This window comes from Microbacterium sp. C5A9 (genome assembly GCF_022627955.1).
Classification (GTDB): domain Bacteria; phylum Actinomycetota; class Actinomycetes; order Actinomycetales; family Microbacteriaceae; genus Microbacterium.
Window position 1 is genome coordinate 57,672 of record NZ_JABXGD010000009.1, and the last position, 56,167, is coordinate 113,838.

The 56,167-nt window shown below is 68.6% G+C and carries 57 protein-coding genes and 1 riboswitch (1 of these 58 running past the window's edge); of the genes, 20 read left to right on the forward strand and 37 right to left on the reverse strand.

Annotated features, from left to right (window positions below):
* The first annotated feature begins 32 nt into the window (after positions 1-32).
* The gene (gene dapD, locus HWD99_RS16470; protein ID WP_241797269.1) at positions 33-986 is read left to right on the forward strand and encodes a 2,3,4,5-tetrahydropyridine-2,6-dicarboxylate N-succinyltransferase; all 954 of its coding nucleotides are present in this window, start codon (positions 33-35) and stop codon (positions 984-986) included.
* Positions 987-1,210: 224 nt separating this feature from the next.
* A complete protein-coding gene (locus HWD99_RS16475) occupies positions 1,211-2,602 on the forward strand; it encodes a DEAD/DEAH box helicase (RefSeq protein WP_241797270.1) in 1,392 nt (463 codons plus the stop codon).
* A gap of 68 nt (positions 2,603-2,670) precedes the next feature.
* Here HWD99_RS16475 and HWD99_RS16480 read toward each other — a convergent pair whose 3' ends face one another.
* From HWD99_RS16480 to HWD99_RS16510, 7 genes are all read right to left on the reverse strand, one after another.
* Positions 2,671-3,150 carry an SRPBCC family protein gene (locus tag HWD99_RS16480; RefSeq protein ID WP_241797271.1) on the reverse strand — a complete coding sequence of 160 codons (480 nt, stop codon included), beginning with the start codon at positions 3,148-3,150 and terminating at the stop codon, positions 2,671-2,673.
* A gap of 11 nt (positions 3,151-3,161) precedes the next feature.
* Positions 3,162-4,481: a citrate synthase gene (locus HWD99_RS16485; RefSeq protein WP_241797272.1), complete on the reverse strand. Its 1,320-nt coding sequence runs from the start codon at positions 4,479-4,481 to the stop codon at positions 3,162-3,164.
* Between the two features lie 145 nt (positions 4,482-4,626).
* Positions 4,627-5,739, reverse strand: coding sequence for a succinyldiaminopimelate transaminase (gene dapC, locus HWD99_RS16490; protein WP_241797273.1), 1,113 nt, complete (start codon positions 5,737-5,739; stop codon positions 4,627-4,629).
* Positions 5,740-5,742: 3 nt separating this feature from the next.
* Positions 5,743-6,063 carry a ferredoxin gene (gene fdxA / locus HWD99_RS16495; protein WP_050721431.1) on the reverse strand — a complete coding sequence of 107 codons (321 nt, stop codon included), beginning with the start codon at positions 6,061-6,063 and terminating at the stop codon, positions 5,743-5,745.
* Between the two features lie 9 nt (positions 6,064-6,072).
* Positions 6,073-6,513: a histidinol dehydrogenase gene (locus HWD99_RS16500; RefSeq protein WP_241797274.1), complete on the reverse strand. Its 441-nt coding sequence runs from the start codon at positions 6,511-6,513 to the stop codon at positions 6,073-6,075.
* 61 nt (positions 6,514-6,574) lie between these two features.
* Positions 6,575-6,889 carry an AzlD domain-containing protein gene (locus HWD99_RS16505; protein ID WP_241797275.1) on the reverse strand — a complete coding sequence of 105 codons (315 nt, stop codon included), beginning with the start codon at positions 6,887-6,889 and terminating at the stop codon, positions 6,575-6,577.
* A complete protein-coding gene (locus HWD99_RS16510; RefSeq protein ID WP_241797276.1) occupies positions 6,886-7,593 on the reverse strand; it encodes an AzlC family ABC transporter permease in 708 nt (235 codons plus the stop codon). Before HWD99_RS16510 ends, HWD99_RS16505 begins: the two co-directional genes overlap by 4 nt.
* Before the next feature lie 93 nt (positions 7,594-7,686).
* Here HWD99_RS16510 and HWD99_RS16515 point away from each other — a divergent pair, with 93 nt between their 5' ends.
* On the forward strand, positions 7,687-8,235 hold the full coding sequence (locus HWD99_RS16515) for a helix-turn-helix domain-containing protein (RefSeq protein WP_241797277.1): 549 nt from the start codon (positions 7,687-7,689) through the stop codon (positions 8,233-8,235).
* 9 nt (positions 8,236-8,244) lie between these two features.
* Here the strand turns inward: HWD99_RS16515 and HWD99_RS16520 are convergent, their stop codons facing one another.
* The 4 genes from HWD99_RS16520 to typA form a co-directional block, all read right to left on the reverse strand.
* Positions 8,245-9,876, reverse strand: a complete 1,632-nt coding sequence (locus tag HWD99_RS16520) for an MFS transporter (RefSeq protein ID WP_241797278.1) — start codon at positions 9,874-9,876, stop codon at positions 8,245-8,247.
* 33 nt (positions 9,877-9,909) lie between these two features.
* Positions 9,910-10,923 carry a glutaminase A gene (gene glsA / locus HWD99_RS16525; RefSeq protein ID WP_241797279.1) on the reverse strand — a complete coding sequence of 338 codons (1,014 nt, stop codon included), beginning with the start codon at positions 10,921-10,923 and terminating at the stop codon, positions 9,910-9,912.
* Positions 10,924-11,060: 137 nt separating this feature from the next.
* Positions 11,061-11,942 (reverse strand): phospholipase, encoded by an 882-nt coding sequence (locus tag HWD99_RS16530; RefSeq protein ID WP_241797280.1) that lies wholly within the window; start codon positions 11,940-11,942, stop codon positions 11,061-11,063.
* A 170-nt stretch (positions 11,943-12,112) separates the two neighbouring features.
* Positions 12,113-14,026: a translational GTPase TypA gene (typA, locus tag HWD99_RS16535; RefSeq protein ID WP_241797281.1), complete on the reverse strand. Its 1,914-nt coding sequence runs from the start codon at positions 14,024-14,026 to the stop codon at positions 12,113-12,115.
* Between the two features lie 101 nt (positions 14,027-14,127).
* On the opposite strand from typA, the gene HWD99_RS16540 reads away from it, so the two are divergent.
* Positions 14,128-14,913 carry a CPBP family intramembrane glutamic endopeptidase gene (locus HWD99_RS16540; protein ID WP_241797282.1) on the forward strand — a complete coding sequence of 262 codons (786 nt, stop codon included), beginning with the start codon at positions 14,128-14,130 and terminating at the stop codon, positions 14,911-14,913.
* Positions 14,914-14,938: 25 nt separating this feature from the next.
* Here HWD99_RS16540 and HWD99_RS16545 read toward each other — a convergent pair whose 3' ends face one another.
* The 13 genes from HWD99_RS16545 to HWD99_RS16605 all read right to left on the reverse strand — a co-directional run bounded on the left by HWD99_RS16545 (position 14,939) and on the right by HWD99_RS16605 (position 31,148).
* Positions 14,939-15,502, reverse strand: coding sequence for a PH domain-containing protein (locus HWD99_RS16545; RefSeq protein WP_241797283.1), 564 nt, complete (start codon positions 15,500-15,502; stop codon positions 14,939-14,941).
* A gap of 2 nt (positions 15,503-15,504) precedes the next feature.
* Positions 15,505-17,178: an ABC transporter ATP-binding protein gene (locus HWD99_RS16550; protein ID WP_241797284.1), complete on the reverse strand. Its 1,674-nt coding sequence runs from the start codon at positions 17,176-17,178 to the stop codon at positions 15,505-15,507.
* Positions 17,175-18,119, reverse strand: coding sequence for an ABC transporter permease (locus HWD99_RS16555; RefSeq protein ID WP_241797285.1), 945 nt, complete (start codon positions 18,117-18,119; stop codon positions 17,175-17,177). The genes HWD99_RS16550 and HWD99_RS16555 overlap by 4 nt, the downstream gene beginning before the upstream one ends.
* Complete coding sequence (locus HWD99_RS16560; RefSeq protein WP_241797286.1) at positions 18,112-19,038, reverse strand: ABC transporter permease; 927 nt, start codon at positions 19,036-19,038, stop codon at positions 18,112-18,114. Before HWD99_RS16560 ends, HWD99_RS16555 begins: the two co-directional genes overlap by 8 nt.
* A 102-nt stretch (positions 19,039-19,140) precedes the next feature.
* Positions 19,141-20,778: an ABC transporter substrate-binding protein gene (locus HWD99_RS16565; RefSeq protein ID WP_241797287.1), complete on the reverse strand. Its 1,638-nt coding sequence runs from the start codon at positions 20,776-20,778 to the stop codon at positions 19,141-19,143.
* 225 nt (positions 20,779-21,003) lie between these two features.
* Positions 21,004-23,832 (reverse strand): aminomethyl-transferring glycine dehydrogenase, encoded by a 2,829-nt coding sequence (gene gcvP / locus HWD99_RS16570; RefSeq protein ID WP_241797407.1) that lies wholly within the window; start codon positions 23,830-23,832, stop codon positions 21,004-21,006.
* A 61-nt stretch (positions 23,833-23,893) separates the two neighbouring features.
* Entirely contained in the window at positions 23,894-24,271 is a 378-nt protein-coding gene (gene gcvH / locus HWD99_RS16575) for a glycine cleavage system protein GcvH (RefSeq protein WP_241797288.1), read from the reverse strand.
* On the reverse strand, positions 24,268-25,374 hold the full coding sequence (gene gcvT / locus HWD99_RS16580; protein ID WP_241797289.1) for a glycine cleavage system aminomethyltransferase GcvT: 1,107 nt from the start codon (positions 25,372-25,374) through the stop codon (positions 24,268-24,270). Before gcvT ends, gcvH begins: the two co-directional genes overlap by 4 nt.
* 158 nt (positions 25,375-25,532) lie before the next feature.
* Positions 25,533-25,627: riboswitch (glycine riboswitch) on the reverse strand.
* 126 nt (positions 25,628-25,753) lie between these two features.
* Positions 25,754-26,584: an ABC transporter ATP-binding protein gene (locus HWD99_RS16585; RefSeq protein ID WP_374205485.1), complete on the reverse strand. Its 831-nt coding sequence runs from the start codon at positions 26,582-26,584 to the stop codon at positions 25,754-25,756.
* Between the two features lie 2 nt (positions 26,585-26,586).
* Entirely contained in the window at positions 26,587-27,450 is an 864-nt protein-coding gene (locus tag HWD99_RS16590; protein WP_241797291.1) for an ABC transporter ATP-binding protein, read from the reverse strand.
* Entirely contained in the window at positions 27,447-28,427 is a 981-nt protein-coding gene (locus HWD99_RS16595) for an ABC transporter permease (protein ID WP_241797292.1), read from the reverse strand. Before HWD99_RS16595 ends, HWD99_RS16590 begins: the two co-directional genes overlap by 4 nt.
* Entirely contained in the window at positions 28,420-29,415 is a 996-nt protein-coding gene (locus HWD99_RS16600; protein ID WP_241797293.1) for an ABC transporter permease, read from the reverse strand. Before HWD99_RS16600 ends, HWD99_RS16595 begins: the two co-directional genes overlap by 8 nt.
* 38 nt (positions 29,416-29,453) lie before the next feature.
* Entirely contained in the window at positions 29,454-31,148 is a 1,695-nt protein-coding gene (locus tag HWD99_RS16605; RefSeq protein WP_241797294.1) for an ABC transporter substrate-binding protein, read from the reverse strand.
* 244 nt (positions 31,149-31,392) lie between these two features.
* On the opposite strand from HWD99_RS16605, the gene HWD99_RS16610 reads away from it, so the two are divergent.
* Genes HWD99_RS16610 through HWD99_RS16640 form a run of 7 tightly spaced genes read left to right on the forward strand, consistent with a single transcriptional unit; the run spans position 31,393 to position 38,732 of the window.
* Positions 31,393-32,109 (forward strand): NUDIX domain-containing protein, encoded by a 717-nt coding sequence (locus tag HWD99_RS16610; protein ID WP_241797295.1) that lies wholly within the window; start codon positions 31,393-31,395, stop codon positions 32,107-32,109.
* A complete protein-coding gene (gene nadA / locus HWD99_RS16615) occupies positions 32,106-33,443 on the forward strand; it encodes a quinolinate synthase NadA (protein ID WP_241797296.1) in 1,338 nt (445 codons plus the stop codon). The genes HWD99_RS16610 and nadA overlap by 4 nt, the downstream gene beginning before the upstream one ends.
* The gene (gene nadB, locus HWD99_RS16620; protein ID WP_241797297.1) at positions 33,440-34,933 is read left to right on the forward strand and encodes an L-aspartate oxidase; all 1,494 of its coding nucleotides are present in this window, start codon (positions 33,440-33,442) and stop codon (positions 34,931-34,933) included. Before nadA ends, nadB begins: the two co-directional genes overlap by 4 nt.
* A complete protein-coding gene (gene nadC / locus HWD99_RS16625; RefSeq protein ID WP_241797298.1) occupies positions 34,933-35,784 on the forward strand; it encodes a carboxylating nicotinate-nucleotide diphosphorylase in 852 nt (283 codons plus the stop codon). Before nadB ends, nadC begins: the two co-directional genes overlap by 1 nt.
* Positions 35,785-35,787: 3 nt before the next feature.
* Positions 35,788-36,927 carry a cysteine desulfurase family protein gene (locus HWD99_RS16630; protein WP_241797299.1) on the forward strand — a complete coding sequence of 380 codons (1,140 nt, stop codon included), beginning with the start codon at positions 35,788-35,790 and terminating at the stop codon, positions 36,925-36,927.
* A gap of 45 nt (positions 36,928-36,972) precedes the next feature.
* The gene (locus HWD99_RS16635) at positions 36,973-37,920 is read left to right on the forward strand and encodes a glycosyltransferase family 2 protein (protein WP_241797300.1); all 948 of its coding nucleotides are present in this window, start codon (positions 36,973-36,975) and stop codon (positions 37,918-37,920) included.
* 20 nt (positions 37,921-37,940) lie between these two features.
* Entirely contained in the window at positions 37,941-38,732 is a 792-nt protein-coding gene (locus HWD99_RS16640) for an SDR family NAD(P)-dependent oxidoreductase (protein WP_241797301.1), read from the forward strand.
* Positions 38,733-38,780: 48 nt separating this feature from the next.
* Here the strand turns inward: HWD99_RS16640 and HWD99_RS16645 are convergent, their stop codons facing one another.
* On the reverse strand, positions 38,781-40,826 hold the full coding sequence (locus tag HWD99_RS16645) for an ABC transporter ATP-binding protein (RefSeq protein ID WP_241797302.1): 2,046 nt from the start codon (positions 40,824-40,826) through the stop codon (positions 38,781-38,783).
* Positions 40,827-40,998: 172 nt separating this feature from the next.
* On the opposite strand from HWD99_RS16645, the gene HWD99_RS16650 reads away from it, so the two are divergent.
* The gene (locus HWD99_RS16650; RefSeq protein ID WP_241797303.1) at positions 40,999-42,477 is read left to right on the forward strand and encodes an MDR family MFS transporter; all 1,479 of its coding nucleotides are present in this window, start codon (positions 40,999-41,001) and stop codon (positions 42,475-42,477) included.
* 21 nt (positions 42,478-42,498) lie between these two features.
* Here the strand turns inward: HWD99_RS16650 and HWD99_RS16655 are convergent, their stop codons facing one another.
* Positions 42,499-42,642 (reverse strand): hypothetical protein, encoded by a 144-nt coding sequence (locus HWD99_RS16655; protein WP_241797304.1) that lies wholly within the window; start codon positions 42,640-42,642, stop codon positions 42,499-42,501.
* A 94-nt stretch (positions 42,643-42,736) separates the two neighbouring features.
* Here HWD99_RS16655 and HWD99_RS16660 point away from each other — a divergent pair, with 94 nt between their 5' ends.
* Positions 42,737-43,318 (forward strand): 1-acyl-sn-glycerol-3-phosphate acyltransferase, encoded by a 582-nt coding sequence (locus tag HWD99_RS16660; protein ID WP_241797305.1) that lies wholly within the window; start codon positions 42,737-42,739, stop codon positions 43,316-43,318.
* 10 nt (positions 43,319-43,328) lie between these two features.
* Here the strand turns inward: HWD99_RS16660 and HWD99_RS16665 are convergent, their stop codons facing one another.
* Positions 43,329-43,550: a hypothetical protein gene (locus tag HWD99_RS16665; protein ID WP_241797306.1), complete on the reverse strand. Its 222-nt coding sequence runs from the start codon at positions 43,548-43,550 to the stop codon at positions 43,329-43,331.
* Between the two features lie 69 nt (positions 43,551-43,619).
* On the opposite strand from HWD99_RS16665, the gene HWD99_RS16670 reads away from it, so the two are divergent.
* Complete coding sequence (locus HWD99_RS16670; protein WP_241797307.1) at positions 43,620-44,153, forward strand: DUF6328 family protein; 534 nt, start codon at positions 43,620-43,622, stop codon at positions 44,151-44,153.
* Between the two features lie 21 nt (positions 44,154-44,174).
* Here HWD99_RS16670 and HWD99_RS16675 read toward each other — a convergent pair whose 3' ends face one another.
* Positions 44,175-44,717: a Dps family protein gene (locus tag HWD99_RS16675; RefSeq protein WP_241797308.1), complete on the reverse strand. Its 543-nt coding sequence runs from the start codon at positions 44,715-44,717 to the stop codon at positions 44,175-44,177.
* 101 nt (positions 44,718-44,818) lie between these two features.
* On the opposite strand from HWD99_RS16675, the gene HWD99_RS16680 reads away from it, so the two are divergent.
* The 3 genes from HWD99_RS16680 to HWD99_RS16690 all read left to right on the forward strand — a co-directional run bounded on the left by HWD99_RS16680 (position 44,819) and on the right by HWD99_RS16690 (position 46,246).
* Positions 44,819-45,394: a GNAT family N-acetyltransferase gene (locus tag HWD99_RS16680; protein ID WP_241797309.1), complete on the forward strand. Its 576-nt coding sequence runs from the start codon at positions 44,819-44,821 to the stop codon at positions 45,392-45,394.
* Between the two features lie 76 nt (positions 45,395-45,470).
* Positions 45,471-45,770 (forward strand): Fe-S cluster assembly protein HesB, encoded by a 300-nt coding sequence (locus HWD99_RS16685; RefSeq protein WP_201469276.1) that lies wholly within the window; start codon positions 45,471-45,473, stop codon positions 45,768-45,770.
* Between the two features lie 131 nt (positions 45,771-45,901).
* On the forward strand, positions 45,902-46,246 hold the full coding sequence (locus HWD99_RS16690) for a LysR family transcriptional regulator (protein ID WP_241797310.1): 345 nt from the start codon (positions 45,902-45,904) through the stop codon (positions 46,244-46,246).
* 20 nt (positions 46,247-46,266) lie between these two features.
* Here HWD99_RS16690 and HWD99_RS16695 read toward each other — a convergent pair whose 3' ends face one another.
* Complete coding sequence (locus HWD99_RS16695; protein ID WP_241797311.1) at positions 46,267-47,931, reverse strand: ABC-F family ATP-binding cassette domain-containing protein; 1,665 nt, start codon at positions 47,929-47,931, stop codon at positions 46,267-46,269.
* A 110-nt stretch (positions 47,932-48,041) separates the two neighbouring features.
* On the opposite strand from HWD99_RS16695, the gene HWD99_RS16700 reads away from it, so the two are divergent.
* Positions 48,042-48,710, forward strand: a complete 669-nt coding sequence (locus HWD99_RS16700) for a hypothetical protein (protein WP_241797312.1) — start codon at positions 48,042-48,044, stop codon at positions 48,708-48,710.
* Positions 48,711-48,757: 47 nt separating this feature from the next.
* Here the strand turns inward: HWD99_RS16700 and HWD99_RS16705 are convergent, their stop codons facing one another.
* From HWD99_RS16705 to HWD99_RS16725, 5 genes are all read right to left on the reverse strand, one after another.
* A complete protein-coding gene (locus HWD99_RS16705; RefSeq protein WP_241797313.1) occupies positions 48,758-49,294 on the reverse strand; it encodes an isochorismatase family protein in 537 nt (178 codons plus the stop codon).
* A 5-nt stretch (positions 49,295-49,299) separates the two neighbouring features.
* The gene (locus HWD99_RS16710) at positions 49,300-49,860 is read right to left on the reverse strand and encodes an alpha/beta fold hydrolase (RefSeq protein ID WP_241797314.1); all 561 of its coding nucleotides are present in this window, start codon (positions 49,858-49,860) and stop codon (positions 49,300-49,302) included.
* A gap of 177 nt (positions 49,861-50,037) precedes the next feature.
* Entirely contained in the window at positions 50,038-50,442 is a 405-nt protein-coding gene (locus tag HWD99_RS16715; RefSeq protein ID WP_241797315.1) for a GNAT family N-acetyltransferase, read from the reverse strand.
* Between the two features lie 115 nt (positions 50,443-50,557).
* Entirely contained in the window at positions 50,558-50,713 is a 156-nt protein-coding gene (locus HWD99_RS16720) for a hypothetical protein (protein WP_241797316.1), read from the reverse strand.
* Positions 50,714-50,754: 41 nt separating this feature from the next.
* The gene (locus tag HWD99_RS16725) at positions 50,755-52,521 is read right to left on the reverse strand and encodes a GNAT family N-acetyltransferase (RefSeq protein WP_241797317.1); all 1,767 of its coding nucleotides are present in this window, start codon (positions 52,519-52,521) and stop codon (positions 50,755-50,757) included.
* An 83-nt stretch (positions 52,522-52,604) separates the two neighbouring features.
* Between HWD99_RS16725 and HWD99_RS16730 the strand changes: the two genes are divergently transcribed.
* Positions 52,605-53,423, forward strand: coding sequence for an alpha/beta fold hydrolase (locus HWD99_RS16730; RefSeq protein ID WP_241797318.1), 819 nt, complete (start codon positions 52,605-52,607; stop codon positions 53,421-53,423).
* The gene (locus HWD99_RS16735; protein ID WP_241797319.1) at positions 53,420-53,752 is read left to right on the forward strand and encodes a hypothetical protein; all 333 of its coding nucleotides are present in this window, start codon (positions 53,420-53,422) and stop codon (positions 53,750-53,752) included. Before HWD99_RS16730 ends, HWD99_RS16735 begins: the two co-directional genes overlap by 4 nt.
* A gap of 63 nt (positions 53,753-53,815) precedes the next feature.
* Here HWD99_RS16735 and ychF read toward each other — a convergent pair whose 3' ends face one another.
* The 3 genes in view from ychF to HWD99_RS16750 are tightly spaced (at most 11 nt apart) and all read right to left on the reverse strand, a layout consistent with a single transcriptional unit that may run on beyond the window.
* Positions 53,816-54,889 (reverse strand): redox-regulated ATPase YchF, encoded by a 1,074-nt coding sequence (gene ychF / locus HWD99_RS16740; protein ID WP_241797320.1) that lies wholly within the window; start codon positions 54,887-54,889, stop codon positions 53,816-53,818.
* Positions 54,890-54,900: 11 nt separating this feature from the next.
* Positions 54,901-55,635 (reverse strand): HAD family hydrolase, encoded by a 735-nt coding sequence (locus tag HWD99_RS16745; RefSeq protein WP_241797321.1) that lies wholly within the window; start codon positions 55,633-55,635, stop codon positions 54,901-54,903.
* A protein-coding gene (locus HWD99_RS16750; RefSeq protein ID WP_241797322.1) for a class I SAM-dependent methyltransferase crosses the window boundary here: on the reverse strand, positions 55,628-56,167 show its 3' portion. The gene runs 210 nt beyond the window's last position; the window shows 540 of its 750 coding nt (coding positions 211-750); the start codon falls outside the window, past its right edge; it ends in the stop codon at positions 55,628-55,630. The genes HWD99_RS16745 and HWD99_RS16750 overlap by 8 nt, the downstream gene beginning before the upstream one ends.

Here is a 56,167-nt window from a genome sequence, read left to right on the forward strand (position 1 = left end):
TCGCGTCCTTCGCGTCGCGATAGCGTGGAGTCATGACTGAGGCGCGCACCGTGTGGGGTACCGGACTTTCGACGATCGCCGGCGACGGCACCGTCCTGGATGCCTGGTTCCCCGAGGTGGCCACCGCCGAGCCGAGTGCCGGCGACGCCGCTGCCGCCCTCGCCACGCTCGAAGCGCTCGCCGGTCCCGACGAACGCCGCAACGTGACGGTGGAGACCGTGCAGCTGCGGATCGACCTGGATGCCGCGCCGGCATCGACCGTCGACGCCTATCTGCGTCTGCACGCGCTGTCGCACCTCGTGGTGCGCCCGAACGAGCTCAACCTCGACGGGATCTTCGCCCACCTGCCGAACGTCGCCTGGACGAACGCCGGTCCGGTGCACCCCGTCGACGCGGCTCGACTCCGTCCGCTCCTGCAGCGCGCGGGGATCCAGGTGCAGGGACTCGACAAGTTCCCCCGCCTCACCGACTACGTGCAGCCCGCGGGCGTGCGCATCGCCGATGCCTCGCGTGTGCGACTCGGTGCACACCTCTCCCCCGGCACCACGGTCATGCACGAGGGCTTCGTGAACTTCAACGCCGGCACGCTCGGCTCGTCGATGGTCGAGGGTCGCATCTCGCAGGGCGTCGTCGTGGGCGACGGCAGCGACATCGGCGGCGGCTCCTCGATCATGGGCACCCTCTCCGGCGGCGGAGCGCACCGCGTCTCGATCGGCTCCCGCACGCTGCTCGGCGCCAACGCGGGCATCGGCATCTCGCTCGGCGACGACTGCGTCGTCGAGGCGGGTCTGTACGTCACGGCCGGCACGAAGGTCGTCCTCGTCGACGGACCGGCGACGGCCGACGGTGGGAGGAAGACGGTCAAGGGCGCCGAGCTCTCCGGCGAGAACGGCCTCCTGTTCCGACGCAACTCCCTCAGCGGCGCGGTCGAGGCGGTGCGACGCGCGGGCGTCGGAGTCACCCTCAACGAGGCTCTGCACGCCTGAGCGACGCGCTGCCGGGCGCGTCATCCCAGACTTCTCCCGTCGACGCGTGATAGTGTCGATGTGACGCTCCTCGCACTGCGAGACGTCTGCGTCGTCGACACGCTCCCGCGCCACTTGCCTGGTTCTGGCCATTTCGAACGGCGAAACGATGCGCGATCCCGCGCCGTCGCCCACCTTCCCGCACCCGGCCCGATGGTTCGTGCGTGCACTCTCGGAGATACTTCATGACTTCCTTCCTCGACCTCGGCGTGCCCGCCGACCTCGCCGCCGTCCTCGCAAAGGACGGCAAGACGGAGGCGTTCGCGATTCAGCGCGACACCCTCCCCGATTCCCTCGCCGGCCGCGACCTCCTCGGTCGCGGACGCACCGGCAGCGGCAAGACGATCGCGTTCGCGCTCCCCCTCGTCTCGCGCCTCTCGGCCTCGTCGCGCAAGAGCCGTCCGAACCATCCGCGCGGCCTGGTGCTCGCGCCGACCCGCGAGCTCGCCACCCAGATCGCCGCGACCATCGCGCCGCTCGCCGCCGCCAAAGGACTGCGCGTCGCCACCGTCTTCGGCGGCGTCAGCCAGCGCCCGCAGGAGCAGGCGATGCGCGACGGCGTCGACATCGTCGTCGCCTGCCCCGGCCGCCTCGAAGACCTCATGAAGCAGCGCGTCGTGCAGCTCGACGCCGTCGAGGTCACCGTCCTCGATGAGGCCGACCACATGGCCGACCTCGGCTTCCTGCCTGGCGTCACCCGCATCCTCACCGCCACTCCGGCCGGTGGTCAGCGCCTGCTGTTCAGCGCGACCCTCGACCGCGGTATCGACACCCTCGCCCGTCGCTTCCTGTCGAACGCCGTGAGCCACGAGGTCGACGAAGAGAGCGTTCCGGTCGGCGAGATGACGCACCGTGTGCTCGTGGTCGACTCGACCGACAACAAGACCACGCTCGTGCGCGACCTCGCCTCGGGCACCGGTCGCCGCATCCTCTTCACGCGCACCAAGCACCAGGCCAAGAAGCTCGCGAAGCAGCTCACCGCCGCCGGGATCCCGGCGGTCGACCTGCACGGCAACCTGTCGCAGAACGCGCGTGAGCGCAACCTCGGCGCGTTCTCGTCCGACCCCGAAGACGGCGGAGTGCGCGTTCTCGTCGCGACCGACGTCGCGGCCCGCGGCGTGCACGTCGACAACGTCGATCTCGTCGTGCACGTCGACCCGCCGATGGAGCACAAGGCGTACCTGCACCGTTCCGGTCGTACCGCTCGTGCCGGCGCCGCCGGCACGGTCGTCACGGTCGTCCTGCCCGAGCAGCGTCGCGATGTGAAGGACCTCCTCCGCAAGGCGTCGATCACCGCCGCCCTCGAGCCGCTGACGTCGGATGCCGTCACCGAGCTGGTCCCGGAGCGCGCACCGCACGTGCGCCCGGCACCCGTTCAGCAGCAGCAGCAGCGTCAGGCCCCCAAGCAGCGTCCGGCCGGCGGAGAGCGGAACGGCGCAGCCAACCCGCCGTCGCGTCGCAGCCGTCGTCCCCGCTCCGGCCAGGGCGGCCAGGGTGCGCAGGCAGGATCCCGTCAGGGTGGACAGTCCCGCTCCGGTGGTCAGGGCGGACGCGGTCGCAGCTCGCAGGGTCGCTGACACACACGACGAAGCGGGTGCGTCGATGCTCAGGCATCGGCGCACCCGCTTCGTCGTCTCCGCCCGGATCAGCCCGTGGTGCGGCGCGCCTCGGCGAGGACCAGAGGGTCTGAGCATCCGCGGACAAATCCGTCCAGACGACGCCTGATCTCGAAGCCGAGCACGCGCACGCCGACCCATTCGGCGATCGGGGCGAACCACGCGGGACGGCAGGAGAAGTTGTACTTCCACACGGCGAGCGTGCCCTCAGGAGCCTCGGTGAAACGCCATCCGCCGCCGAGCTTCGCGAAGAACCACGGACCGGTCTCCATGACCATGCCGACGTTCCGCGGCGGGGCGTAGGACACGTACCGGCTCACCATCGACAGGCCGAAGCGCTGTCGGGTGAACGTCAGCACGCCCTTGGCCGCCACCTCTGCGCCGTCGAGGAAGTGCTGCTCGCTGATGAAGGGATCCCAGCGCCTGCGCACCGCTCCCGTCGTCTGCGAGACCGCGAAGGCCGTCGCCGGGTCCACCGGAACGACGGCCTCGGCGCTGACGACGGGCATCGCGCGTCGGATCAGCGGGTCTGGAAGGTGCGCTCGGGAGACCCTGTGTAGAGCTGCTGAGGGCGGCCGATCTTGGTCTGCGGGTCGAGCTGCAGCTCACGCCACTGGGCGAGCCAGCCGGGCAGGCGGCCGATCGCGAACAGCACGGTGAACATGCGAGTCGGGAAGCCCATCGCCTTGTAGATCACGCCGGTGTAGAAGTCGACGTTCGGATAGAGGCGACGCTCCTTGAAGTAGTCGTCCGCGAGAGCGATCTCCTCGAGCTCCTGCGCGAGGTCGAGCAGCGGATCCGTGACGCCGAGCTCGGCGAGAACCTCTCCGGCGGCTTCCTTGACGAGCTTGGCGCGCGGGTCGTAGTTCTTGTAGACCCGGTGGCCGAAGCCCATCAGCTTCACGCCCTCTTCCTTGTTCTTCACTCGGTCGACGAAGCGCGAGACGCTCTGCCCCGAATCACGGATCTGTCCGAGCATCGTGAGGACGGCCTCGTTCGCGCCACCGTGCAGTGGTCCCGAGAGCGCCTGGATGCCCGCGGAGATCGAGGCGAACTGGTTCGCACCGGTCGATCCGACGAGGCGCACGGTCGAGGTCGAGGCGTTCTGCTCGTGGTCCTCGTGGAGGATCAGCAGGAGCTCGAGGGCCTTGGACATGACCGGGTTGACCTGGTACTCCTCGGAGTGCACGCCGAAGTTGAGCTTGAGGAAGTTCTCGACGAAGCCGAGCGAGTTGTCCGGGTAGAGGAAGGCCTGGCCGACGCTCTTCTTGTGCGCGTACGCGGCGATGACCGGCAGCTTGGCGAGCATGCGGATCATGTTCAGCTCGACGTGCTCGGGGTTGTGCGGATCGGTCTGACCCTCGTAGTAGGTCGACAGCGCGGCCACGGCGGACGAGAGCACCGACATCGGGTGCGCCGTGTGCGGCAGTGCCGAGAAGAAGCGCTTCAGGTCTTCGTGCAGCAGCGTGTGCCGACGGATCTTCTCGTCGAACTCGGCCAGCTCTGCCGCAGAGGGCAGTTCGCCGTAGATGAGGAGCCAGGCGACCTCGAGGTAGCTGGTGTTGCCCGCGAGCTGCTCGATCGGGTAGCCGCGATACCGCAGGATGCCCTTGTCGCCGTCGATGAACGTGATCTCGGACTTGGTGGATGCGGTGTTGACGAACCCGTAGTCCAGTCCGGTGTATCCGGTCTGGCGGGTCAGCGTCGAGAAGTCGATGCTGTCGTGCCCTGCCGTGCCGCGCACGAGCGGGAACTCCGCGGTCGTCTCACCGATCGTCAGCTTCGCCGTCGCCTGCTGCTCTGCCGCTGCGCTCACGCGGGCCTCCTCGTGGATGTTCATCAAAGCCGGATGTGGCGATGTCGCGGCGCTGCGCGCCGGGCCGAATCGAGATCATCGATACACGACCGAATCGCCTTTACAGCCTAGTAGGCACACCGGCCTACTGTGACATCAGACAAAAGAACTCCCCCTGCGAGGAGGGAACCTACAGGGCCTGTTCCCGAAGTCGGCGTGCGCCCTCAGCGATCCGCTCCGTCGGTGCGGTCAGCGCCAGCCGCACGTGCCGGCTCGAGGACGCCCCGTAGAACGGACCGGGCCCCGCCAGGATGCCGAGGTCGGCGAGACGGGCGATACTCGCCCACGCCTCCTGGCCCTCCGTCGCCCAGAGGTAGAGACCCGCCTCGGAGCCGTCGATGCGGAACCCCGCGGCCTCCAGCGCCGGTCGCAGCATGTCGCGCCGCTCGCGGTACAGCTCCTTCTGCGAGGCGACGTGCTCGTCGTCGCCGAGGGCGACGGCCATCGCGTGCTGCACGGGCTCCGGCGGCATCAGGCCCAGATGCTTGCGAGCGGTGAGCAGCTCGCCGACGATGCGCGCGCATCCCGCGACGAACGCCGCCCGGTAGCCCGCCAGATTCGACTGCTTGCTCAGCGAATAGACGCTGAGCAGGTTCGCGCGGCTGCCGTCGGTGACGCGGGGATCGAGGATCGACGGGATCGGCTCGCTCGCCCAGGGACCGTCCCAGCCGAGTTCGGCGTAGCACTCGTCGCTGGCGAGCACGGCCCCGATCTCGCGTGCACGACGCACCGCGGCAGAGAGCTCGTCGACGGTCCAGGTGCGACCGTCCGGGTTCCCCGGGGTGTTGATCCAGATGAGCTTCGCGCCCTCGGGCCACTCCGCCGGGTCATCAGCCGCGAGCGGTGTGGCGCCGACGACGCGTGCTCCGACCTCGTACGTCGGATACGCGATGCGCGGATGCACGACGATGTCGCCCTCGCCCAGGCCCAGCAGAGTCGGAAGGAGGGCCACGAGCTCCTTGGAGCCGATGGTCGGGAGGACATTGGCGACAGTGAGATCCGGCACGCCCCTGCGGCGCGCGTACCAGTCGACGATGGCCTCGCGCAGCGCCGGCGTGCCGACGGTCTGCGGGTAGGCGTGCGCGTCGGTCGCCTCGGACAGGGCCTTGCGGATCAGCTCGGGCGTGGGATCGACCGGCGACCCGACCGAGAGATCGACGATCCCCTGCGGATGCTGTGCGGCGCGCTCACGGTAGGGGACGACCGCATCCCACGGATAGTCGGCCAGGTCGCGGACGCTCACGGGCTACTCGCCCTGAGGCGGCAGAGCGGCGATGATCGGGTGGTCGTGCGCGATGACGCCGACCTTTGCCGCGCCACCGGGAGAGCCCACCTCGTCGAAGAACTCGACATTGGCCTTGTAGTAGTCCTGCCACTCTTCGGGGAGGTCGTCCTCGTAGTAGATCGCCTCGACGGGGCACACGGGCTCGCAGGCGCCGCAGTCGACGCACTCGTCGGGGTGGATGTACAGCGAGCGTTCGCCCTCGTAGATGCAGTCAACGGGGCACTCGTCGATGCAGGCGCGGTCCTTGACATCGACGCACGGAAGGGCGATCACATACGTCACCCCCTCAGTCTACGGCTCGCGGCCGCCATCATCTCCCCGAGGCGCGCCCGTCGGGGTGGACGAGGCGTCTCGCGCGGTCGTCGTCTGGACCTGCAGCCGCGAGAGCGACGGCCACGCCACGGCGAGGAGCACGAGTCCCGCGACGAGATAGATCCAGATCCGACCGCTGAGGGTGTCCTGCACGACGACAGAGCCACCGGGACCGACACCGGAGATGAGCACGAGCATCCCGACCATGCCGAGCCCTGCGGCGAGTGTCGCCCCGCGATCGTGCGTGAGCGAGCGGATCGCGACGAGGATCGCCCCGCACGCCACAGCACCCACGATGAGTCCGACCGGAACAGGGCCCCACATCAGGCTGTGACCGATGGTGCCCGCGACACCGAAGACGCCGCCGACCAGGGCCGCGGCGATCCAGGAGAGCACCCGGGAGATCCATCCGATACGCACGAGACGATCCTACGCGCGACCGGTTCGCCGCCGCGCACCCGGGGCGCCGTCGCCGGCCGCCTCAGGCGGCGAGCCCGAGCAGACGGAGCAGCGCCGCGACGACTGCCGCCGCGATGACCACCACGAGGAACGACTGCCGGAGCCACAGCAGTCCCGCAGCGACGAGCAGCGCGGGAACCCGCGCGTCGACCATCACCGCCTGCCCCGCGCCCAGCGTCTGAACGGCGACGAGCGCCGCCAGCAGGGCGACGGTGAGCAGATCCGTCACGCGAGCAGGACGAGGCTCCTCGAGCAGCGTCGGCGGCACCAGGTACCCCACCGCCTTGAGGGCGAGACAGATGACGGCGGCGAGCAGCACCGCACTCCACACGCTCATGGCGCCTTCCCCTCGGCAGTCTCGGCATCGACATCTCGACCCCACCAGTCGAACCAGCCCACGACGATCGCCACGAGCGCGGCGACGAGCACGGGCAGGCCCGGCATGATGAACGGCGTGAGCGCGGCGGCCACCACGGCCGCCGCGATCCCCACGGCGATCGCCTGGCGCTCCTTGAGACGGGGCCACAGCAGGGCGAGGAAGGCGGCGGCAGCGGCCGCATCCAGCCCCCAGGTCTTCGGGTCGCCGAGCACGTCTCCCACCAGCGCGCCGATCAGGGTCGTGACGTTCCATCCGATGAAGATCCCGATGCCGGTCACCCAGAAGCCGACCCGTCGCAGTCGCGGATCCCCCTGCGAGATCGCGACGGCGGTCGATTCGTCGATCGTGAAGTGCGGGGCGACGACACGCCGAGCACGGGACGTGCCCACGATCGGCGACATGCGCATGCCGTAGGCCACGTTGCGCACCCCGAGCAGCCCGGCCGACGCGATGGCGGAGGGAAGGGCAGCCACTCCCCCCGCGGCGAAGACGCCGACGAACGCGAACTGCGAGCCGCCGGTGAACATCAGCAGGCTGAGAACGCAGGTCTGCCACACATCGAGTCCGGAGGCGACCGCGAGCGCGCCGAACGACACACCGTACGCGCTCGTCGCGAGTACGACGCCGAGCGCCTCGCGCCAGACCTCGCGCTCGGCGCTCACCGCCGAACCGTTCGATGAAGTGAACACATGGTCATCATTCTGAACACCTCAATGCGGATAGTCAAGCGAACGATCGTTTGACATGATGAACACATGGAGGAACTCCGAACCCGCATCGCACGCACCCTTCGCCGGGAGCGCGAGGCCAAAGCGCTCTCCGTCTCCGAGCTCGCCCGCCGGGCCGGAATCTCGAAGGCGACGGTCTCTCAGCTGGAGTCCGGGTACGGCAACCCGAGCGTCGAGACACTGTGGGCGCTGGGCGTCGCGCTGGACGTTCCGTTCGCGGTCCTCGTCGATCAGCAGTCCAGCGCACCCACCCTCATCCGCGCCGACGCCATCGCGGGCGTCCCGTCCGCCGCCGCGGCGTACAGCGCCACGCTTCTGTCCGCGAGCCCTCCCGGGGCGCGGCGGGACGTCTACCTGATCCAGGCCGAGCCCGGTGACCCGCGACGGTCGGAGCCTCATCACGCGGGGACGACGGAGCACGTCATCCTCGTCTCCGGTCAGGCCCGCATCGGACCGGCAGGCGATCCCGTGCTGCTGAACCCCGGCGATTACCTCTCGTATCCCGGCGACGCGCCGCACGTGTTCGAGGCGACCGAACCCGGCACCAGCGCCGTCCTCATCTCAGAACTGCGCTGACGCTCGACCTCACTCGCCCTCCCGGGCGGGCGAGGGGTCGGGGATCTCCTCCGGCTTGTAGCGCGGCAGCCGCGACGCGGGCAGGATCGCCACCGCGCTGATGCCCGCGAGGAGGAGCAGGCCCAGCCGGAGCGTGCCGAGTCGAGCCTGTTCGTTCACCGCGACCGCTGCGTCGACCTGCGCCGGCGTCGCATCGGTCAGCTCCAGGGCAGCGCGGAGATCGTCGTTGCTGACGAAGTTCACGGCGTCGAGATCGACCTGCGCCACCAGTTCCGGAGGCAGTTGGGGGTTCTCCACGACCGCCCGACCGACGCTCAGACCCAGCAGCGACACGAGCAGCGCACCGGCGAGCGCGGTTCCCACCGCAGAGGCCAGGTTCTGCGTCGTGCCACGCAGCGAGCCGACGTCCCCGGCGAGCTCTGCGGGAGCCGATGTCACGAGGACGTTGAAGACCAGGGTGACCAGCGCCCCCTGTCCGACGCCGAAGACGACCAGGCCGAGGATGGTCGGAAGGGTCTCCCAGTTGTTGTTCACCACGAACGACAGCCACACGAGCGCGACGGTCGTGAGGATGAACCCGAAGATCCCGATCACCCGCGGCGGATACCGCTTGTAGAACCGGACCACCAGCGTCGCCGTGATGAACACCGTGAGGTTGAACGGCATCATGGCCAACGAGGTGTCGAACGGCGTGCGTCCCTGCACGATCTGGATGTACAGCGGGATCGTGAAGTTCACGCACGCCTCGAGAGCGACCACGATGAACATCGCGTAGACGGCGGCCCTCTCCTTCGACGAGTCGAGCACGCTGAGGTCGATGAGCGGCACCTTGCCCTCGGCCATGCGCCTGCGCGTCCACACGAAGAAGATCTGACCGAGCACGATGCCGACGACGATGAAGATCGGGGCAGGCGACAACCCGAGCACGCTGAAGGGCGCGGCGTCCGTCGCCGCCACGGCGCCCCACCCGTTGAGGTTGTTGAAGCCGAGAGTCAGGAGCACGATCGCCGCACCGATCAGCAGCGATGCCACGAGGTCGATGCGGATCGACGCGTCGCCGCGATCACCGCGGAGAGTGAAGCTGAAGGCGAAGACGACCACGGCGATGCCGAACACGATGAAGAACATCGGACGCCATCCCACGAGCGTGCCGAGGGTACCGCCGATCAGGAAGGCGGTGACGCCCGAGATGGCGCGCGCCGATCCGATCGCACCGATCGCGGTGGCCTGCTGCGCACCGCGATAGTTCTCGGCGATCAGCGCCACGATCGAGGGCACGATGATGGCCGCCGCGGCACCGGCGACGGCCTGACCGGCGATCGCCCATCCGACACTCGGCGCCGCGATCATGAACACGGCCGATGCGGCGAAGAGACCGATCACGATGCGGAAGATGAGCACCCACCCCACCCGCTGTCCGAGCTTCGCGCCGGTCATCACGAGAGCGGCGACCGCCAGTCCGTACATGACGATCGTGGTGCTCGCGACGGTCGGCGGCACACCGAACTCGCTGACGATGCCACCCAGCGAGATCGGCAGCGCTGCGACGTTGAACGACATCAGCACCTGGGCGAGGAACAGACTGACCAGAGGCATCCAGGACGCCTTGGTGGACGGGGAGACAGTGGAAGTGTGGGTCATTGCCATGTCCTCTGAATCGGGCTCTGCATGGGCTCAGCGGTGAAGGGCGTCCGGTGTGACGGGGGCCGAGGCGAAGAGGTTCAGACCGAGCGATCGCGAGAGATGTCCGATCGCGAGCTGCGACCGCACCGAGTTGCCCGCAGGGTCGAGACGCGGTGAGAATCCGGCCACCGCCCCCTTTCCCGGCGAGACCGCGACGATGCCGCCCGCCACACCGGACTTGGCCGGGAGGCCGATCTCGAAGAGCCACTCCCCCGAACGCTCGTACAGCCCCGTCGAGGCCACCACGGCGAGCGTGTCGCGGCAGACATCGGCGGACACGACGCGCTCCCCGGTCACGGGGTTCACTCCGCCGTCGGCGAGAGTCGCGCCCATCACCGCCAGGTCATGGGCGGTGACGCTGAGCGCGCACTGACGCGTGTAGACGTCGACCACCTCGTCGGGCTCCCCCTCGAGGCGGCCGTAGCTGCGCAGCAGGCGCCCGATCGCGCGGTTGCGGTCGTTCGTCTCGGCCTCGGACGAGTACACGACCCCATCGAGGCTGAGCGGTCGCCCGGCGAAGGCGGAGAGTCCGTCACGGAGGCGCTCCCACTGCTCGACGGAGGTCGTCCCGGGCATGAGCGCCGTCGTGGCGATCGCGCCGGCATTCACCATCGGGTTCATGGGGTGGCCGCCGTTCAGCTCGATCGCCATGACCGAGTTGAACGACAGGCCGGTATTGTTCACACCGACCAGCTCCCGCACTCGCGCGTGACCGTGCTCCTGGATCGCGAGCGCGTACACGAACATCTTCGAGATCGACTGGATCGAGAAGCTGTGGAGTGCGTCGCCGGCGTCGTGCAGCCCGCCGTTCGACTCGATGAGCGCGAGGCCGAAGAGCTCCGGATCGACCTCGGCGAGCACGGGGATGTAATCGGCGACGGTGCCGCTCCGCTCATCCGCATAGCGACGATGCGCCTCGCGCACGAGTTCGTCGACCCGCTCCCAGCCGGGCAGCGACCCGGTCGAGACGTTCTGCGTGATGTCGGTGAGCACAGCGGGTTCCACTCGTCCTCCTCAGGGTCGACGACGCCCCAGCCATCTTCCGCTCACCGTAGCGCCAGAGACGGCCCCCTGCCTAGGGCAGGGAGCCGTCTCTGTGACTCTCGAGCGCCGCCGCGCGAGCGGCTGCGTCGGTCAGTCGATCAGTACCAGTTCGTCGCCTGCGAGTGCCCCCACGCGCTGCAGGGGGTGCCGTAGACCGACGAGATGTATCCGAGACCCCAGGAGATCTGGGTCGCCGCGTTCGTCTGCCAGTCGCTGCCGGCGGACGCCATCTTGCTGCCGGGGAGCGCCTGCGGGATACCCGTCGCCCCGCCGGAGGAGTTGTAGGCCTGGTAGTTCCAGCCCGATTCCTTCGTCCACAGCGAGTTCAGGCAGGAGAACTGGTCGTCGCCCCAGCCGTACTGGCTCGACGCCATGCTGCGGGCGGTGGCCTTCGCTCCGTCGACGGTGTTCGCCTGCGCCAGCGCCTCTGCGGCCGCCGCGGCCTCGGCCGCCGCCTGCTCGGCTGCGGCCTTGGCCTGCTGGGCCGCGTCGTACGACGACTGCAGTGCCGCCGTCTCGGCGACGACCGCCTCGGTTCCGGTGACGGTGTATGCCGTCAGGCTCGTGAGCTCGCGGTCGCTCAGCGCGTCGCGATCAGCGAGCTGCCCGATCCAGGCGGTGAGGTCCTGCGTCTCGACCGCCGCAGGAGCGCCCGCGAGGTCCAATCCGGATGCTGCGACCTCTGCCGACTTCGCATCGGCGGCCGCGATCGCGTCCTTGGCGAGCTTGATGGTGATCGCCGAGTCGTCGACGGTCTTGTGCAGTGGGTCCGCACCGGTGACCAGTGCCGTCACATGGTCGACGGCATCGGGCAGCTCGGCACCCGCGGCCGGCGCCGCGACGATTCCGACGGTCAGGGCGAGGCCGATGACACCACCGGTCACCGAGCCGAGGACCCACCGGGACCGGCGGGAGTTCACCGCGGCTCGAGCGGATGCCGCGTCGGAGGCGCGCCGAAGCGCACGGGAGTTATGAAGCATGAATCGACTTTCGGGTCGTCGTACGCCCGTCACAGGACCCTCATCGGGAGTCGGCCCCAGGCGCAAGGTAACGATTCTGCAACATCTGACCTGGGTGAAACATGAGAAAGGGGTCCTGCACCGCTCTCAGGCGATGCAGGACCCCTTCTCGAAGGCGGCCGTGGTGGCACTCAGGCGTTGGCGTCCTGGCGCTTCAGACGGGCGGTCTCGCGTGCACGCGTGTTCGCGTCGAGGTTGACCTTGCGGATGCGGACGACCTCGGGCGTGACCTCGACGCATTCGTCGTCACGCGCGAACTCGAGGCTCTCCTCGAGCGTCAGCTGGCGCGGGGGCGTCATCGACTCGAAGGTGTCGGAGCTCGCCGCACGCATGTTGGTGAGCTTCTTCTCCTTGGTGATGTTCACGTCCATGTCGTCGGCGCGCGAGTTCTCGCCGATGACCATGCCCTCGTAGACCTCCTGCGTGGGCTGCACGAAGAACGACATGCGCTCCTGCAGGGCGATCATCGCGAACGGGGTGACGACACCCTGGCGGTCGGCGACGATCGATCCGTTCTGACGGGTCGTGATGGATCCCGCCCACGGCTCGTAGCCGTGGGAGATCGCGTTGGCGATACCGGTACCGCGCGTCGTGGTGAGGAACTCGCTGCGGAAGCCGATCAGACCGCGCGACGGGACGATGAACTCCATGCGCACCCATCCGGTGCCGTGGTTGGTCATGTTCTCCATGCGGCCCTTGCGGTTCGCGAGAAGCTGGGTGATCGCGCCGAGGTGCTCCTCCGGCGTGTCGATCGTCAGGTGCTCGAAGGGCTCGTAGGTCTTGCCGTCGATCTTCTTCGTGACCACCTGCGGCTTGCCGACGGTGAGTTCGAAGCCCTCACGACGCATGTTCTCGACGAGGATCGCCAGAGCCAGCTCGCCGCGACCCTGCACCTCCCACGCGTCGGGGCGTCCGATGTCGACGACCTTGAGCGAGACGTTGCCGATCAGCTCCTTGTCGAGACGGTCCTTGACCATGCGCGCGGTGAGCTTGTGCCCCTTGACCTTGCCCATGAGCGGCGACGTGTTCGTGCCGATCGTCATGGAGATGGCGGGGTCGTCGACCGTGATGGCGGGAAGCGGGCGGACGTCTTCGGGGTCGGCGATGGTCTCACCGATCGTGATGTTCTCGAAGCCGGCGATGGCGACGATGTCGCCGGGGCCTGCCGAGTCGGCCGGGTAGCGCTCGAGCGCACGGGTCTTCAGCAGCTCGGTGATGCGCGCGTTGCTGGTGGTGCCGTCGGCGCGGACCCACGCCACGGTCTGACCCTTCTTCAGCGTGCCGTTGAAGACGCGCAGCAGGGCGAGGCGGCCGAGGAACGGGCTGGAGTCGAGGTTCGTGACCCAGGCCTGCAGCGGGTGCTCGTCGTCGTACGCCGGGGCGGGGACGTGCTCGAGGATCGCCTCGAAGAGCGGCTCGAGGTCGTCGTTGTCGGGCAGCGAGCCGTCGGCAGGACGGTTCTGCGAGGCGGCGCCGGCGCGACCGGATGCGTAGACGACGGGAACGTCGAGCAGTGCGTCGACGTCGAGGTCGGGCACATCGTCGACGAGGTCGGATGCGAGACCGAGCAGCAGATCGTGCGCCTCTTCCTCGACCTCGGCGATACGGGCGTCGGGACGGTCGGTCTTGTTGACCAGCAGGATGACGGGCAGCTTCGACTCGAGCGCCTTGCGCAGCACGAATCGCGTCTGCGGCAGCGGTCCCTCGCTGGCGTCGACGAGCAGCACGACGCCGTCGACCATCGACAGGCCGCGCTCGACCTCACCGCCGAAGTCGGCGTGGCCCGGGGTGTCGATCACGTTGATCGTGATCTCCTTGCCCTGAGCGTGCTTGCCCTTGTAGGTGATCGCCGTGTTCTTGGCGAGGATCGTGATGCCCTTCTCGCGCTCGAGATCGTTCGAGTCCATCGCGCGCTCGTCGACGTGGGCGTGTTCACCGAACGAGCCGGTCTGGCGGAGCATCGCGTCGACGAGGGTGGTCTTACCGTGGTCGACGTGCGCGACGATTGCGACGTTACGGAGGTCAGAGCGAAGGGCGTGCGCCATGCAAGTGTCCTAAAGAGTGTGGGTTTTTGCCGGGAAGCCGACATTCCAGGTTACCGTACGTGCACGGCGGGTTCCTGAGCAGTCGAAGTACGATCGGGATCGTGACCTCGCCGTTCGCCGAATCCGCCCCGTCGCGCACCCGACTGTGGTGGGAGATCGCGATCGTGCTGGCCCTCGGTCTGGGTCAGTCCGCGATCTATGCGATCGTGCAGCTGGCCTACCGACTGACCGATGACACGCCCCTCGCCGATCAGACGGCGACGCTGAACCCGTCGCGCAGCGATCGCGAGATCTTCGACCTGATCTACCAGGTCCTCTCGATCGGCTTCTCGCTCGTGCCGGTGCTGCTCGTGTGCTTCCTGCTCTGGCAGTCGTCCCGTCCGCACCTGGGGAGGCTCGGTCTCGACGGCACCAAGACGGCATCCGACATCGGACGGGGCGTGCTCCTCGTCGCCGTGATCGGCATACCCGGGCTGGGGCTCTACCTCGCCGGGCGGGCACTCGGTCTGTTCGTCGCGGTCAATCCCGCGGGGCTCGACGCCCACTGGTGGACGGTGCCGATCCTGCTGCTCGCGGCGGCGCGAGCGGCGCTGCAGGAGGAGTTCGTCGTACTCGGCTACCTCTTCGCACGGCTCAGGCAGCTGGGATGGAGTCCCTGGACGATCATCATCACGACGTCGCTGCTGCGTGCGAGCTATCACCTGTATCAGGGGCCCGGCGCCTTCATCGGCAATCTCGCGATGGGTCTACTGTTCGGCTGGCTCTTCCAGCGCAGTGGTCGGCTGATGCCGTTCCTGGTCGCGCACTTCCTGATCGACGCGACCGTGTTCGTCGGCTACCCCTGGGCGGCGAGTGCGTTCCCCGCGCTGTTCGGCCTTCCGGACTGACACGGCGCGCAGCACACCCAGGCGTTCAGCCGTTGGCGATGAGTACGGATGCCACGGCCCAGAGCACGATGACCCCGAGCGCGATGAGCGCCTGCGAGTCCCAGGTGCGGCGGATCGGAGCATCCGCCGTGCGGGGCGCGGCCTCCCACCGATCGCGGATCTCGGTGAGATCGCGAAGACCGCTCGGCGCCTTGGCCTCCTCGTCGCCGCGGGCCGGACGACGCACCGGACGAGCTCGCGCGGGACCTCCGTAGCACGAGACATCGGAGCCGTCGTCGAGGGAGAAGAGCAGCTGCCAGCGGAGGTCGATGTCGCGCACTCGGCTCCAGCCGAACGACGTGCGGCGCAGCATGTTCTGGACGACCGCGCCCTCGCCGTCGACGCGCACGGCCGACACGAACGCGATCTCGTAGACCACCCAGAGCCCGAGAAGGACCCACGGGGCGAGCAGGAGCATCTGTCCCCAGCCGGCTCGCACGACGGCGTCACCGAGAAGGAAGATCGCGAGCAGCGAGCACAGGACCAGGGAGACAGGCCCGGAGGCCGCACGGAATGTCCGTGCGGCCTCCGGTCGAGGGTCGGCGCTCACTCTCAGTGACCGCCGAGGGTGATCGACGCACCCGGGATCGCCTTGAGCAGACGATCCGTGTACTCCTGCTGGGGGTTCGCGAAGATCTCGTCGACAGTGCCCTGCTCGACGATCTTGCCCTTCTCCATGACGCACACGAGGTCGCTCGACACGCGGACGACAGCGAGGTCGTGCGTGATGAACAGATACGTGAGTCCGAGCTCCGACTGCAGCTCGGCGAGCAGCTGCAGCACCTGATCCTGCACCAGCACGTCGAGTGCCGAGACGGCCTCGTCGAGCACGATGATGTCGGGCTTGAGCGCGAGCGCACGCGCGATGGCCACACGCTGACGCTGTCCGCCCGAGAGCTCGTTCGGGTACCGGGTCGCGAGCACGCGCGGCAGCGAGACCTGGTCGAGGAGCTCCTCGACGCGCTCGCGACGCGATGCACGGTCGCCGACGCCGTGGATCTGCATCGGCTCGGCGATCGTGTTGCCGATGTTGCGCAGCGGGTCGAGCGAGCCGTACGGGTCCTGGAAGACCGGCTGCATGCGCCGACGCAGACCGAACGCCTGCGCGTTCGACAGCCTCGACACGTCCTGGCCGTCGATCTCGATGGTGCCGCTGGTGGGCTCCTCGAGCTTGAGGACCATCTTCGCGACCGTGGACTTGCCCGAACCCGACTCGCCCACGAGGGCGAGGGTCTTGCCGCGGGGGATCTCGAAGGACACGTCGTCGACCGCACGGAACGCTTCGCTGCGGAAGTTCCCCTGACGGATCTTGTAGTCCTTGGTGAGCCCCGCGACGCGGACCGTCGGCGGAATGGCCGCGAGGTCCTCGAGCGTCTCGATGCCCCGGTCCTCGACCACGGCCTGGATGCGCTGCGACGCCACGCTGGGCGCAGCGGCGACGAGACGCTTCGTGTACGGGTGCTGCGGATCCTCGAGGATCTGCCGGCTCGGTCCCGCCTCGACGATGTTCCCGCCGTTCATCACGATGATCTTGTCCGCGCGCTCGGCCGCGAGGCCGAGGTCGTGCGTGATCAGGAGCACCGAGGTGCCCTTGTCTCGCGTGAGCGAGGCCATGTGATCGAGGATCACCCGCTGCACCGTGACGTCGAGAGCCGAGGTCGGCTCATCGGCGATGAGCAGCTTCGGGTCGGCCGCGAGGCCCATCCCGATCAGCGCACGCTGACGCATGCCGCCCGAGAACTGGTGCGGGAACTGGTGCAGACGCTTCTCGGCGTCGGCGAGCCCGGCCTGCTGCAGGACCTCGATCGTCCGCGCCTTGGCGGCGTCCCGGCCCTGGGCGATCCCGTTCGCGCGGATCGCCTCCTTCACCTGGAAGCCGATGCTCCACACGGGGTTCAGATTCGACATCGGGTCCTGCGGGACGAAGCCGATGTCCCGCCCGCGCACCGCCTCGATCTGACGACGGCTCAGCGTCGTGAGCTCGCGACCGTCGAGGGTGATCGACCCTGCCGTGACATGACCCGTGCCCGGAAGCAGGTTCACGATCGCCGTGGCCGTCGTGGACTTGCCGGAACCCGACTCCCCCACGATCGCGACGGTCTCGCCGGGCATGATGTCGAAGCTCACTCCGTGGAGAACCTCGCGCAGACCTTCCTGCGTGCGGAACGCGACGGTGAGGTCGCGAACGCTCAGCAGCGGGACCTGTTCGGTGATGCGCTCGCTCATCGGCGTGCCCTCGCCTTCGGGTCGAGGGCGTCTCGGATGAGCTCGCCCAGGGTGACGAACGCCAGCACCGCGAGGGTCAGGGCGATCGACGGATAGATGAGCGCCATCGGGGCGACGCGCAGCGAGGCCTGAGCCTTCGCGATGTCGTTACCCCACGACATGACGTCGCTGCCGAGACCGACTCCGAGGAACGACAGGGTCGCCTCGGCGACGATCGCTGCGGCGAGGCCGAGCGTCGACACCACGAGCAGCGGTGCGATCGCGTTCGGGACGACGTGGTTCAGGAGGATCTTGAACTTCGACTGACCGAGCGCCTGCGACGCCATCACGAAGTCGGCCTGCCGCACCCGGAGCACCTCGGCTCGCACGACGCGCGCCGTCGATGCCCAGGCGAACGCGCCGATGGCGAATGCGAGTGTCCACACCGAGCGGGCATCGCGGAACACGGTCATCACGACGACGGCCGCGAGGATGTACGGGATCGCGAAGAAGATGTCGCCGATGCGAGACAGCAGGCCGTCGAGCCAGCCGCCGTAGAAACCGGCGAGAGCACCCATGATCAGGCCGAGGACCGACGAGATCACGGTGGCGATCAGGCCGACCGCCAGCGAGGTCTGCGATCCCCACACGATACGCGCGTAGATGTCACAGCCCTGGAACGTGAACCCGAGCGGATGCCCCGCTGCCGGTCCGCCGTTGCTGTTGGCCAGCTGGCAGTCGGCGTTCGGCGGCGTCGCGGTGAACAGAGTCGGCCACAGCGCCATCACGAGGAAGAAGACCGCGAGGGCGATCGAGAACCAGAACAGAGGACGACGACGCAGGTCGAACCAGGCGTCCCTCCACAGGTTGCTGGGCTTGTCCGAGATGCGAACGGCATCGACGGCGATCGACTCGGTCTCGACCGGGGCGACGTAGTGCTTCTGGTTGGTGGGATCAGGCATAGCGAATCCTCGGGTCGAGCAGACCGTAGAGCAGGTCGATGAGAAGGTTCACCAACACGTACAGGATGACGAACACCGTCACGAACGAGACGACCGTGGGTCCCTCGCCGCGCTGGATCGCCTGGAACAGCGTGTTGCCGACACCGGGCACGTTGAAGATGCCCTCTGTGACGGTCGCTCCCACGAGAAGCACGCCGAAGTTCGTCGCGGAGTTGGTGATAACGGGGATCAGCGAGTTGCGCAGCACGTGCACGGGAAGCACGCGGTTGCGCGACAGTCCCTTGCTGTACGCGGTGCGCACCCAGTCCTGGTTGAGCGTGTCGATGACGGAGCTGCGCATCAGGCGCATGCTGACCGCATATAGGCTGAACCCCAGGACGATCGCCGGTAGCCACAGACCGCCCCAGTCGTTGTCCGCTCCGACCGTCGGCTTGAACCAGCCGAGCTGGATCGCCAGGAAGTACTGGGCGAGGAACGCGACGACGAAGATCGGGATCGCGATCGCGACGAGGGCGATGACGAGCGACACGTTGTCGAACAGCTTGCCCTTGCGCAGCGCCGAGATCGTTCCGATGATGATCGCCAGCACGAACTCGATCGCGATCGCCATGACGGCGAGGCGTCCGGTGACGGGGAGCGTCGCGGCGAGGACCGCCGAGACCGGGCGACCCGAGTAGGTCGTGCCGAGGTCTCCCTGGAACACACCGGTGATGTAGTACCAGTACTGCACGATGAACGGGTCGTTCAGGTGGTACTGCTCGCGCAGCTGCTCGAGGACCGCGGGGTTGGGGGTCTTGTCGCCGAACAGGGCGAGGATCGGATCGCCGGGCATGGCGAACACGAGGAAGTAAATGAGCAGGGTGGCTCCGAAGAAGACCGGGATCACCTGCAGAAGACGTCTCAGAATGTAACCGAGCATCCGCTTGTCCCTTCTTTGAGGGGAAAGAAAGTGAGGCGAACACAGCCTATGAGGCGGTGACGAAGAATCGTCACCGCCTCACAGGTGAAGTGCCGTCAGACTTTACTCGCCGGCCTTCGTGATCTCGTAGTACAGCGGAACCGAGTTCCAGCCGAACGTCACGTTGTCGACGTTCTCGCTGAAGCCACCGGTCACGTTCGAGTACCACAGCGGGATCGCGGGAAGGTCCTGGAACAGGACCTCCTGCGCCTTGGTGAAGTCCTCGATCTGCGCGTCGGCGTCGGGGTTGCTGATACCGGCCTTGATGAGGTCGTCGAACTCGGGGTTCGAGTAGTCACCGTCGTTGGAGCCTGCACCGGTCGCGTAGAGCGGTCCGAGGAAGTTGTACAGACCCGGGTAGTCGGCCTGCCATCCCGAACGTGCGGCGGTGGTGATCGTGCGGTCGTTCACCTTGGTGCGCAGGTCCTGGAAGGTCGGGTACGGGTCGCCCGAAGCCTCGATGCCGAGCGTGTTCTTGATGCTGTTGCTCACCGCGTCGACCCAGGCGTCGTGCCCGCCGTCGGCGTTGTACGCGATCTTGAACTCGCCGTCCCACGGGGCGATGGCGTCGGCCTCGGCCCACAGCTCCTTCGCCTTCTCGGGGTCGAAGTCGAGGACCTCGCTGCCGGGAACCGAGTCGGACCAGCCGTCGATGACCGGCGACGTGAAGTCGGAGGCCGGGGTGCGCGAGCCCGAGAAGATGGTCTCGGTGATCTCTTCGCGGTTGATCGCCATCGAGAGCGCCTGACGACGCAGCTGGCCCTCTTCGCCGCTGAAGTGCGGGAGGAACTGGCCGATGGTGAACGACTGGAAGACAGCCGAAGGCTGGTTCACGGCGCGGTCGCCGAGCTCGTCGGTGAAGACGGCGAGCGAGTTGGTCGGGATCGCGTCGATGACGTCGACCTCGTTCGAGAGCAGGTCGGCGTACGCCGCTTCCTGCGTCGCGTAGAACTTGATCGTCAGGCCGCCGTTGGCTGCCTTGCGGCCGCCGTCGTAGTCGTCGTTGCGGACGAGGTCGATCTGCACGTCGTGCTGCCACGCGTCGTCGCCGTCGATCATGTACGGGCCGTTGCCGATCGGGTTCTGACCGAATGCGTCCATGTCCTCGAAAGCGACATCGGGCAGCGGGTAGAACGCCGAGTAGCCGAGACGCAGAGCGAAGTCGGACGCGGGCTTGTTCAGCGCGATCGTGAAGGTGTAGTCATCGACCTGCTGCAGACCGGTGAGCTCCGAGTCCTCCTCGTAGCTGAAGCCCTCGATGTCTTCGAAGAAGTAGCTGGAGAGGTGGCCGTTCGAGAGCTTCGCGCCCTCGTTCCACGCCTTGATGAAGTTGTCGGCGGTGACTTCTTCACCGTCGGTGAAGGTCAGGCCTTCCTTGATCTTGACGGTGAGGTTCTGAGGGTCTTCGGTCGTGATCTCCTCAGCCACGTCGTTGACGGGCTTGCCGTCGGCGTCGTAGTAGATCAGACCGGCGAAGATCTCGTCGAGGATCTTTCCGCCACCCACCTCGTTGGTGTTGGTGGGGATGAGCGGGTTCTCCGGCTCCGATCCGTTCGTCGTGATGATGGCATCCGCGTTGACATCGCCGCCGGCGCTGCCGCTGTCGTCGTTGCCGTTGCCACCGCTCGCGCAGCCCGCGAGCGCCAGGGCGCCGATCGCGAACAGCGCGGTGCCCGCAAGGGCGATCTTGTTGCGCTTCACTAGTGTCCTCCTGTGGACGGGTATTCATCAGACTGCGCGCTCATCATCGAACGCGTAGGGATAGTTGAGCGTAACCCGGGTCTCAGCGGTCGACGCACTCGGCTAATGAACTGTTACTCAGTGGTGACCATCTGTAATCTCGCGGAAACATGCGGAAATGCACGGAAACGAGCGACGGCGCCGCATCCGGGTGGGACACGACGCCGCCTCTCGGCGCTGGCCGACTCAGGCGAAGGCCTCGATCGGCGGGCAGGCGCACACCAGATTCCGGTCGCCGTAGGCCTGGTCGATGCGACGCACCGGCGGCCAGTACTTGCCCGCGACGAGGGCGTGCACCGGGTAGGCGGCGTCCTCGCGCGTGTAGGCGTGGTTCCACTCCCCCGCGATCAGCGAGACCGCGGTGTGCGGCGCATGGACGAGAGGGTTGTCGTCGGCAGGCCACCGGCCGGCGGCGACGGCATCAGCCTCGGCCTTGATCATGATCATCGCCTCGATGAACCGCTCGATCTCTCCGAGATCCTCCGACTCCGTGGGCTCGACCATCAGCGTCCCCGCCACGGGGAACGACATGGTGGGCGCGTGGAAGCCGTAGTCGATGAGGCGCTTCGCGACGTCGTCGACCGTGATGCCGGTCGCCTCCTTGAGAGGACGCAGGTCGAGGATGCACTCGTGCGCGACCCGTCCGTTCTCACCCGCGTACAGCACCGGATAGTGCTCGCCGAGGCGAGCGGCGATGTAGTTCGCCGACAGCACCGCGGCAGCGGTCGCGTGCCGGAGCCCGTCGGCACCCATCATGCGCACATACGCCCAGGAGATCGGGAGGATGCCCGCCGACCCGTAGGGAGCCGCCGAGACCGGACCGCCCTCGAAGACGAATCCCCCGGCGTGCTCGGCCCGCTGCGCGAGCGGATGCGAGGGCAGGAAGGGTGCGAGGTGCGCCTTCGCGGCGACGGGTCCCACTCCGGGTCCCCCACCGCCGTGCGGGATCGCGAACGTCTTGTGGAGGTTCAGGTGCGAGACGTCGCCGCCCAGATCTCCGAACCGGGCGTAGCCCAGGAGCGCGTTGAGGTTCGCGCCGTCGACGTACACCTGACCGCCCGCGCCGTGCACGGCGGACGTGATCTCGACCACGTCCTGCTCGTAGACGCCGTGCGTCGACGGGTACGTGATCATCAGCGCCGACAGCTCGGAGGCATGGGCGTCGATCTTGGCGCGGAGGTCGGCCAGGTCGACGTTCCCGAGCTCGTCGCACGCGACGACCACGACCTTCATGCCCGCGAGGACGGCGGATGCCGCGTTCGTGCCGTGCGCCGACGACGGGATCAGGCACACCGTGCGCTGATCGTCGCCGTTCGCCAGGTGGTAGCCGCGGATCGCGAGGAGACCGGCGAGCTCGCCCTGCGAGCCCGCGTTGGGCTGCAGCGACACCGCGTCGTACCCGGTCACCTCGGCCAGCCAGGCCTCGAGCTGGTCGACGAGGTCGAGATACCCGGCCACGTCGGATGCCGGGGCGAACGGGTGGATGCCCGCGAACTCCGGCCACGTGATCGACGCCATCTCGGTGGCGGCGTTAAGCTTCATGGTGCAGGAGCCGAGCGGGATCATGCCGCGGTCGAGCGCGTAGTCGCGATCCGCGAGGCTCTTCAGGTACCGCATCATGGCGGTCTCGCTGCGGTGCGCGTGGAACACCGGGTGGGTGAGGTACTCGTCCTGCCGGTGGAGAGCCTCGGGCAGGGCGCCGGCCGCGCCGATGCCGAAGAATCCGAATGCGCGCTCGCGCTTGCCGCCGAACACCTGGGCGACGCGGTGGAGGTCGGCGACCGTGGTCGTCTCGTCGACGGCGATGTTCACGGTGTCGGCATCGTTCGCGCGCAGCAGGATGCCGTCGGCATGAGCCGCCTCGACGATCTCGGCGGCGCGCCCGGGCACGCGAGCGCGGATCGTGTCGAAGAACGCGTCGTGCACGACCTCGACACCCGCGTCCGTGAGCCAGTCACGCAGCAGCGCGGCCTTCGCCGCTGCCTCCGCGGCGATCGCACGGAGCCCTTCGGGGCCGTGGTACACGGCGTACATCGATGCCATGACGGCGAGGAGCACCTGGGCGGTGCAGATGTTGCTCGTCGCCTTCTCGCGGCGGATGTGCTGCTCGCGCGTCTGCAGCGACAGTCGGTACGCGGGCCTGCCGTCGGCGTCGACCGAGACGCCGACGAGACGACCGGGAAGCTGACGCTCGAGACCTGCACGAACCGCCATGTAGCCCGCGTGCGGGCCGCCGAATCCCATCGGCACGCCGAAGCGTTGAGTCGTACCGACCGCCACGTCGGCACCGAGCGACCCGGGCGACGCGATGAGCGTCAGCGCGAGCAGATCGGCGGCGACCACCGCGAGACCGCCTGCGACGTGTGCCGCGTCGATCACGGCGCTCGGATCCCAGACGCGTCCCGACGCCGCGGGATACTGCACGAACACGCCGAACAGCTCGGCGGGCAGCTCCTCGCCTGCGGCGAAGTCGACGGTCACGAGCTCGATGCCGACCGCCTCGGCGCGCGCCGCGAGGAGCGCCGCCGTCTGCGGGAAGGCGTCCGCGTCGACCGCGAACACGTTCGAGCCGGTCTTCGACGCACGACGGGCGAGCAGCATCCCCTCGACGACCGCCGTGGATTCGTCGAGCATCGACGCGTTGGCGGTGGAGAGCCCCGTGAGCTCAGCCACCATCGTCTGGAAGTTGATGAGCGCCTCGAGACGCCCCTGCGAGATCTCCGGCTGGTACGGCGTGTACGCCGTGTACCACGACGGGTTCTCGAGCACGTTGCGCTGGATCACCTGGGGGGTGATGGTTCCGTAGTACCCGAGACCGATCATCGGCCGGTTCACCGTGTTGCGCGCGGCCAGCGCACGCAGCTCGGCGAGGGCCTCGGTCTCGCTGGCGGCGCGCGGGATCACGGAGTCATCGTTCGCGGCGGTGTAGATCGAGGCGGGCACCGCCTGGCGCATCAGCGCCTCGACAGGGCTCCAGTCCTCGAGATCCGACGCGACGCCCAGCGCGTCGAGCATCTGACGCTGGGCGGCTGCGGTGGTTCCGATGTGACGATCGGCGAAAGAGGTCACGGGTGGATCAGCCCTCCGTCAGAGCGACGTACGCGTCGCGGTCCATCAGTCCCTCGAGGGCACCGTCGGCGACGGAGACCTTGATGAGCCAGCCGCCCGCGAACGGCTCGGCGTTGACGAGCGAGGGGTCGTCGACGACGGCGTCGTTGATCTCGACGACCGTGCCGGTGACCGGCGCGTAGAGCTCGCCGACGGACTTGGTCGACTCGATCTCGCCCACGACGGAACCCGCGGTGATCTCGGTGCCGACGGCGGGGAGTTCGACGAAGACCACGTCGCCGAGCTTCTCGGCCGCATAGTCGGTGATGCCGATGGTCGCGGTGCCGCCGTCAGCGGCGATCCATTCGTGCTCGTCGGTGTAGTGGAGCGCGTTGAGGTCGGTCATTTGGTCCTCCGATAGAAAGGCAGGGCGGTCACGGTCGCGGGGATGCTGGTCCCCCGCACATCAAGGAATACTGCGGTTCCCTCCGCAGCGGAAGACGGCGTCACGTACGCCATCGCGATCGGGTGTCCGAGCGTCGGGCTGAGCGCGCCGCTGGTGATCTCGCCGAGCACCGCGCCGTCCGCATCGACGACCGAGTACCCGGCGCGACCCGCGCGCTTCCCCTCGGCGACGAGGCCGACGAGCACGGGGGCGTCAGGGGCGGCGTCCAGGCCGTCCTTCCCGACGAAGGACTCCTTCGCGGCGACCACGACGCGGCCGAGTCCCGCCTGCACCGGCTTGGTGTCGAGGGTCAGCTCATGTCCGTACAGCGGCATCCCCGCCTCCAGACGGAGGGTGTCGCGGGCCGCGAGCCCCGCCGGGACGAGGCCGTGCGGCGCGCCGGCCGTGAGCACCGCATCCCACAGGTCGGCCGCGTCGTCGGCCGCGACGAGAAGCTCGAAGCCGTCTTCGCCGGTGTACCCGGTGCGGGCGAGCAGCAGCGGACGATCGCGGAAGCTCGCCGAGGCCCAGGCGTAGTACTTCTGCACGTCCCACGGGATGCTGACGTCGGCGATGCCCGCGGTCGCGGCGACGATCGCCTCGGCCTGCGGCCCCTGGACGGCGATCAGGGCGTACTCGTCGGAGACGTCGGCGACGACGACGTCGAACGAGCCGGTGCGGGCGCCGAAGGCCTCGCGCACGGCATCCCGGTTTCCGGCGTTCGAGATGACGAGGAAGTCATCGTCCTCGAGGCGGTAGACGATGACGTCGTCGATGATGCCGCCGGTCTCGGCGAGCAGGAGCGAGTACTTGGCCTTGCCGACCGCGAGAGCGGACAGGCGTCCGGCGAGCGCATGGTCGAGGAACGCCGAGGCGTCCGCGCCGCGCACGGTGAACTCGGCCATGTGCGAGATGTCGAAGATCCCGGCGGCATCGCGCACGGCATGGTGCTCGGCGAGGTCCGACGTGTAGCGCACCGGCATCTGCCAGCCGCCGAAGTCGGTGAACGATGCGCCGAGCGCCTCATGGCGAGTGCGGAGCGGGGTATAGCGAGGGTCGGACATGGAGTTCTCCCGGGCTGGGTCGGGCGGAACAGCGACGACGCCGTTCCTCGGAACTCCCCCTCTGTCATGGGCCTGAGAGCTTCGCCCAGAGACTGGGCTTTCACCGTCGGCGGATCACGTGCGCTACAGCATCGCTCGTTCTCGCTTTTCAGAGTGGCCGGAACCGCGCGGTACGCGTACCTGAGAGATTGGCGGGGAGGCTTGCTCCTTCGGTGCCCGGCTGCATTCGCCGGGGCTCTCCCGCGTGGGTCATTCGGCCTGTCTTCAGTTGTGGCATCAGTCTAGCCGGTCGCCTGTGTCCGTCGAGGCACGCGTTCCGGTCGCGCTCCCGTCGCTCGGTGCGACCGAGCGCGGCGGGAAGCGCGACCGGAGCGGATGCTCAGAAACCGGCGAGCTCGGCGCGCACCTCATCACGCAGGCGACCCAGGTTCTCGGGTTCGGGTGCCGCCCCCAGAAGAGTCTTCGTGTACTCGTGCTGCGGGTTGAGGATCACCTCGTCGGCGGGGCCGCGCTCGACCACGTCGCCCTTGTAGAGCACCATGATCTCGTCGCTGAAATGCCGAGCCGTCGCGAGGTCGTGCGTGATGTAGAGGACGCCGAGATCGTCCTCGCGCTGCAGATCCGCCAGCAGGTTCAGCACCCCGAGTCGGATCGACACGTCGAGCATCGACACCGGCTCGTCGGCGACGATGAATCGCGCGCCGGGCGCGAGCGCCCGGGCGATCGCCACACGCTGGCGCTGACCGCCGGAGAGCTCGTGCGGGCGTCGGTCGGCGAAGCTCTCCCCCGGCGACAGCCGCACGCGTTCGAGGAGCTCGATCGCACGCTCGCGCACCTGCGCACCCGACAGCGAGGGATGGTGCAGGCGGATCGGCCGCTCGAGGTGGTGGAGGATCGAATGGAAGGGGTTGAGCGACGCGAACGGGTCCTGGAACACCATCTGCACCTGCGAGCGGTAGCGCTCGACGGCGCGTCCGCGCGTGCCCGTCTCGTGGCCGTCGAGCAGGATCTGGCCGCTCGTCGGAGTCTCGAGCTTCATGAGCATCCGGGCGATGGTCGACTTGCCCGATCCGGACTCGCCGACCAGAGCGATCGTCCTGCCGGACTCGAGGGTGAACGACACGTCCTTCACGGCATGCAGGGTCGACGTCTTCAGACCGGAGCGCAGAGTGAAGTCCTTGACGAGGTGGCGTGCCTCCAGCGTCGCGATGCTCATCGGACCTCCTCCTGACTGGGCTGGTTTCCGGTGCGGACGAAGTCGCCACGCTCGCCGGTGAGACTCGGGAAGCTCGAGAGCAGTCTCTTCGTGTACTCGTGCTGCGGCGTGCGGTAGATCTCCTCGGCCGTGCCCTCCTCGACGATCTGCCCCTGGAGCATGACCGCGATCCGGTCGCTGATCTCGATCAGCATCGGCAGGTCGTGCGTGATGAAGATCACGGCGAAGCCGAGCCTCTCGCGCAGCCGCATGATCTCGCGGATGATGCCCCGCTGCACCACGACGTCGAGCGCGGTGGTGGGCTCGTCCATGATCATCACCTGCGGATCCAGCGCGAGCGCCATGGCGATCATCATGCGCTGACGCATGCCTCCCGAGAGCTCATGCGGGAAGCTCGTCAGTCTCGCCGGATCGACCCCGACCAGGGTCAGCAGCTCCTCGGCGCGCGCCTGCTTGTCCTTCTTCGACATGCCGGGACGATGCGTGTCGAAGATGTCGAAGATCTGCGCCCGGACGCTGATCACGGGGTTGAGCGAGTTCATCGCTCCCTGGAAGACCATCGAGATCTTGTCCCAGCGGAAGGCGCGGAGGCCGTCTCCGTCGAGCGCGACGACGTCGATGTCACTGCCGTCGCGGTCGTGGAACACGATCTCGCCGCTCGTCATGAGCGCCGGGGCCTTGAGCAGACGGTTCATCCCGTAGGCGAGCGTGGTCTTGCCGCACCCCGATTCACCCGCGAGTCCGAGGATCTCACCCCGGTTCAGAGTGAGAGTGACGTCGCGAACCGCCTTCACGGGCGGGTCCACCTCGTACTCGATCGACACGTTCCGCGCGGAGAGCACGGCATCCGGAGCGCTCACGCGGCGACCCCCTTCGTCTTGGCGGCCTTGCGCACGCGACGCGCGGCGTCTGGTGCATTGCGCAGCTTGGGGTTGATGACTTCGTCGATCGCGAAGTTGATGAGGGCGAGGCCCGCACCGAGGAGGGCGATCATGATGCCGGGCGGCACGAACCACCACCAGGCACCGCGACCGAGCGCCTGGCCGGACTGCGCGTCGTTGAGGATCGTGCCCCACGTGATCGACGAGTTCGGTCCGAGGCCCAGGTACGACAGCCCCGCTTCGCCGAGGATCGCGAAGATGATCGCGAAGAGGAACTGCGCCGTGAGCAGCGGCAGCAGGTTCGGCATGATCTCGACGAGGATGACGCGGAACGACCGCTCCCCCGCGACCTTCGACGCGTAGACGTAGTCGCGCGTCCGCAGCGAGCGCGTCTGCAGTCGCAGCACGTACGCCGCACCGGCCCACGAGGTGATGCCGAGGACGAACGCGACCAGCTGCCAGCTGCGCTGCGGCACGAACGAGGCGATGACCATCACGAGGGGCAGGCCGGGGATCACGATCATCACGTTGGTGAGCAGGGCGAGAGCATCCTCCCGCCATCCGCCGAGGTATCCGGCGAGGACGCCGAACACCAGCGACAGGACGATCGCGATGCCGCCGGCGACCACGCCCACGAGAAGGGACCCCTGTGCGCCGATCGCGAGCTGCGCGAACATGTCGTTGCCGAGCTTGGTGGTTCCGAGCAGATGCTCCGGCGACGGCGGCAGCAGAGCCGGGTTGTCGGTGCTGCGCGGGTTCTGCGAGAAGATCGGCGCGATGATCGCGAACAGCACGATCGACAGCACGAGGATCGCGCCGACGACGAACTTCGGCGACGTGATGGGGAGCACGCGCCGTCGCTTGCGTCCGCGCTGAGTCGCCAGCGAGATGGTGCTCGCGGGCTGGGTCGTGGGCTGATCCCTGGTGATCAGCGCTGTGTTCTCGGTGTCAGACATTCTGGCGAGCCCTCGGGTCGATGAAGCCATAGACGAGGTCCATGATGAAGTTGGCGGCGAGCACCGTGATCGTGATGACGAGGAAGAGTCCCTGCATCAGCGCGTAGTCGTTGTTCGTGACCGCCTGGAACATCAGCTTGCCGATGCCCGGATAGGTGAACACCTGCTCCATCACGATGGACCCGGCGACGACGAATCCGAGCGTGATCGAGAACCCTGCGATCGACGGGATCGCGGCGTTGCGCGCGGCGTAGGTCGTCATGATGCGTCGGGGGCGGAGCCCCTTGGCCTCGGCGGTCAGGACGTAGTCCTCGGCCATGGTCTGCACCATCATGTTGCGCATCCCGAACATCCAGCCGCCCACCGAGGAGATCACGATGGTGAGTGCGGGGAGGATGGCGTGCGAGAGCGCGTTCGTGAAGAACGCCCACGTCGGCTCGGGGCCGTCGGGGAACTCGAAGACGTCGTAGCCGCCGAAGATCGGGAACCAGCCGAGGCCGACGGCGAAGATCGAGACGAGCAGCAGCGCCATCCAGAAATAGGGGATCGACTGCAGCACGGTCGTCGCGGGGATGAGGTGGTCGACCCAGGTCCCCCGCTTCCACCCCGCCCAGGCGCCGAGTACGACGCCCAGGATGAAGGAGATGACGGTCACCGTGCCGACGAGGACGAGGGTCCACGGCAGCGCCTGGCTGATCAGCTCGCTCACGGGGGTGGGGAACTTCGTCACCGAGATGCCCAGGTCGCCCTGGAGCATCCGCCCCCAGTACGCGATGTACTGCTCCCAGAGAGAGGAGTCATCACCGCCGAGGAGCAGCTTGATGTTGCGGATCGTGGTCTCGGAGACCTCGCCACCCGCCCGCTGCATCTTGGCGATCATGATGTCCGCCGGGTTCCCCGGCATGAGCCGGGGAAGCAGGAAGTTGAGTGAGATCGCGGCCCACAGCGTGAACGCGTAGAACCCGATTCTTCGTGCATAGAACTTCATGTCACAGACCGTGCTTCCTGCTCCCCCGACTCCATTCGCTACTTGACCGGCTGCAGCTGCGTCAGGATGTATCCCGCCGCGATCGCGCCCCAGGACGGCGGGAAGGCGTAGAGATCGTCCTCCGTCGGCCAGCCCGTGAAGTCCTTCGTGTTGTAGAAGGTCTGCGTCGCGTTGACGACGAGCGGGATGTACGGCAGGTCGCGCACGATCTCGGTCTGAATGGTGCCGTACAGGGCCTGCTTCTCGGCCTCGTCGTCCGTGCTGACCGCCGCCTGGATCGCCTGATCGACGACCGGGTTGCTGTAGCGGCTGAAGTTCCAGCGTCCTGCGGGCACCTCGGTGCCGACGGGAGCGGTCGATTCGACCGTCGTTCCGCCGAACCAGTCACGGTAGATCTGGAACGGGTCCGCCACGGAGGTGCCGATGACACCGCCGACGATGAGCTGGTAGTCGCCGCCCTGGCGGGCGTCGGAGAACTCCTGCCACTGCACGGTCGAGGCGGTGACCTTGATGCCGGCCGCCTCCGCCTGCTCGGCGATCAGCTTCGCGGCGTCGTTGTAGTCCGTCCATCCGTCGACCGAGATCAGGCTGAGCTCGACGGGCACTCCGTCCTTCTCGTAGATGCCGCTGGACCCCTTGGTGTAGCCGGCCGCCTCGAGGATCGAGCCTGCCTCGGCAGCATCCGCCTCCTGCGGGCTGACCTCGTTGGCCGGGTCGGCGAGCCACTTCTCATCGCGAGGGAGCAGCGTGAAGGCCGGCGAGATGTCGCCGGTGAGTCCGACGAACGCCTTGTCCTTGATGGCGGCGCGGTCGATCGCGACGTTCAGCGCCTGCCGCACGGCGACGTCGGTCTGCGGTCCGGCACAGCCCAGCTCGGCGTTCGAGCAGGTGTAGAGCACGGTCGGGTCCTGCGGGGTGTTGATCCACTCGATCGCTCCGTTGCCCGTGACATCGTCGGGGTTCGGGATGAACATCCCGGTCCAGTCGAGCTGTCCGGCCGCGAGCAGGTCCTGTGCGGTCTGGTTGTTGTCCACCGCGATGTACTGGACCTTCTTGACGCCGAGCTCGTCGGCGCCGCGGAAGTTCTCGTTCGCGACGAGGGTGTAGGACTCGCTCGTCGTCTTGTCGACGACGTACGGGCCGGACCCCACGGGCTCCTCGTTCGCGAAGTTCGCGAAGTCGGTGACATCGGCCCAGATGTGCTCGGGGAGGATGTAGGTCGAGCCGAGGCGCTGGAACTCGGTCGTGTACTGGGCGGTCGCGTAGGTGAGCACGACCGTGGTGTCGTCGGTCGCCTCCGCCGAGACGAGACCGTTGCCCTCGGGGTTGTTCGCCTCATAGCCGAAGGAGAAGGCGACATCGGCGGCCGTGAGCGGCTCGCCGTCGCTCCAGGTGAGGTCCGGCTTGATGGTGATCGTGATCACCGTGCCGTCCTCGTTGTACTCGTACGAGTCGCCGATGAGTCCGACGGGATCGGAGTCCGCGGTCTTGTTGAAGAAGAACAGCGGTTCGTAGATGGGGCCGAGGGCTCCGTGGAGCACCGTCGGCGCGAACGGGTTGTAGTTCGCGGTGATCGGGGTCTGGCTGCCCGCCCAGACGCGAAGCGCGCGGTCGCCGTCGCCACCGCTCCCCTCGCTGCTGCCGCCTGCGCCACAGGCGGTCAAACCCAGGGCGAGGACGGATGCCCCCGCCACAGCGGTGAGCGCGATCTTGCGCCTTCCGTTACGGATCATTCTGTATTTCCTCTCGGTGCTGCACTGCAGGAGGGATCTCCGGATGGAGCCGGGCCCCGGATGGGACCCGTGACAGACCCCCGGGAAAGGGATTTGTTAGGACAGTAACCTAACAAATCCCTTTCCGGGCGACAAGCGTTCGGAACGCTCATCTATAACGTTTCGGCCTCGGCAACCGGGGCGTCACACAGGTGCAGTAAGGGTCGCGATGACACTAAGATCGATCTCGGAGGTTAAGGTACCAATGACTCAAAGCTCGGGCATCGATGTCGCCGTCTCCACGGTGATCCTCACGCTGCGTCGCACCGCCGACGGCTCAGCGGTGCTCGCGCTGCCGCTCGTGCTGCGCACTCGCGAGCCGTTCGCCGACCAGTGGGCGCTGCCCGGCGGATGGCTCACCGCCGCCGAGTCGCCCGTCGACGCCGCGGCCAGGACCCTCGCCGAGACCACCGGTCTGACTCCGAGCTACCTCGAGCAGCTCTACGCCTTCGGAGCCGTCGACCGCTCCCCCACGCGCGTGGTGTCGATCGTGTACTGGGCGCTGCTGCGCCAGGACGACGTCGACGCGCAGAGCGCGGCGCACCGCGCCTCGGGCCGAGCACCCGAGAACGTTCGCTGGTTCGATCTCGACGAGCTGCCCCCGCTCGCCTTCGACCACGGCAAGATCGTCGACTACGCCCTGTGGCGACTGCGCAGCAAGGTCGGCTACAGCCGGGTCGCGCACGGATTCCTTCCCGCCGAGTTCACCCTCGCCGACCTCCGAGAAGCCTACGAGGCGATCCTCGGCAAGCATCTGGATCCGGCCAACTTCCGGCGCCAGGTCGAATCTGCGGGCAATCTGCTCCCCACCGATCAGTTCCGCACCGGCAGCCACCGCCCTGCCCGCCTCTACCGCTACAACACCGATGTCGAGCTGGCCGATCACGGTCCTCTCGGCCCCGAGGAAACGAGCACCCGATGAGCATCACCTTCGTTCCGAATCCGTCGATCCTGCCGCCCGACGCATCCGTCGACCACGCGATCCAGTCGATCGTGTCGGGCGCATCGACCGACGCGACCTGCACCACCGACCTCGCAGCGGGCCCCTGGGACTTCGACGCGCGTCCCGGATACGGCCCCGGCTCCTCGATGGGCGATGTCATCCCGACGGGCTCGCCCCGGCAGGGCGAACTCCCCGCGGCCTACCGCGAGGCGAGCGAGGACGAGCTCGACGCGCGCATCCGGGCCGCGAAGGCGACCCTGGGCGACCGCGCCGTGATCCTCGGGCACTTCTACCAGCGCGAGGAGGTCGTGCGCCACGCCGACTATGTCGGCGACTCGTTCCAGCTCGCCACGGCGGCGAAGGATCGGGCGGACGCCGAGGCGATCATCTTCTGCGGCGTGCACTTCATGGCGGAGACGGCCGACCTGCTCTCCGGCCCCGAGCAGGCCGTGATCCTGCCGAACCTCGCAGCCGGCTGCTCGATGGCCGACATGGCCGACATCGACCAGGTGGAGGACTGCTGGGAGCAGCTCGCCGAGGTGCTGGGCGATCTCGAGGCCCGGGATGCCGCGGGCCGGGTGCCGGTGATCCCCGTGACGTACATGAACTCCTCCGCCGCGATCAAGGGCTTCGTCGGCAGGCACGGCGGCATCGTCTGCACGTCGTCGAACGCGCAGACCGTGCTCGAGTGGGCCTTCGAACGAGGACAGCGAGTGCTGTTCTTCCCCGACCAGCACCTCGGACGCAACACGGCCAAGGCGATGGGTGTGCCGCTGGAGCAGATGCCGATGTGGAATCCCCGCAAGGCGCTCGGCGGCTCCACGGCATCCGACCTAGTCGACTCCCGCGTCATCCTGTGGCACGGGTTCTGCTCGGTGCACCGCCGCTTCACCGTCGCGCAGATCGATCAGGCGCGCGCCGAGCACCCGGGCGCGCGGGTGATCGTGCACCCCGAGTGCCCCATGGATGTGGTCGACGCCGCCGACGAGGCGGGCTCGACCGACTACATCCGCCGGGCGATCGCCGCGGCGACCGAACCCACGACCTTCGCGATCGGCACCGAGATCAACCTCGTGCGCCGCCTGGCCGCGCAGTTCCCGCAGCACGAGATCTTCTGCCTCGATCCCGTCGTCTGCCCCTGCTCGACGATGTACCGGATCCACCCGGGATACCTGGCCTGGGTGCTCGAGGAGCTCGTCGCGGGGCGCACGCCGAACCGCATCACGGTGACCCCCGATGTCGCGGATCCCGCCCGCGTCGCACTGGAGCGGATGCTCGCAGCCAGGCCCCCGGTGACGGCGGGCACGCGATGAACCTGATCGTCGTCGGCTCCGGCATCGCCGGGCTCTCCGCAGCGCTGCACGCCCACGAGCGGGGACATTCGGTGACCGTGGTGACCAAGGGATCGCTCGGCGACGGATGCACGGGATACGCGCAGGGCGGCGTCGCCGGTCTGTACGGTCCCGACGACTCTCCCGCGCTGCATGCGGCGGACACTCTGACCGCTGCGGCGGGTCTCGCGGATCCCGCGGCGGTCGAGATCCTCGTCGACGGCGCCGCCGAGCGGATCGCCGAGCTGATCGCGCGCGGAGTCGCCTTCGACCGTTCCGCCGACGGCTCCCTCCTCCGCGGCCGCGAGGCCGCGCACAGTCGCGCACGCATCGTGCACGCCGGGGGCGACGCGACGGGGGCCGCGATCGCGGGGACACTCGTCGCGGCCACTCGCGCGTCGGACGTCAGCGTCGTGGAGAACGCGTTCCTCCTCGATCTGGTCGTGACCGACGGCACCGCCCGCGGCGTCCGGCTGCTGATCGACGACGTCTCGACGGTCCTCGAGGCGGATGCCGTGGTGCTCGCGACCGGCGGCGCCGGTCATCTCTACTCCCACACCACCAATCCCGAGGGCACGACCGGTGACGGGATCGCCGCGGCGATCCGCGCCGGTGCCGCCGTCGCGGATCTCGAGTTCGTGCAGTTCCACCCGACGATCCTGGCGGCGGGTCCCGCGTTCCTCGTGTCCGAAGCCGTCCGCGGCGAGGGCGCGACGCTCATCGACGACGAGGGACGCCGCTTCACCCTCGAGAGCCACCCCGACGGAGAGCTCGCCCCGCGCGATGTCGTCGCCCGGGCCATCGCCCGCCGCGCCGCGGAGCAGGGCTCGCCGGTGCGACTCGACGCCACGATGCTCGGAGCCGAGACGCTTCGACGCCGTTTCCCGACGATCGATCGAGTCACACGCCAACGCGGTTTCGACTGGTCCACGACCCCGATCCCCGTCACTCCCGCGGCGCATTACCTCATGGGCGGCATCGTCACCGACACCGACGGGCGCACGACGATCCCCGGCCTCTTCGCCGTGGGCGAGACGGCGCGCACCGGCGTGCACGGGGCGAACCGGCTCGCCTCCAACTCGCTCCTCGAGGGCGCTGTCTTCGGAGCCCGTGCCGCTGCGGCGCTCGCGCTGCCCTGGCCCGCCGCATCCGACACGCGCCCGGTCGCGCCGCCCGCACCTGTCTCCGCTGCGCGCAACACGCATGCCGTGCCGTTCACCCGCGCCGCGCTGCAACGACTGATGTGGGACGAGGTCGGCCTCCTCCGCAGCGCCGAGGGCATCCGTCGCGCGTGCGACACGATCGCGGTCTGGGCGGCGCAGCCCCTCCCCCTGCAGAGCATCGCCGACCACGAGGACGCCAACCTCCTCACGCTCGCCGCCGCGACGGCGACCGCCGCGCTCGCACGCACCGAGTCCGTGGGATCGCACCATCTCGAATCCGCCATCGCCCCCGTCTTGGAGACCGTCTGATGCTCACCCCCGCCATCATCACCCGCGTCGTCGGCGCAGCACTCGAAGAGGACGCACCCTGGGGCGATCTCACCAGCTCCACCCTGCTGCCCGCCGATGCGACGGCGACAGCCGATCTCGTCGCACGCGAGCCCGGTGTGTTCAGCGGCGGCGAGGTCTTCACGGCGGCATTCGCCCTCACCGACCCGACCCTGCGGATCGACGTGCACGTCGGAGACGGCGACGAGTTCGTCGCAGGAGACGTCCTCGCCTCGGTGACGGGCACCGCACGCAGCATCCTGACCGCCGAGCGGATCGCGCTGAACTTCACCCAGCGGATGAGCGGGATCGCCACGGTCACGGCCGCATATGTGCACGCGGTCGCCTCGACGCACGCCAGGATCGCCGACACCCGCAAGACCACACCGGGTCTGCGCGCCGTCGAACGCCACGCCGTGGTCAGCGGGGGCGGGCACAACCACCGGTACTCGCTGTCCGACGCCGTGATGGCGAAGGACAACCACCTGGCGGTGCTGCAGCGCTCCGGAGCCGACCTGGCGACCGCCCTCCGCGAAGCCCTGTCCCGCCTGCCGCACACGACCCACGTGGTGGTCGAGGTCGACCGCCTCGATCAGATCGCAGACGTCCTCGCCGGCGGCGCGCACACCGTCCTGCTCGACAACTTCACACTCGACGAGCTCCGCGCCGGCGTCGCCGTGATCGCCGGTCGCGCCCAGGTCGAGGCCTCGGGCGGCGTGAGCCTCGAGACGGTCCGCGACATCGCCGCGACCGGCGTCGACGTGATCTCGGTCGGCGCCCTCACCCACTCGTCGCGGGCCCTGGATCTCGGCCTGGACGTCCGGATCGACTGAGCCATGATCTACCTCGACCATGCCGCGACGGCCCCGGTGCGCCGCGAGGTGCTGGAGGCGATGACGCCGTACCTCACGTCGGTGTTCGGCAATCCGTCGAGCCATCACACGGTCGGCGAGGCCGCGGCGAGCGCACTCGAGGACGCCCGTTCGCGCGTGGCACGGGTGCTCGGCATGCGCACCGGCGACATCGTGTTCACCGCAGGGGGCACCGAGGCGAACAACCTCGCGGTGAAGGGCATCGTCCTGGCCGCACTCGCCGAGGGACGCCGCCATCTCATCGTGTCGCCGATCGAGCACGAGTCGATCCTCGAGTCGGCCGAGTATCTGCGCCGCTTCCACGGCGTCGAGGTGTCGCACGTGCCCGTGGACCGGCGAGGGCGGATCACCCCGGACTCGCTGCACACCGTGATGCGCGACGACACGTCTCTCATCGCTCTCGGGCACGCCAACAACGAGATCGGCACGATCCAGGACCTCCCCGCCCTCACGGGCGTCGCGCGGAAGGCGGGTGTGCCGGTGCACATGGATGCCGTGCAGTCGGCGGGGTGGCTCGCACTGGCGGGATCAGGAGCCGATGCCATCGCGATCGCCGGGCACAAGCTCGGGGCACCCAAGGGCATCGGCGCCCTCGCTGTGCGCGGCCGCGTGCCGATGGAGCCGCTGCTGCACGGTGGCGGTCAGGAGCGCGGGCGCCGCTCCGGCACCGAGAACGTCGCGGGCGCCGTCGGGCTCGCGACCGCGCTCGAGCTCGCCGAGTCCGAGCGCGAGGCCGTCGCGGCCCGTGTGGGGGTCGCGACGCGACGGTTCATCGACGCCGTGTGCGCACTCGTACCCGGCGCCGAGCTCACGGGCGATCCGGTCGAGCGGCTGCCCGGTACGGCGTCTTTCACCCTCGGGGGCGTCAGCGGTGAGGCCGTGCTGCTGGAGCTGGAGCGTCGGGGTGTCGTCTCCTCGAGCGGCTCCGCCTGCGCTGCCGGCAGCGACGAGCCCTCGCACGTGCTGCTCGCCTGCGGCATCGATCCCGTCGTCGCTCAGACCGCCGTGCGCTTCACCTTCGGCCGCGAACCGCTGCCGGACGACGCGCCCGAACGCCTCGCGGCCCTCGTCGCCGACTCCGTCCGCAGCGTCGGCGACATGTGACGCAGGGCGCGTCCCGCGTCGACATCCCGGCCCTAGACTCGGCTCGTGACCGCTGCATCCCCCCTCGTGACCGTCATCGTTCCCGGACGCGACATCGCCGGGTTCGCACCGGACGCACTCGACTCGCTGCGCGCGCAGACCGAACGGCGCTGGCACGCGATCCTCGTCGACGACGGCTCCCGCGACGAGACGGGCGCGATCTTCCGTGCGGCGGCGGAGGACGACCCGCGGTTCCGGCACATCGCGCACGAGGCGTCGCGCGGACTCGGCGCGGCGCGCAACGTCGCGCTGGATCTCGTGGACACCCCGCTGGTCGGCTTCCTCGACGGCGACGACGAACTGACCCCCACCGCTCTCGAGAGGCTCACGAACACCCTCGCCGAGACGGGCAGCGACTTCGTCGCGGGCGCGTATGTGCGCACGCGGTTCGACGGCGAGCGCTATGTCCCGGGGCGCGTGCAGCCGTGGGTGTCCGCGGCCACAGACCCGGAGCGGCTCGCGACGACGATCCATGAGCATCCGCACGCCGGCTCCAACATCGTCGCCTGGTCGAAGATCAGCCGTCTCGAGCTCTGGGACGATCTGCGCTTCCCCGAAGGGGTCGCCTACGAGGACCAGATCGTCGCCCAGACCATGTACACGCGTGCTCGCGCCTTCGACGTGATCCCCGATGTGGTGGTGCGCTGGCGGCTGCGGGCCGACGGGACGTCGATCACGCAGGGCAAGGCGCAGCTCCCCGTGCTGCGCGACTACATCGGCGCGCTGCGCGGCGGCATCCGGATCCTGCACGCGGCGGGCGCTGCCGAGGCCGTGAGCGCCCGACTCGAACTGATCCTGGCGATGGATCTGCCCCCGCTCGTCGACATCGCCCGCACGCACCCCGATCCCGAGTACGCGGCACTCGTGTCGTCCTTCGTCGCCGAGCTGGAGGCTCTGCCCGAGTTCGATCGCGCACGACCCGACCCCCGCATCACGGCCGCGCTGGCCTGGTGAGAGACCGCCTCAGGAGCTTCATGAACGACCAGCACCTCCCCGACGACTACCTCGCCGGGCTCTTCTCCCTCGCCGGACGCACCGCCGTGATCACGGGCGGCAGCTCCGGCATCGGCCGGGGTATCGCCACCGCTCTCGCCCGGGCGGGCGCCTCGACCGTCATCGTGGCGCGGGGCGAATCGCGGATCGCCGAGACCGTGCACGAGCTGACGGATGCCGGATGCACCGCGGCCGGCATCGTCGGCGACCTCGGCACCCGCGCCGGCATCCATGCCGTGGCCGACGCGGTCGTCGCCCCCTTCGGCGAGCCCGACATCGTCGTGCACTCGGCAGGGATCAACATCCGCCCGCCGTTCGCCGAGATCACGGAGGCGGACTGGGATGCGACGATGACCGTGAACGCCCTCGCGCCGTTCCTGCTCGGGCAGAGGTTCGCCACCGGGATGGCGCAGCGTGGATACGGGCGACTGATCCACATCACCTCGCAGCAGGCGCACCGCGCCTTCGTCGGCAGCGGTGTCTACGGCGCCTCCAAGGGAGCCGTCGAGTCGCTCATGCGCTCCGAGGCCGAAGCGTGGGGCGGCACCGGGGTGACGAGCAACTCGCTCGTCCCCGGCTTCGTGCTGACGCCCCTGAACGCGCGCCTGCAGGAGGACCCTGCGCAGATCTCCGCGCTCGCCGCTCGCACGATGATCGGCAGGAACGGCCTCCCCTCCGACTTCGCGAGCGCTGCCGTGTTCCTCGCGGGTGCGGGATCGTCGTACGTCACGGGACAGTCGATCTTCATCGACGGCGGAATGTCGGTCCACTGACCGTCTGCGCCCTCGTACCCCGCCGTGCGTGATGCGTCGCGGTGACGGTCATGCCTCCGCGGGGTAGACGCGCGCATCGGGCCGCGACGCGTCCAGCAGGGGAACGGGCGCGGTGAGAGCCGCGACGGCATCAGCGCCCGCTGAGTCCTCGGGGGCGCGATCGGCGCGGCGGTGCGAGAGGGCGGCCGCGACTCCCCCGGTGACCGCGTCTTCGATCACGGCCTCGGTGTCGATCACCCGTGAGGCGGCGACCTGCTGCGCGGCGAGCTCGGCGTAGAGCCCCCCGTGCGCGAGAAGCTGCGCGTGCGTGCCCGACTCGACGATCTGCCCGGCCTCGAGGACGTGGATGGTGTCCGCGCCGATCACCGTCGAGAGACGATGCGCGATGGTCAGCGTGGTGCGCCCCTTGGCCGCCTCGTCGAGGGCTTCCTGCACGACTCGCTCCGAGACCGTGTCCAGAGCGGAGGTCGCCTCGTCGAGCAGCAGCACCGGCGGGTCCTTGAGCAGCACCCGCGCGATCGCGATGCGCTGCTTCTCGCCGCCCGAGAGCCGATATCCGCGTTCACCGACAACGGTGTCGTAGCCGTCCTCGAAGCCCGCGATGATGTGGTGGATGTTCGCCGCGGTGCACGCCGCGATCATCTCCTGTTCTGTGGCGCCGGGCTTGGCGTACAGCAGGTTCTCGCGGATCGTCGCGTGGAAGAGATAGGTCTCCTGCGACACGATCCCGACGTTGTCGATGATCGACTCCTGCGTGAGGGCGCGCACGTCCTCACCGGCGAACAGCACCGCACCGCCGCGCACCTCGTACAGACGTGGAGCGAGATAGAGCACGGTGGTCTTGCCGGCTCCCGAGGGACCGACGAACGCCACGTGCTGCCCCGGCTCGGCGACGAAGGAGACCCCGTGCAGAGTGGGGCGCGCGTCGGGTGCCGCGTCGGGATACCGGAAGACCACGTCGCGGAACTCGATGCGGCCGCGAGGCCCCGGCGCGGCCTCGACCGAGATGGCGTCCGGGGCGTCGCGGATCTCGGGAACCAGATCGAGGTACTCGAAGATCCGGGCGAACAGCGCGGACGAGGTCTGCAGGTCGAGTGACACGCGCATGAGGCCCATGAGCGGCTGGAGCAGCCGTGCCTGCACGGTCGTGAACGCCACGACGGTGCCGGCCGTGATCGCCCCGCTGCCACCCGCGATCAGGTATCCCGAGACGAGGTAGATGACGGCGGGAACGCTCGCCATGAGCACCTGCACGACGGCGAAGAACCCCTGTCCGCTCATGGCCCGTCGCACCTGCAGGGTCACCTGGTTGCGGTTCTCCGCCTGATAGCGCGCGGATTCGGTGCGCTGCCGATTGAACGCCTTCGACAGCAGCATCCCCGAGACGCTGAGCGTCTCCTGCGTGATCGAGGTGAGTTCGGAGAGCGACTCCTGGGTCTCGCCCGCGATGCGCGCCCGCACCTGGCCGACGCGGCGCTGCACGATGATGAGGAAGGGCATCAGCACCACGGCGATCAGGGTCAGCCGCCAGTCGATCAGGATCATCGCGACGAGCGAGGCGATGACGGTCACGACATTTCCCAGGATGCTGGTGACGGTGTTCGTCAGCACCCCGGAGACCCCGCCGACGTCGTTCTGGAGCCTCGACTGGATGACGCCGGTCTTCGTGCGGGTGAAGAACCCGAGCTCCATCGCCTGCAGATGCTCGAACAGCCGGACGCGGAGGTCACCCGTGACGCTGTTGCCGACGGTCGATGTGAACCAGGTCTGCGCCACCCCGAGCACGGCGGAGAGCAGGAAGAGGCCGACCATCGCCGAGACCAGCCAGATCAGCAGCTGGATCTGCGGGCCGCCCCCGGCGACGGGGAAGAGCGCATCGTCGAAGATGCGCTGCACGATGAGGGGCGGGATCACCGCGATGCCCGCGCCGAGCACGACGAGGACGCCGGTGATGACGATGCGCCACTTGTAGGGCCTGAACAGGGCGATCACTCTCGCTCCGAGACCGCTGATCCGAGGCGCGTCGGCATTCAGCCGCCGCTGCGTGTCCTCATCGACGCGGCGGAATCCGCCGTGCATCCCACCCATGCTCATCCCGTCAGCGTAGCCAGCACCGCCGACGCTGCGGTCCGATCCGGTGCAACTGGCTCCGCCGACAGCGGATTCACCCGAATCCGGAATGAAATGTCCGAACCTGTGGTTACGCTGAATGTTCCTCGCGCACTCGCGCGCTCCCTCCCTCTTCTTTCTGTGCCTAGGAGGCCGCATGTCTGCCGTCGACACCGGTTCGATCACCACGCCGCCCGCCACAGCTCCCGGCGAGATCCCCCGCAGCGACATGCGCGTGATCTGGCTGCTGCTGGTGGCGGCGTTCGTCGCGATCCTCAACGAGACCACGATGGGGATCGCGATCCCGCACCTCAACGCCGACCTCGGCATCCCGCCCGAGCTCGGGCAGTGGCTGACGAGCGCGTTCATGCTGACGATGGCCGTCGTGATCCCGACCACCGGGTTCATCCTGCAGCGCTTCACCACACGCCAGGTCTTCATCGCGGCGATGACCGCGTTCTCGATCGGCACGCTCGTGGCGATGGTCGCGCCCGGTTTCGAGGTCCTCCTCGCCGGCCGCGTGATCCAGGCTGCGGGCACCGGGATCATGATGCCGCTGCTCATGACCACGATCATGAACGTCGTCCCGCCGCAGTCGCGCGGTCGCATGATGGGCCGCGTCGGTCTCGTCATCTCGCTCGCTCCGGCGATCGGCCCGACGCTCGCCGGCGCCGTGCTCGAGACGCTCAACTGGCGAGCCCTGTTCGCCATCGTCCTGCCGATCGCCATCGTGTCGCTGCTCATGGGTGCGAAGTGGATGACGAACCTCGGTGAGACCCGCGCCGTTCCGCTCGACGTCGTCTCGATCCCCCTCGCGGCGCTCGGCTTCGGCGGCATCGTCTTCGGTCTGAGCCAGTTCGGCGGACACGGGGGCTCCGGCGAGGTCGTCGGCGTGTCGTCGCTCGTCGTCGGCGCCGTCGCGCTCGCGCTCTTCGTCTGGCGTCAGATCGTGCTGCAGCGCATCGACGACGCGCTCCTCGACCTGCGCGTCTTCCGCTCGGTCAACTTCACGTTCTCCGTCATCATCATGACGATCCTCGCCCTGTCGATGTTCGGCACGCTGACCCTGCTCCCCCAGTACCTCCAGAACGTCGCGGGGCTCAACGCGCTCCAGTCAGGGCTCATCCTGCTGCCCGGCTCGGTGCTGATGGGTCTGCTGGGTCCGATCATGGGTCGCGTCTACGACGCACGAGGCACGCGTCCGCTGTTGATACCGGGGACGATCCTCGTGTCGGCGGCGCTGTTCTACTACTCGACCGTGGGCGAGCACACCGTGTGGTGGGTGCTGATCATCGTCCAGGCGGTGATGTCGGTCGGTCTCGCGATGTCGTTCACTCCGCTGTTCTCCGCCTCGCTCGGCTCGCTGCAGCGCTCGCTCTACTCTCACGGATCCGCGGTGCTCAACACGCTCCAGCAGGTCGGTGGCGCCGCCGGCGTGGCCGTGCTCACCGTGACCTACTCGGCGATCCTCCACGCGGGAGAGGCCGAGGGTCTCGAGACTGCGGCGGCGGGTGCGCCGGGCGCACGCATGGCCTTCCTCATCGCTGCGATCATCTCGCTGGCTGCCGTCGCACTGAGTGCGTTCGTCCGCAAGCCGGCGGATGACGTCGCCGGAGGCACGCACGGCGGCCACTGATCGCCGGGCGGCGTCTGACCGCTACTGCGTCTGAGACGCGGGAATGTGGCAGACGCCGCCGCTGCAGTAACCGACGGCGGCGTCTTCGAGCAGGTTCAGAGCGTCCGGAAGCGGCTGGAGCACGACGGGTGCTTCCTGCTCGACGGAGTCCTGTGTCTTGGCCATCATTAGATGCTACGCCTGCTGCGCACGGATGGCGTCGAAATCCGACACGCCGATCGACAGCGAAACGACAGGCCCGCTCCCCTACGGTTGACGGGTGCTCACACGACTCCTCGCCCGACTGTATTGGACGTTCAGCCGCTGGACCCTCACCGCAGAGGGAACCCCCACACGCCCGACGATCCTGATCGGTGCGCCCCACACCTCGAACTGGGATTTCGTCCTCATGCTCGCCATCGCCTGGCGCCTCCGCATCGAGGTGCATTGGCTCGGCAAGAGCAGTCTGTTCCGCGGATGGCGGGGACCGATCATGCGGAGCCTGGGCGGTATCCCCGTCGATCGATCCGACCCCGCCCGTGTCGTGAACGATGTCGTGGCGCAGGTCCACTCCGGCGACGTCTTCGGTCTCGTGATCACTCCGGACGGCACCCGCGGCGGCAACGAGTACTGGAAGTCGGGGTTCTACCGCATCGCTCGCGAGACGGGCATGCCGGTCACGCTCGGATTCGTCGACCGCACCACGATGACGACGGGCCTCGGGCCGACGCTCGATCTCACGGGAGACGTCGCGGCCGACATGGATCGGATCCGTGCGTTCTACGCCGACAAGTCAGGGCTTCGTCCGGAGCGACGCACGGTGCCCCGTCTGCGCGAGGAGAAGGGCGCCGACGAGAGCTGACTCTCGTCGATCACTCGGTGCTCGCGGCGTCGACCTCCGCGCGCGCTGCGGAGCGCGCATAGTCGAGGTCCTCGTCCGACAGCGTCTCGGTCATGCCGACCACGGCTCCCGTGATCGTGCGGATCTCTTCGCGCACGCCCTCGCCGAGGTGCGGCGCGGTATCGCCGAGCACATCGACACGGGCCTCCAGCGACAGCTCGGACCACCACTCGCGAATCGGGGGCAGTGTCATCGCGATCTCCTTCTCGGGCACCGCACAAGTGTCTGGACAGCATCGGAGAGCGCCCGGGAGACTGGGCGGATGAGATCTGACGACCCCGCGACACCGTCTGCGGAGCACGACGACCGCCTCGACGGACGAGATGAGACGCGCAATGAGCGTGCCGACCGCAACTGGGAGGAGCTCCTGCAGGAGCTCCGCGTGATGCAGACCGGAACGCAGATCCTCACCGGATTCCTTCTCGCTGTGGCCTTCACCCCGCGATTCGAGGACATGGACGAGTTCCAGCGGGACGTGTACGTCGTCCTCGTCGCGCTCGCGGCACTCGCCACGATCCTCGCGCTCGCTCCTGTCGGCATGCATCGAGCGCTGTTCGGCAGCAGCCGCAAGCCGGAGCTGGTCCTGGTGGCCGCACGGATCGTGAAGATCGATCTCGTGGCCATCTCCGCACTCACGATCGGCGTCACGACTCTGATCATCGACTTCACCGTCGATCGCGCCGCGGGGCTCATCGCGCTCGTGTCCTCCCTGGTGGGGGTCCTTCTTCTCTGGCTCGTGCTCCCTCGGCTGGTGCGTCGGGAGGCAGACCGGCGGCGGGAGGTCGACCGCGGCTGACCTCCCCCCGCGCGTCGGGCGTCAGCGACCCGCCGGGCTCCGGTTCTCGGCGCTGACCATCCAGGCGAACTGCTCGAGGCTCTCGATGACGGCGTGCAGGATGTCGGCGGAGGTCGGGTCCTCGTCGTCGACGGCGTCGTGCACCTCGCGGATGGTACCGACGACCCCGTCCAGGCGCGCGGTGATCAGGTCGATCGTGTCGGTCGTCGACACCTCGCCCGCGGGGAAGGCCGGAAGCGATGTCGTCTCGACGATCGTGTCCGTGCGGCCGTCGGGCACAGCGTGAAGGGCGCGCATCCGCTCGGCGACCGTGTCGCTGAAGGTGCGTGCGGCGTCGATGATCTCGTCGAGCTGGCGATGCGTGTCGCGGAAGTTGCGGCCGACGACGTTCCAGTGCGCCTGCTTGCCCTGGAGCGAGAGCTCGATGAGATCGACGAGCACGATCTGGAGATTCGCCGCCAGCGTCGCGGATGCGGTGAAGCCCTTCTCGGCGTTCTGCCGCCTGGTCGTCTTGGCTCCGCGCTTCGACGCGCCCGCGGTCTTCGACTTCGTGTTCTCAGCCATGGCTGTCCTCCTCGTGTTCGACTTGCGACCGTACGCCCGCGGGCAGCGGAGACCGAGGGGGTTGACAGTGCAGGGCCCCACGCCCGATCGTTGCGCAGGTGATGACCACAGACAGCATGAACGCACACCGCGAGAGCACGAACGATCCCCGAGACCGCACCGCATCCGCCGACGACACCGAGTCCGACGTGGTGATCGCGAGGATCACAGAAGCGGATGCCGGTGAGGTGCTCACCCTGCAGCGCGCGGCGTTCGTCTCGGAGGCCCAGATCTACGGCTCCGCCGATATGCCCCCGCTCACGCAGACGCTCACCGAGGTCGAGGCCGAGCTGCGCGCGGGCGACGGGTTGACCGCGCGGCTGCGGGGGCGGCTCGTGGGGGCGATCCGGTATGTCGAGGACGACGGGGTGCTGCTGATCGGCCGCATCGCCATCGCTCCCGACATGCAGGGCGAGGGCATCGGCCGCCACCTTCTCGAGGCGGCCGAGCGGTCGTCGTCGGCAGAGGTCGCCGAGCTGTTCACCGGCAGCCTGAGCGAGGCGAACATCCGCCTGTACGAGGCCTGCGGCTACCGGGAGGCGGAGCGAGTGCCTCAGGGAGACGGCACCGATCAGGTGTTCCTGAGAAAACCTCTGCATCAGGTGGGAGACCCCTCCGAACCGGGCGCGTCGGGTTGAAACGCATCCGCGGGTGAGGAATCGTGGCCCGGACACGCCGCACCCGCGTCGTGACCGCAACCGGAAGGAGAGTCTCGTGCTCACCCTCACCGATAACGCCACCGCAATCGTGAACACCCTCGTCAGCCGTCAGACCGACGCCACCGACGCAGGGCTCCGCATCCACTCCACACCCGCACCAGGACCCGACGGAGGCGCGCGCCTCGCCGTCCTGGTCACCCCCGACCCCGAACCCGCCGACCAGGTGGTGGAGGTCTCGGGGACGCGTCTCTTCCTCGATGAGACGGCTGCCGCCGCGCTCGACGACAAGGTTCTGGATGCCGGCGTGGACGACGAAGGCTCGGTGTCCTTCGCCGTGCTCCCGAAGGTCGCCTGACGAAGACTTCCCGGATGCCGCGGCTCGTTCGAGCCGCGGCATCCGTGCGTCCGGGGCGTCTCCGCATCCGGCTCGCGTAGGTTAGAACCAGAGCCGCGATCGTCGTGGCCCGAGAAGGACCGTTCACGCGCATGAAGTTGGCACTGCTCCGTCGCTACGTCGTCCTCGCCGAGACGCTGCACTTCCCCCGAGCCGCGAAGGAGCTGGGTATCCCCCTCGCTTCGCTGTACACCTCCCTCGACAAGCTGGAAGCCGAAGTCGGCCACACCCTGATCAACCGTGAGGGAACCCCGAGACTGACGAGCGTCGGCACGCTGTTCCTCGACGAGGCCCGGGCCACGGTGGCTGCTGCTCCTCCGCCCGCGGCGAAGACCGTGGCACCGGCCGGAGGCAAGGCGAAGGCGTCGAAAGGCAAGGGGCGGGCTCCCGTCGTGAAGGGGCAGCCGAAGCCGTACAAGAAGCGTCAGGGTCGCTGACCCTCAGCGCTCGACGACGGTCAGAGCTCGGCGACCTGCCCGTCCACGACGCTCCATCGACGATTCGTCTCCACGGCGTCGAGCATCCGGCGATCGTGCGTGACGAGAAGAAGCGTCCCGGTGTACGACTCCAGCGCCTGCTCCAACTGCTCGATCGCGGGCAGGTCCAGGTGGTTCGTGGGTTCATCGAGCACCAGCAGGTTGACCCCTCGAGCCTGCAGCAGCGCCAGCGCAGCCCGGGTGCGCTCGCCCGGCGAGAGCTCATCGACGGGTCGCGTCACGTGGTCGGCTCTGAGGCCGAACTTCGCGAGCAGGGTGCGCACCTCGGCCGAGGCCATCTCGGGGACCAGTGCCTCGAAGGCGTCGGCGAGAGCGGCCTCGCCGACCAGGAGCGAACGGGCCTGGTCGATCTCACCGATCTGCACGCTGCTGCCGAGCGCTGATGTGCCGTCGACGGGCTGCTGTCGGCCGAGAAGCCCTCGAAGCAGAGTCGACTTCCCGGCGCCGTTCGGCCCCGTGATGCCGATCCGATCCCCCGCGTCGACCTGGAGGGACACCGGCCCCATGCTGAACGAGCCCTGCCGGAACGTCGCGGCGTTCAGCGTCGAGACGACGCTGCTCGAGCGTGGCGCCGAGCCGATCGTGAACTCGAGCTGCCACTCCTTGCGGGGTTCCTCGACCTCGTCGAGACGAGCGATGCGACTCTCCATCTGGCGGACCTTCTGCGCCTGCTTCTCGCTCGACTCCATCGACGCCTTGCGCTTGATCTTGTCGTTGTCCGGCGCCTTCTTCATCGCGTTGCGCACGCCCTGGCTCGACCACTCGCGCTGAGTCCGCGCACGCGCGACGAGGTCGGCCTTCTTCTCGGCGAACTCGTCGTACTTCTCGCGCAGGTGACGCCGCACGACGGCCCGCTCCTCGATGTACGCGTCGTAGCCGCCGCCGTACAGCCGATGCGAGTTCTGGGCGAGGTCGAGCTCGAGAACGCGCGTGACGCTGCGCGCCAGGAACTCTCGATCATGGCTGACGAGAACGACGCCGCCGCGGAGCCCCCGCACGAAGGATTCCAATCGATCGAGCCCGTCGAGGTCGAGATCATTGGTCGGCTCGTCGAGGAAGACGATGTCGAAGCGCGAGAGCAGCAGCGCGGCGAGTCCGACGCGGGCGGCCTGGCCACCGGACAGTCCGACCATGAGTGCATCCGCCGCGACCCCGCCGCCACTCGGCAGGCCGAGATCGTCCAGCACCGCGGGAATGCGCTCGTCGAGGTCGGCCGCACCGCTCGCGAGCCAGCGATCGAGTGCGACCGAGTAGGTGTCGGCCGGGTCCGTGCCCGCGGGCGCGAGGGAAGGATCGCCGAGCGCGGCCGCCGCGGCATCCATCTCCCGGGTCGCTTCCGCACATCCTGTGCGGCGCGCGATGTACTCGGCGACCGTCTCGCCCTCGACGCGCTCGTGCTCCTGCGGCAGCCAGCCGACGAAGGCGTCGGTCGGGGCCAGCGAGACCGATCCCTCCGCGGGCGCGAGCACACCCGCGAGGATCCGCAGCAGGGTGGACTTGCCCGCTCCGTTCGCGCCGACGACGCCGATGACATCGCCGGGTGCGACCGTCAGGTCGAGGCCTTCGAAAAGGATGCGGTGACCGTAGCCACCTGCCAGGTTCTGGGCGACGAGCGTTGCGGTCATCAGACAATCCTCTCAGCCCCGCGACGTCGCCCGCACCCATGACCACGGTTCGCACACGCTCCGCGCGGCTCGCCGGCGTGTCACGATCGCCGACCGATAGCGTCGGGGGCATGCATCGACGCCATGCTCCACTCCTTGTGGTTCTCGCCACCACCGCTGCGCTGCTGTCTGCCTGCGCCCCTGAGCCCGCTCCCGGCGCGTCGACCCCCGTTCCGAGTCGGTCGGAGACGGCGAGCGCCACGCCCACTCCAGCGTCCGAGCCGCACCTCGTGGTCACGATCGACGGGCTCGAGCTGGTCGACGGCGAGAGACGCGAATCGGTGGATTTCGAGGATGGGGCTGCTGTTCTGGCGCTGTTGGAGACCGCGACGGGCGAGGCGCCCACGATGGCTGAGTTCGAGGATCCGCCAGGGTACGAGACCGATCTCGTCCGCTACGAATGGGACGGCATCAGCGTCGTGACCGAGGAGGGCGGCGAGGGTGCGTCCTCCCACATCGCCGTCGACGCAGTGACTGCGGGCGGTGTTCCGATCTCCTCGCAGGAGGGCCTGACGATCGGATCGACCCGCGATGAGGTCGTCGCCGCGCAGGGATGGGATGTCTGGGACGAGGACGGTGACGGCGTCGCCGAGTACCTCGGCGTGGGTGAGCAGGAGGTTCCCGGCACGACCTCGCTGAGCCGCCCCGGAGAGACCGGCATCCGATACGTGATGTTCTCGCTCGCCGATGATGTCGTGACGACGATCAACGCCCCGGCCAACGACTTCAGCGATCTCTGAGCCGGGCCATCACCTCAGCCGCCATCGGAGAAAGACGCGGGCCTGCCTCAGAGCTCGACCGTGTCGTGCGTGGCGACCGCGAACCTCTGCCCCGGGTACCGCAGTCCCGCGAAGTACATGTTCGTGTGCGCGACGATCTGCTCGCCCGAGATCGCCACTCCGTCCCACTCGGTGTCGACCGTCGTGTGCGCATCGCTCACGAGCGTGACGTCGTATCCCTCGGCAGCCGCGCGCTGCATGGTGGTGCGCACGCAGAAGTCCGACTGCGCGCCGGTGATCACGAGACGCGTCGCGCCGAGATCGTCGAGCGTCTGTCGCAGCGTCGTGTCCGCGAACGAGTCCCGGTAGCTCTTGCGCACCAGGGCTTCGCCCTCGGCTCGACGCAGCGGTTCCGCGAGCTCCCACGCGGGAGTGCCCACACCGACCGGATCGTGATGCACCCAGACGACGGGGACCCCGGCAGCGCGAGCGCGATCGACGAGTGCCGCGGCGCGCACGAGCACGCCCTCCTCGTCGTAGCATCCCGGAGTCACCCCGGCCTGCAGGTCGATCGCGAGGACGACAGTGCGCTCCGGCGACGCCACCGGCGTCAGTCCCAGTCCAGGTATTCCTCGATGATCACGCCGGTCTCGATCGGGTGATGCATCGGGAAGAGGTGATCGCCGGCGATGGTCTTGATGCTCGATCGGTCGGGGATGGTCGCGTGCAGCGCCTCGGCGTTCGCGGCCGGGGTGTCGGTGTCTTCCGTCCCCTGCACGATCAGCACCGGGATCGCCGGGGCGACCGCGATGTCGACGTCTTCAACGCCCAGCAGCAGCAGACCGTTCGCACGATCGGCATGCGCGGCGACCAGGGCCCGGGCGACGGTTCCGCCGAAGCCGTGTCCGCCGACCCAGGTGTCGTCGATGCCGACGTGGTCGATCACGGCGACGACGTCCTCGACGCGCTCGTCGAGCGTCGCCTCATCGGCGCGGTGGCCGATGCGCAGCACATGGAAGCCCGCCTCCTCGGCGAGGTAGTGGGCCGCGACACCCAGCACGTCGGCCGCGAGCCCCTGCTCCTGGATCAGCACCAGCTTGACCGGTCCGTCGCCCTCATCCACGAAGGGGATGGCGCGGCCTTCGGGCTCGAAGATCTGGGTCTCGGTCATGGGCGTGGTTCTCCTCGTGCCGTCGCGGTGGTGGAGAGGCGGGATCTGCTCAGGAGCTGAGCACGTCGACCGCCTCGGCATCCAGCGTATCCCGCCGCCCCTCCATTCGCGCCGCGGGCGCGGGCTGACCTCCGATGCCCTGTTCGGCGAGCGATCGTGCCGACGCGTGGAGCGACCTCACGAAGCGAGCCGGATCAGCCCCGCCTTCGTCGATCGAAATCCGCACGTACCCAGATAGAACGCCGCGAGGTCCGGCTCGAAGTCGACGTGCAGCCATTCACAGCCGAGCGACCGGGCTGTCGCGACTGCGACCTCGATCAGACGTCGTCCGATCCCTTCGCCCTGGCGCGCAGGCAGCACTGTCGTGTCGATGACGAAGGCGTGCACACCACCGTCGCCGACCACGTTGACGAATCCGATCAGACCGGATTCGTCTTCGGCAGTCACCCAACAGAGGCTGTACCTCGTCAGACGCGCGGTCCAGGGCACGACTGCCGTCGAGTCGGAACCGAACGCGCGATGATGGAGCTCTGACAGTGCCTGATCGTCGATCTTTGGCGAGACCCGATACTCAACCACCATTACGCCGTGATCCCGCGCGTGCCATGATGCCGAGCTCCTCGATGACGTCCTCCTCGGTCCGCCATCGGCCCGGGGCAGCTTTGCGACCCGCGGGAAACCTGCACGCGCGCGGCTGTCATCCGGAATGCGCGCTGTGATCCCCGAGGTCGGGTTTCGCCCGCAGCGCGTCGGCGATCTCCTCTTCCGGACGCGGCGCGATGGTCTCGTCGAGTTCGAGTTCCGGCACTGACGGCTCGTCCGGCGCGGGTATGTGCTCGTGGTGGTCGGACATGGCGGATTCCTTTCGGTCGGCGACACGCACAGCGTACGCGGCTATATCTGCCGTTTCAGCCCGACGTGGGCGGTCTGGTATCCGAGTCGCGCATAGAAGGCGCGAGTCCGCTCCCGTGCCTCGTCGGTGGTGACCTGAGCCAGCCGCGCCCCGCGTGCACGACCGAACTCGTGCGCCCACTCCAGCATCGCCGCGCCCAGGCCCTGAGAGCGTTCGCCTGGCGCGACCCGCAGTCCCTCGATCTGCAGTCGAGTCGAACCACCGCGGGAGAGGCCCGGGATCACGGTGAGCTGCATGGTGGCGACGATGCGGTCGGCACTGTCGCGGACGACCCCCAGATAGTGGGATCCGTCTCGAGCGACCGCGCGGAAGGCCGCCTCATATCGCTCGAGTTCGACGCTCTCACGGTCCGCGCCGAACGGATCGTCGAACAGCAGCGCCGCGATGGCCCCGATGTCATCGCGGTTCGCACGCTCGAGCCGGAAGGTCCGCCCTGCAACCTGCAGTCGTCCACGCACCGAGGACCGCGCATCCGCCTGCAGCCTGGCGACGAGCAGGTCGAGCCATGAGCCGACGTTGGCCCGGGCCTCAGCCGTGTCGGGATAACGGCATCTGAGGTGCAGACCGGACTCGTCGAGGATGAACCACAGCATGACGCCGTCGGTGTCGGTCGCCGCGCTGACGTACTGGGCGTCGAGCCCGACCGAGTCGATCCGCACGGGCAGCCGGCGCAGGTCCAGCCAGGAGATCGCGAACATCCCGGGAGCCACGGGCATGCCGCCCCACGGAGCCAGTACGTCTGCGAGCGGCCAGGCACCGAGTTGCACCGCCTCCTTCACGGCCGCCGCCGCTGCCTGCGGTTCGGCGAGGTCCGACTCGAGGACCGAGTTCGTGATGAACCAGCCGACCGAGTCATGCCAGTTGTCCTCGAAGCGGCTGTGCACGGGGAACACGGCTCGCAGCGGGGCATCCGCACGCTCCCGGGTCACCGCGGTCATGGCGACCACCGCGCGTGCGAGCGTCGAGACGCCGTCGTCACGCGCTTGCGCAGCGAACGCCGCGGCGTCGTCGACATCGAACACATCGCGCACCTCCACGCGCTCGCGATGCGGTTCGGGCGCGCCGAGAGACAGAGGGAACTGCGGCATCACACCACCGCTGCCCTCGATGATGTCGTCCCATCGCTGACGCACGTGGTCGGGTGCGGCATCCCGGTCCAGCAGCGCCTGGGTGTGTTCGACGAAGGCCGGCGCAGGACCCCTCACCGGTGCCGCGCCTCCCCTCCCCGTGTCGAGCGCGGACAGCAGGTCGCGCGCGATCACCAGCATCGACCACATGTCGACGTGCGCGTGATCTGCTGCGATCACGACGGTGAGCCCCGCGGCGGTCTCCAACACGCACAGCCGGTGCGAAGGGCGCCTGTAGGGCGAACAGGCCTCGTCGAGGATGTCCCGCAACGCGTCGTTGACCGCCTGACCGGGGGCCACCTCATGCTCGACCCAGCTTCCGGGGCCGATCTCGATCTCGTGGAGCACCGGATCGCCCTCAGCACCGGGTGCGAAGGCGGTTCTCAGCGTGCCGTGACGGGCGATGACGGCCAACCAGGCCTCGGCGATCGACTCACGACGCGTCGGTGCGGGCAGCCGGAACGAGAGCGCCATCCACGAGCCGGGCCTGTCGCCGGCCCCGACATGGAGTCGCTGATCGAACGACACGGGCAGGCGACGTCCGAGTGCAGACGCGCTCACGTCGTACCCCCAGAGCCGTCCGAACGGGAGGCGGAGGTGCGTGACGTTGGTCAGTCGCATGGGTAGCACCATATCGTCCGGATAATCTGGTGCTCGACACGACTGCCCGAGCAGAGTCGATCCGTCATCGATCGAGGAGCCTGATGCCCACATTCGAGGTGCCCGGAGCCGAGCTGGCCGTCGCCCTGAGCGATGAAGGCGGGCACCCGGTCGTCCAGCTGCACGGGCTCACGTCGAGCCGGGCCCGAGATCGGGTGCTGAATCTCGACCTCGGTCGAGGACTCAGCGGGACTCGACTGCTCCGCTACGACGCCCGCGGCCATGGCCGGTCGACCGGACGGAAGGTGCCTGAGGACTATCGCTGGGACAACCTCGCCGACGATCTTCTGCGAGTGCTCGACCACTGGTTCCCCGGCGAACGCGTCCACGGAGTCGGCCCCTCCATGGGCGCCGCGACACTCCTGCATGCGGCGTCGATCGAACCGGCCCGTTTCAGCGGACTCACGCTCATGGTGCCGCCCACGGCGTGGGAGAGCAGATCGGCCCAGGCTGCGATCTACCGAGCCGCGGCTGCGCTCATCGAATCCGACGGAGTGGACGCGTTCCTCTCGGCCGCCCGTGGATCGACGCCGCCGCCGGCCACCGTCGGCGCGCCGGAGACCCGGCCCGACGTCGCCGACGCTCTCCTGCCGTCGCTGTTCCGCGGCGCAGGACTCAGCGACCTGCCCGCCCCGGAGTCCGTCGCGCGAATCGATGTGCCGACGACGATCCTGGCGTGGGTGGACGATCCAGGCCACCCCCTGTCGACCGCGGAATCACTCGCCGCACTGCTCCCGAACACGACGCTGACGGTCGCCCGCACGCCGGAGGATGTCGACGCGTGGCCTGAGGTCTTGCGTCGGGACGTCGAGCGTCGCGGCGACATCGGCTGCCGATCGCGCAGTGATATCTTCATGCCGTGAGGCCAGAGTTCGGGGATGCCGCAGACGCGACCTTCGTCGTGACCATCGTCGTGGACATGCCGATCACCAAGCTCCATGCGCTGGACGTCATCGCTTTCGTGGCGGACAGTGCCATCCGAGACGCACGCACCGCGTCTCCTCGGGTACCGCTATCGCCCGACGCCTGGGCAGAGGTGCAGATACCACGCTTTGCCGATCCGCCGCCGATCGCCATCGATGTCTGCTCTGACGCAAGCATCGACGTCGCGCGCGCCGCCGCCGACCGCCTTGAGGAGGCATTGGTGCAGGTCGGCTGGACCGTGCGTGCTCGACGCAGCGACGAGATCTGATTCGCGACGCGCGGCTTCGTACGGGCCGCCCCGATCTCCTCGGCTCCCGCGCAGGACCCCGCCTCAGTTGTTGAAGCGGAACTCCACTACGTCGCCGTCCTGCATGACGTAGTCCTTGCCCTCGAGGCGGGCCTTGCCCTTGGCGCGGGCTTCGACGACCGAGCCGGTCTCGACGAGGTCGTCGAACGAGACGATCTCGGCCTTGATGAAGCCCTTCTCGAAATCGGTGTGGATCACACCGGCGGCCTGCGGGGCCTTGGATCCCTTGGGGATCGTCCAGGCGCGAGCCTCTTTCGGGCCGGCCGTGAGGTAGGTCTGCAGGCCGAGGGTGTCGAACCCGATGCGGGCGAGCTGGTCGAGACCCGACTCGTCCTGACCGGTCGAGGCCAGAAGCTCGGCGGCGTCTTCGGGGTCGAGGTCGATCAGCTCGGACTCGATCTTCGCGTCGAGGAAGATCGCCTTGGCCGGGGCGACCAGGGCGGCGAGTTCCGCCTTGCGAGCGTCATCGGTGAGCACACCCTCGTCGACGTTGAAGACGAAGATCACCGGCTTGGCCGTCAGCAGACCCAGTTCGCGGATCGGCGTCAGGTCGATGCCCGCCACCGACAGCAGCACGCCGCGCTCCAGCGCATCCTTCGCCGCCTGCGCGGTCTCGAGCACGACCGGCTCGATCTTCTTGCCGCGGACTTCCTTCTCGTAGCGCGAGATCGCCCTGTCGACCGTCTCGAGGTCGGCGAGCATCAGCTCGGCGTTGATGGTCTCCATGTCGGATGCCGGGTTCACCGCACCGTCGACGTGCACGACGTCGTCGTCCGCGAAACCGCGCACGACCTGCGCGATGGCGTCGGCCTCGCGGATGTTCGCGAGGAACTTGTTGCCGAGCCCCTCGCCTTCACTGGCACCGCGCACGATGCCGGCGATGTCGACGAACGACACGGCGGCTGGCAGGATGCGCTCGCTGCCGAAGATCTCGGCGAGCTTGTCGAGACGCGGGTCGGGCAGATTCACCACCCCGACGTTGGGCTCGATGGTCGCGAACGGGTAGTTCGCCGCGAGCACGTCGTTCTTGGTCAGAGCGTTGAAGAGGGTGGACTTGCCGACATTGGGCAGGCCGACGATACCGATAGTGAGAGCCACGGGGGTCGAGTCTACCGGGCGCGGCTGTCGCTCCCCTGCGTGACGAGCGCGAGGACATCGCGCAGCGAGCGGCATTCGTGATGCGGCACGTCGTCGCGAGGCGCGACGCTCGCATCCCGGTTGACCCAGACCGCGCGCATTCCGACGCTCGCGGCTCCGACGACATCGGCCGAGAAGCTGTCCCCCACGTGCGCCGCCTGCGCCGCACGGATGCCGAGTCGATCGAGCGCGTGACGGAAGATCTCCGCCTCCGGCTTGACCACGCCGATGTCGCCCGAGGCGATCACGACGTCGAACCGATCGTCGATCCCCGCCGCCGCGAGCTTGGCACGCTGCGACCGGGCGGGGCCGTTCGTGATGAGCCCCAGAGCCACCTGATCCGAGCGCAGGGCATCGAGGACCTCCAGCGACTCGTCGAACAGCGTGAAGGTGGCCCGCTCCTCGCGCAGATGTATCTCTACCGCCTCGTCCACGAGGGTCGGGTCGTCCTGCCCGAAGCGCTCGAGAGTGCGCTGCCAGATGTCCCGCGGCAGCGCGTCGCCGGAGAGCTCTCCGCGCATCCACCGCTCCCCCTGGTCGGCCCAGCAGTCCCGCCAGGCCGAGGTGTTGGCCGTCAGGATGCCGTCGGCCGACAGCCCGTGCCGTTCGGCGAGCGCGACGGCGGTGCGGCGCACGGCCTCAGCCGCCCCCTCGCGCACGAGCGTGCCGTCGAGATCGAAGAAGACGGCCGCCAGGGGCTCACTCATCGCGCACGGCACGGAAGGCATGCGTGACGTAGGGCAGATCGATGGTGCCGTCGACGAGGCCGATCTCGTCGAAGAGCGCATCCATCCCTCGGACGATCGCCGCGCGTTCGTCGGCCGGGGCCGTGATCAGATAGCTGCGCGAGAGCGCCATCTGGTGCAGCTGCGTCCTCGTCATCGGCCGGCTCCACTCCCAGCGTCGCGTCTCGACGCGGGTGAAGGGCGCCGCGATGCGGGGTCCTTCGGAACCGGGACCGTTCACCATGTTCTCCGCCGGACTGCTGTGCATGATGTCGGTCAGCCGCCGTACCCAGTCCGACCGCTCGTCGCGGATGTTCCAGATCAGTCCCAGCACTCCGCCGGGTCGGACGACACGACCCAGTTCACGCGATGCGGCGACCGGCTCCACCCAATGCCACGCCTGGCCGAGAACGGCTGCGTCGACGCTCGCGTCGGGCAGCGGCATGCGCTCTGCGGATCCCTGGAAGGTCGGGATCCCCGGCACGCTCCGCCGGAGTGCGTCGAGCATCTCGGG

Coding starts and splice junctions, on each gene's coding strand:
- HWD99_RS16700 (WP_241797312.1), top strand. CDS start 48,042: ATGCATCGACGCCATGCTCCACTCCTTGTGGTTCTCGCCACCACCGCT.
- HWD99_RS16725 (WP_241797317.1), bottom strand. CDS start 52,521: ATGCGACTGACCAACGTCACGCACCTCCGCCTCCCGTTCGGACGGCTC.
- HWD99_RS16690 (WP_241797310.1), top strand. CDS start 45,902: ATGAAGTTGGCACTGCTCCGTCGCTACGTCGTCCTCGCCGAGACGCTG.
- HWD99_RS16730 (WP_241797318.1), top strand. CDS start 52,605: ATGCCCACATTCGAGGTGCCCGGAGCCGAGCTGGCCGTCGCCCTGAGC.
- HWD99_RS16485 (WP_241797272.1), bottom strand. CDS start 4,481: ATGAACATCCACGAGGAGGCCCGCGTGAGCGCAGCGGCAGAGCAGCAG.
- HWD99_RS16475 (WP_241797270.1), top strand. CDS start 1,211: ATGACTTCCTTCCTCGACCTCGGCGTGCCCGCCGACCTCGCCGCCGTC.
- HWD99_RS16710 (WP_241797314.1), bottom strand. CDS start 49,860: ATGACCGAGACCCAGATCTTCGAGCCCGAAGGCCGCGCCATCCCCTTC.
- HWD99_RS16745 (WP_241797321.1), bottom strand. CDS start 55,635: ATGAGTGAGCCCCTGGCGGCCGTCTTCTTCGATCTCGACGGCACGCTC.
- dapD (WP_241797269.1), top strand. CDS start 33: ATGACTGAGGCGCGCACCGTGTGGGGTACCGGACTTTCGACGATCGCC.
- HWD99_RS16720 (WP_241797316.1), bottom strand. CDS start 50,713: ATGTCCGACCACCACGAGCACATACCCGCGCCGGACGAGCCGTCAGTG.
- HWD99_RS16675 (WP_241797308.1), bottom strand. CDS start 44,717: ATGGCTGAGAACACGAAGTCGAAGACCGCGGGCGCGTCGAAGCGCGGA.
- HWD99_RS16560 (WP_241797286.1), bottom strand. CDS start 19,038: ATGCTCGGTTACATTCTGAGACGTCTTCTGCAGGTGATCCCGGTCTTC.
- HWD99_RS16505 (WP_241797275.1), bottom strand. CDS start 6,889: ATGAGCGTGTGGAGTGCGGTGCTGCTCGCCGCCGTCATCTGTCTCGCC.
- HWD99_RS16715 (WP_241797315.1), bottom strand. CDS start 50,442: ATGGTGGTTGAGTATCGGGTCTCGCCAAAGATCGACGATCAGGCACTG.
- HWD99_RS16515 (WP_241797277.1), top strand. CDS start 7,687: ATGGAGGAACTCCGAACCCGCATCGCACGCACCCTTCGCCGGGAGCGC.
- nadC (WP_241797298.1), top strand. CDS start 34,933: ATGCTCACCCCCGCCATCATCACCCGCGTCGTCGGCGCAGCACTCGAA.
- HWD99_RS16650 (WP_241797303.1), top strand. CDS start 40,999: ATGTCTGCCGTCGACACCGGTTCGATCACCACGCCGCCCGCCACAGCT.
- HWD99_RS16520 (WP_241797278.1), bottom strand. CDS start 9,876: ATGACCCACACTTCCACTGTCTCCCCGTCCACCAAGGCGTCCTGGATG.
- HWD99_RS16680 (WP_241797309.1), top strand. CDS start 44,819: ATGACCACAGACAGCATGAACGCACACCGCGAGAGCACGAACGATCCC.
- HWD99_RS16630 (WP_241797299.1), top strand. CDS start 35,788: ATGATCTACCTCGACCATGCCGCGACGGCCCCGGTGCGCCGCGAGGTG.
- HWD99_RS16665 (WP_241797306.1), bottom strand. CDS start 43,550: ATGACACTGCCCCCGATTCGCGAGTGGTGGTCCGAGCTGTCGCTGGAG.
- HWD99_RS16555 (WP_241797285.1), bottom strand. CDS start 18,119: ATGCCTGATCCCACCAACCAGAAGCACTACGTCGCCCCGGTCGAGACC.
- HWD99_RS16695 (WP_241797311.1), bottom strand. CDS start 47,931: ATGACCGCAACGCTCGTCGCCCAGAACCTGGCAGGTGGCTACGGTCAC.
- nadB (WP_241797297.1), top strand. CDS start 33,440: ATGAACCTGATCGTCGTCGGCTCCGGCATCGCCGGGCTCTCCGCAGCG.
- HWD99_RS16640 (WP_241797301.1), top strand. CDS start 37,941: ATGAACGACCAGCACCTCCCCGACGACTACCTCGCCGGGCTCTTCTCC.
- typA (WP_241797281.1), bottom strand. CDS start 14,026: ATGGCGCACGCCCTTCGCTCTGACCTCCGTAACGTCGCAATCGTCGCG.
- HWD99_RS16610 (WP_241797295.1), top strand. CDS start 31,393: ATGACTCAAAGCTCGGGCATCGATGTCGCCGTCTCCACGGTGATCCTC.
- HWD99_RS16595 (WP_241797292.1), bottom strand. CDS start 28,427: ATGTCTGACACCGAGAACACAGCGCTGATCACCAGGGATCAGCCCACG.
- HWD99_RS16600 (WP_241797293.1), bottom strand. CDS start 29,415: ATGAAGTTCTATGCACGAAGAATCGGGTTCTACGCGTTCACGCTGTGG.
- gcvP (WP_241797407.1), bottom strand. CDS start 23,832: ATGCTCGACGCGCTGGGCGTCGCGTCGGATCTCGAGGACTGGAGCCCT.
- HWD99_RS16670 (WP_241797307.1), top strand. CDS start 43,620: ATGAGATCTGACGACCCCGCGACACCGTCTGCGGAGCACGACGACCGC.
- HWD99_RS16605 (WP_241797294.1), bottom strand. CDS start 31,148: ATGATCCGTAACGGAAGGCGCAAGATCGCGCTCACCGCTGTGGCGGGG.
- gcvT (WP_241797289.1), bottom strand. CDS start 25,374: ATGTCCGACCCTCGCTATACCCCGCTCCGCACTCGCCATGAGGCGCTC.
- HWD99_RS16645 (WP_241797302.1), bottom strand. CDS start 40,826: ATGAGCATGGGTGGGATGCACGGCGGATTCCGCCGCGTCGATGAGGAC.
- HWD99_RS16550 (WP_241797284.1), bottom strand. CDS start 17,178: ATGAGCGAGCGCATCACCGAACAGGTCCCGCTGCTGAGCGTTCGCGAC.
- HWD99_RS16655 (WP_241797304.1), bottom strand. CDS start 42,642: ATGGCCAAGACACAGGACTCCGTCGAGCAGGAAGCACCCGTCGTGCTC.
- HWD99_RS16480 (WP_241797271.1), bottom strand. CDS start 3,150: ATGCCCGTCGTCAGCGCCGAGGCCGTCGTTCCGGTGGACCCGGCGACG.
- nadA (WP_241797296.1), top strand. CDS start 32,106: ATGAGCATCACCTTCGTTCCGAATCCGTCGATCCTGCCGCCCGACGCA.
- HWD99_RS16530 (WP_241797280.1), bottom strand. CDS start 11,942: ATGCTTCATAACTCCCGTGCGCTTCGGCGCGCCTCCGACGCGGCATCC.
- gcvH (WP_241797288.1), bottom strand. CDS start 24,271: ATGACCGACCTCAACGCGCTCCACTACACCGACGAGCACGAATGGATC.